Genomic DNA, 57,671 nt, shown 5'->3' with positions numbered 1-57,671 from the left:
TGGCCGCGGTCTCCACCGACTACGGCGGCAAAGGGCTGCTGCCGGGTGACGACAAGATTAGCTACTTCGAGATGTACACCGCGATGGCGCTCGGATCGACGCTCTACCGACCCCTACTTCGCGGTCGAGGCGCGCATAGACGACAAGGATGGCCGCAACTGGAGCGAGAACCTCCGGAAGGTGGTCGCCGCGGCCGGTGGCATTTCAGCGGACATCGTCACGATGATGCTCGACCGAGTGGCCAACGGCCAGCCGATCGAGCGTGGACACAACGGCGCGGTCGAGACCTTCGGTGGGCTGGGTAAGGAGCACCAGCCGCACCGCCCGCGCAAAAGGCTTCCCGGTTCGACCGTCCTTCGCGTGGTCGCCACTATCGCGATGGCAGGTCTCAACGCGTCCCTGGAGAAGCTCCGCTTGGCTTCGCAGGTCAACAATCTGTCACTGCCACAGATCGTGGTCCGGGACCGGGGAGTCGGAACGGATCAGCCGGTAACGGTCGTATCGCAAACGTGCCCACCGCCTTCTTCAAATTTCTGCTTGCCATATTTCAAAAGATCGTTACGCAGAAACCACATTTATTCATTGCTATGGGAGCGCTCCCCGTTACGATTGGCCTACCGCCGGATCACAAGCCGCATGTCGGCGGGATGGTCGAGGGCAACCGGTTCGCTGGGCGACCATTCCGTCGGCGTGGACTGTCACGTCCAGAATGCACTTCCGCCCGACCGGGCCGGGCAACCCCGTACACATCCGACGGCACCGGCAGGTTGTTCGTATTCGACGCCCAACCGGGGCCATTCTACCCGGGCCCCTAGCGGCCCGGTCTCGCCCAAGGAGTTTTGTGGCATGAATGTATGGAGAAAACAAGCGGGCCCGCGCCGGGCCCTCGCGATCGCTGGCGCCGCTGCCCTGGTCACGGGTGGATTGGTGACGCTACCGGTCACCTCGGCGCACGCGGCGACGCAGTGCGAGGTTTCCTACACGACCAACGACTGGCCGGGTGGGTTCACCGCCAGCGTCAGTATCAAGAATGTCGGCGACGCCCTCAACGGCTGGACGCTCGGCTTCACCTTCCCGAACAGTAGCCAGCGAGTCGGGCAGGGCTGGTCGGCCCGGTGGACCCAGTCCGGCCAGAACGTCACCGCGCAGAACGAGTCGTACAACGGCTCGGTGGCCAGCGGTGCGACGGTGAGCATCGGGTTCAACGGCTCATGGAGCGGCAGCAACCCGAAGCCGACGTCGTTTACCCTCAACGGGGTGACCTGCAACGGCGGTGGCGGACCCACCACCCCGCCGCCGAGCACCCCACCGCCGAGCACCCCACCATCCACGACGCCGCCGCCGACCACCTCACCGCCCAGCGGTCCCCGGGTGGACAATCCGTATCTGAACGCCCAGGGGTACGTGAATCCGGAGTGGAAGGCCAAGGCCGAGTCGGTGACCGGCGGCAACCGGGTTTCCAACACCCCCACGGCCGTGTGGATTGACCGGATCGCCGCCATCAACGGCACGCCGGACAGCAGCTCGAACGGGGCGATGGGCGTTCGGGATCATTTGGATGAGGCGCTCGATCAGGGTGCTGACTACATCCAGTTCGTGATCTACAACCTGCCCGGCCGGGACTGCGCTGCGTTGGCCTCCAACGGCGAGCTGAAGGCGGACGAGCTGCCCCGCTACAAGGCCGAGTACATCGACCCGATCGCCGCCATCCAGGGCGACGCGAAGTACAAGAACCTGCGGATCATCAACATCATCGAGATCGACTCGCTGCCGAACCTGCACACCAACACCGGTGGTAGCCCCGGCGCCACCCCCATGTGCGACACGGTTAAGGCCAACGGCGCATACGTCAACGGCGTCGGCTATGCCCTGGCCAAGCTGGGCGCGATCGGCAACGTCTACAACTACGTCGACGCGGCGCACCACGGCTGGATCGGCTGGGATACCAACTTCAGTCCGGTGGCCGGCATCATCAAGGACGCGGCCACCGCGTCCGGCAGCACGGTCAACCACGTGCACGGCTTCATCGTCAACACCGCGAACTACTCGGCGCTGAAGGAGCCGTACTTCAAGGTCACCGACACGGTGAACGGTCAGACGGTCCGGCAGGCAAAGTGGGTCGACTGGAACTACTACGTCGACGAACTGTCGTTCGCCCAGGCGTTCCGGAACGAACTGGTCTCCAAGGGGTTCCCCAACGGCATCGGCATGCTGATCGACACCTCCCGCAACGGTTGGGGCGGCACTGCCCGGCCGACCGGGCCCGGCCCGATCACCGACGTGAACGCCTACGTCGACGGTAGCCGCGTCGACCGGCGGATCCACGCCGGCAACTGGTGCAACCAGGCGGGCGCGGGTTTGGGCGAGCGGCCCAAGGCTGCGCCGGAGCCGGGCATCGACGCCTACGTCTGGGTCAAGCCCCCGGGCGAGTCGGACGGCTCCAGCAAGGAGATCCCGAACAACGAGGGCAAGGGCTTTGACCGGATGTGCGACCCGACCTACGGTGGGAACGCCCGCAACGGCTACAACCGTAGCGGCGCCCTGCCGGACGCCCCGATCTCGGGTGCCTGGTTCCCGGCGCAGTTCGCGGAACTGATGCGCAACGCCTACCCGCCACTGTCCTGAGCAGAGGGAAACCAACCCATCTCGACTCGTCACAGGCGTGGTTGTGGTGAGTTGCCAGGCCCCCGGTCCGACCGGTCACCGGTCGAACCGGGGGCCCCTTTGATCCTGCGCTTCGCGCGGGTCAGCGGGCTGGAACAGGGCGGCGTTGCACCTCGGCCGCTGTTCGACCGCCCTTGCGGACATCCCGCGACGGGCGCTCGACAACGTCAGCCGGATGCCGTGGCGCTGACGTTCACAGCCTCGGCGACACGCTCGACGGCAGCGTCCAGCGTGGTGGCCGCTCCTGTCGAGACGCCGCCGTTCCGGATCTCGTCGGCGACGCTGCGGCGGAGGTCGGCGACCAGCTGTGCCTGGTTTTCCGGCAGAGCGCCCTGGTTGTTCACCACGTTGTCCACCTGTGCACCGATCTTTTGCGCCGCGTGTGCAGTGACGGCGCCCTCGAGGACATCGCGGCGTAGCAGATCACGTAGCTCGTCGGCCGCTCGGGTGACGGAGAGGACTGAAGAGGCGGCGGGTGTGGTGACCTTCGGCGTAGTCCCTGCGATGGTCGTCGGCGGTAAAGTCGTTCGACCCGTCCGTGTCCCCTGATGCGGCTCGATCCTCCGCCTCGCGGGCTCACTCGTAGGGGGCGGGGAAGCTGGTGACGGGGACACCGACGGCCTGGCGACCTCCGGTGGGGTCGAGGGTGCCGGATGCTGCGGGGACGGAGACGCGGCGAGCAGGACAACGACCGTGGTCACCGCCACGGCTGTCGCGGCCAGCATCGCCGCTACGGCGATCGAGAGCCCGCTCCTTCTCTGCTCGTCGCCGACTGGTCCCGGAACCGCTGTTGCCGCTGTGTCGATGGGGGTGGTGTCCCGGCGGATCCTTTCCGATGCCGGGGACGTGGATGGCACCGGACCTGTCAAGGCTTGCAGGTCGGCGGCCGTCTCAGCGGCGGAGGGCCGCCGGATCGGCTCGGGGTCCAGACACCGCCGGCACAGCTGCGTCAACTCCTCGGGGATGTCGGCAGACAGGCTGACAGAGCCGTCGGGTGGCTGCCCGGTGAGCATTTCGACGAGCAAGGCGCCCAGGGAGTAGATGTCAGCCGCCGGATCAGCGGGAGCGTCGGCGAGACGCTCGGGTGCGAGGTACGGAGGTGTACCGAGTGTCCAGCTTCGCGTCGGGCGGTCCCCGACCCGAGCAGCGATTCCGAAGTCGAGCAGTTTGACGTTGTTGCCGTCCACCATCACGTTGTCCGGCGTGACGTCGCGATGGACCACGCCATGCGTGTGGACGGCGGCCAGCACCCTGGCCAGCCGGGCGCCTATCCCGGCCGCCCGGTGCCAGCCGAGCGGGCCGGTGGTCAGGACGTCGAGCAGGGACTCACCGGCCAGCATCTGCAGGACGAGATAGGTCACCGTTGTGCCGTCGGGCCTGCTCGCTTGGCCTACGTCATGTACGACGACCACGTCGGGATGCGAAAGCGCGGCTACCGTCCGTGCCTCGTTGCGGACGAGTGCGTCCAGATCGACAGGTACTCCTTGCTCCGGTTCCGGAATCTTGATTGCGACATGTCGGCCAAGTTCCAGGTCGACCGCACGCCAGATCACTGACATGCCGCCGGCGCCGATCGGTTCCAACAGCCGGTAGCGGTCACCGAGCGTTTCGCCGTAGGTCGGCCAGCAAGCGGGTCTGCGTCGATCAGGCGGACCGGCGATGGATGAGTTCGGTGGGAAGGATGACGGTGCCACTGGCGGGCTTTTCCTTGGTTACATCGGCCAGCAGCAGGCGGCAGGCGATCCTGCCCAGCTGCTCGACCGGTTGGCGAACGGTGGTCAGAGCCGGCTGGATCAGCGTGGCTATGGGAGCGTCGTCGAAGCCAATCACTGCCACGTCGTCGGGCACGGTGCGACCGGCTCGTCGGAGTGCGTGTAGTGCTCCGACTGCCATCGCATCCGACGCGACAAAAACCGCGTCGACTCTCGGTAACCGACGTGTCAGCCACTGCATGGCGTGCATACCTGAGGCCTGAGTGAAGTCGCCATATGCGATGGCGGTCGGTTCGATGCCGGCCTCCGCCATCGCCTCGTGGTACCCCGCGAGGCGATCCACGGCGGCAGGCATGTCGCGTGGCCCCGCGATCGAGGCGATGTGACGACGGCCTGAACGCAGCAGGTGCTGCACTGCCATGCGTGCGCCACCTCGGTTGTCCACGTCCACGTAGGGAAGGTCGACGCCATCGGTCGGTCGACCGATGGCGCGGGCCGGCACACCGGAGACGGCCATTGCGCGCGCCACCTGCCTTCGGCCGTACTCGCCGAGCAGGAGAACCCCGTCAGCTCCGCCGGTGAGCAGATAGCGCTCGATTGCCGGTAGGTTGTCGCGCGTCACGGTGAGAATAGGCATCGGCGAGCCGTGTACCGCCAGTTCGGCTTCAGCGCCCGCGGCCAACCGCGCGAAGAACGGGTCGGCGAACACGCGGGCCGTCGGCTGGCCCACCACCAGACCCACGGCCGGAGGTTTGCGCGATTCCGGCTTGCGGACATCGCGACCTACGTAACCCAGCTGTGTCATCGCCGCGTAGACACGCTGCCGTACGCCGGTTGTAACCCGGACCGAGCCGGTGAGCACCCGGGACACGGTAGCCGGCGACACGTCGGCCGCAGCGGCGATCTGTTGAACGGTCGGATGCGCGCGCATGATGCTTCGGCTCCAAGTCAGGTACCGAGCGGGTGACCGCCGCATCGACGATCGGCGGTCACGTCCGCAGCGCGACGAGTCCGACGGATGTCACGGGCTGCGGTTCTCATCGCGGGGAGTCTGCCACCGAGGGAGCCTGGCCAGACCCGACACGGCGACTGGACGGAAGCCTGGCACGATCACGGCTGCCTGGCAAGGACGATGATGCTGCGGATCTCGCGCCGTGACTGCCGGTACGGCGAGCGATGCGGTCGCGAAATCTGCTCTTTTGTGGCGTTGCACCCGGATCACCCCCGCTCGGACACTGTCCTATTGTCGGGTGAGGCTGTTGGCGCGATCACCGCCAAAACAGAGGGAAGCCCTTTCCTGTAAGCCGCAACGTGAAACGCGTTTCAGGCGCTTCCGCTGCGCGGGTTCCGCCGCCGGCCGTTGCGACCGGACTAGTAGTGCTTTGTTAGGTCGGCGTGTCGCTGGTCGTCGGCGGCGGTTCGGAGTAGTTCGATGTTGCGGTGACCCCTGACGAGCTTTCCGTTGTGCGGCAACGGCTTGAGGCGTTCGCCGCAGATGTGTTCACCCCGTTGGTGCGGTCGGATCAGCGGGCAAAGGGTGGCACGTATCTGCGGGGGCTGCTGTTGGACGGGCGGCGTAAGTCGATGCAGCCGATGGCGGATCGGCTTGGGGTGGATCATCAGGGGTTGCAGCAGTTCGTGACGGCGTCGACCTGGGACACCACGGCGGTGCGGATGCGGCTGGCCGCGCGGGCGGTCGATGTGGTCGAGCCGGTGGCGTGGGTGGTCGACGACACCGGCTTCCCGAAGGACGGCAAGAGTTCGCCGGGTGTGGCCAGGCAGTACTCCGGCACGTTGGGCAAGGTGGCGAACTGCCAGATCGGGGTGAGTGTCCACGCCGTCACCGACACCGCCTCGTGTCCTCTGGACTGGCGGCTGTTCGTGCCGACCTCGTGGGACGACCAAGCCGTTGACGAGGCTGACCGGCCCGCGGTGGCTACTCGCCGGACCCGTTGCGGGATACCCGAGGACGAGCGCCATCGCCCGAAGTGGGCGCTGGTGGTGGGGATGCTCGACGAACTGGCCGAGCACGGCCTGCGCCCGCCACTGCTGGCAGCGGACGCTGGCTACGGAGACAACAGCCAGTTCCGCAGCGCCCTGGACCAGCGGGGAATCGGCTACGTCATGCAGGTCAAAGGCGACGCCCTCGCCCACAAGCCAGAGGTGCAACCGGTGCCGCGGGTGTGGTCCGGGCGGGGTCGCCCACCCATCCGCACCGACCCGCGCTACCCCAAGACGGCGGTCAGCCTGGTCGAGCACATTCGCGCCGCCAGCCGTCAGGCTGCGGAGACGATCACCTGGCGGGAAGGCTCGAAGGGCACGATGAGTTCCCAGTTCGTCTTCCTACGGGTCCGGCCGGCCGGGCATCGCGTCGCCCGTGACCCGGACGGTCTCCTGCCCGAGCGGTGGCTGATCGCCCAGTGGCCGGACGACGAGACCGAGCCGGTCAAGTACTGGCTGTCCAGCCTGCCCGCCACCACCAGCCACACCGATCTTGTCCGCTACGGCAAAATCCGCTGGCGCATCGAACACGACTACCGCGAACTGAAGACCGCCCTCGGCCTGGACCACTTCGAAGGCCGCTCCTGGACCGGCTGGCACCGCCACGTCACCCTGGTCACCGCCGCGCACCTGTTCATCACCGAACTGCGTCTGGACCCAAAAGCGGATGCGCCGGCCTGACCCTCTACACAGTCATCCGCGAGCTGCAACGACTCCTCGCGACCTGGACCGGCGCCTGCATCACCTGCCACCAACCCGTGAAACCGCTACACCGCAACAAACGCCACAGAACCTAACAAAGCACTACTAGAGCCTGTGTCGAAGTCGGTCACAGCCACTCGCTGATCGCGGCGACGTGCACGGTGGCTTCGTAGCGGACGGCGAGCTTGTCGAATCGGGTGGCCACGGCGCGGTTGCGCTTGAGCCGGTTGATGCCTTATTCCACGGCGTGACGCTGCTTGTACCGCTCGGGATCGAAGGCTGGTAGTCGGCCGCCCTTGGACCCCAGCTTGCGCCGGTTGGTGTCCTGGACCTCGCTACATCTCGAACACCGACACGCGAAGATCCTCAACCAACAGCTCAAGCCCTGGCACCGACTTCGACACAGGCTAGGTGTCGGCTCGGCGGAATAGGAGGCCATCGATGGACAACCCCGGTGAATCCTGAAAAGCGTTTCAGGGACTGGCTCGACGGCCGTAGGGGTGGCTCAGGGGGCTCATGAAGGGCATTACCGCAGGTGGGACGTCCATAAATCGCCGACGCCGAGATCAGCGGGAATTCAGTAAGTCGATGGTGTGTCTGGCGGGCGACAGAAACCAGCCTATGCTTCCGCCTTGGAAGCGCTCCCATCCAACCACCACCACTGGAGGGCAGGGCATGTCTCTGAAACAAACAGTGCGCGGCGTTGCGCTGGCGGTGTCTGTGGCCGTCGGTCTGTCGGCTGCCGCGACCACCACGGCAGCCACGGCCGCCTCTTATCACACGTCGTCTCCATTGGCGGCCGCCGCCGCAGCTCCGACCGCCGATTGGCTGCACACCGAAGGCAACAAGATCGTTGACTCTGCCGGCAATCAGGTTTGGCTGACCGGTGTGAACTGGTTTGGCTTCAACGCCACGGAGCGGGTCTTCCACGGTCTGTGGGGCGGTAACATCGAGACGATCACCCGCCAGATGGCGGAGCGCGGTATGAACATTGTCCGGGTGCCGGTCTCCACTCAGCTGCTGCTGGAGTGGAAGGCTGGGCAGACGGTGATGCCGAATGTCAACCTCGCGGCAAACCCGGAACTGGCCGGGATGAACAACCTGCAGATCTTTGACTACTGGTTGGACCTGTGCGAGAAGTACGGCCTGAAGGTCATGCTCGACGTGCACAGCGCCGAGGCCGACAACTCCGGTCACATCTACCCGGTATGGTGGAAGGGCACGATCACGCCGGAGTTGTTCTACCAGGGCTGGGAGTGGGTCACCGCTCGGTACCGGACCAACGACACGATCGTCGCGATGGACATCAAGAACGAGCCGCACGGCGCCCCGAACAACCCGCCGCGCGCCAAATGGGACTCCAGTACGGACCAGGACAACTTCAAGCACGCCTGCGAGACGGCCGGAAGGCGGATCCTGGCGATCAACCCGCACCTGCTGATCCTGTGCGAAGGCATCGAGGTCTACCCACGTCCAGGCGAGACGTGGAACTCGCCGAACACTGACCCGGACCTCAGCCCCAACTACTACTACAACTGGTGGGGTGGAAACCTGCGCGGCGCCAAGGATCACCCGATCAACCTGGGCGCGAACCAGGACCAGCTCGTCTACTCCCCGCACGACTACGGGCCGCTGGTGTATGAGCAGCCGTGGTTCCAGGGCGAGTTCGACAAGACCTCGTTGACCAACGATGTGTGGCGGCCAAATTGGCTCTACATCCACGAGGACAACACGGCACCGCTGCTGGTCGGTGAGTGGGGCGGCCGCCTCGGCCAGGACGCGCGGCAGGACAAGTGGCTCAAGGCACTGCGGGACCTGATGGGCGAATACGGCATACACCACACCTTCTGGTGCCTGAACCCGAACTCCGGCGACACTGGCGGCCTCCTGCTCAACGACTGGAAGACCTGGGACGAGGCCAAGTACAACCAGATCCTGAAGCCGGTGCTCTGGCAGCACAACGGCAGGTTTGTCAGCCTCGACCACCAGGTACGCCTGGGCGGCAACGCCTCGACCACCGGCATCAGCCTGACCGAGCGTTACGCCGACGGCAGCCAGGACGATGACGTCGCGCCGACGGCACCGGGCCGTCCCGCCGTAAGTGACCTGACGGCCACGGCGGCCACCGTGAGCTGGGCCGCGTCCACCGACAACGTTGGTGTGACCTCCTACGAGGTGCTGCGCGCCACCGGCACTGGCCCGGCGGCGGTGGTCGCCACCGTCTCTGGCACCTCGTACCGGGCGGTCAACCTCACCGCCGAGACCAGCTATACGTTCACCGTGCGCGCCCGGGATGCCGCTGGCAACGTCTCGGCACTCTCGCCGGCCCGCACCGTAACCACCCTGCCTGGTGTCGGTGGAGGCGGGTGCGCTGCCACGTACACGGTGAGCAACGCCTGGCAGGGTGGATTCCAGGGCCAGATCGCGGTGAAGAACTCCGGTGCCAGCCCGACCAATAGCTGGAGGGTCACCTGGACCAACCCGAGCGGCACCAGCATCTCGTCGGTCTGGAACGGGAAGTGGATCGTCGCCGACAGCAGAAACACCGTCAGTAACGAACCATACAACGGTCAGTTGGCTGCTGGCGCCACCACCACATTCGGTTTCACCGGCACCGGAGCGGGCACCGTACCTGCCGACCTGACCTGCTCGGCGTCATGACCGGCCCGCTCACCAGCGAAGCAGGGGCACAACCCGCGAAACGTAGGATACTGCGGATGGCCGGCGCGCTGGCCGTCCTCACCGCGGCGGCGACCGCGGTGGTGGTGGCGCCCCAACCGGCATATGCGCACGGCGCGATGACCTCGCCTGCCACCCGGACCTGGGCCTGCTACCTGGAGGGCCCGGAGAGCCCGCTGAGCAACGCCTGCCGCGACGCCGTCGCGCAGGGCGGCACCCAGCCGCTCTACGACTGGTACGGCGTGCTGGTCGGCGACAACGCCGGCCGCCACCGCGAACTGATCCCAGACGGCCGGCTCTGCGGCGCGGGAACCACCAAGTACGCGGCGTACAACGCCGCCCGCGTAGACTGGCCGGCAACCACCCTGGAATCCGGCGCAGCCCACCGGTTCACCTATGCCGCGTGGGCGCCGCACCCCGGCACCTTCGAGGTGTACGTCACCAAGGACGGCTACGATCCGACCGGGCCCCTCGCCTGGTCGGATCTGGAACCAGCGCCCTTCTCCATAGTGACCAACCCGTCAATCGTCGACGGTGCGTACCAGTGGGATGCCATGCTGCCTGCGAACAAGACGGGACGGCATGTCATCTACTCCATCTGGCAGCGTTCGGACAGTCCGGAGGCCTTCTTCAACTGCTCCGACGTGATATTCGGCGACGATGGTGGCAGCGACCCCGGCCCTGTCGGGAAGTGCTACGCCACGGTGACAGTGGACCAGCGGTGGCCGGGCGGGTTTCAGGCGTCAGTGACTGTACGTAACGACGGACCGGTCAGTGTACGGCCGTGGTCGCTCGGCTGGCACATGTACAACGGTGCCGTCATCGGCAGCGGCTGGAACGCCGTGTTCAGCCAGAGCGGGCACATGGCCCGGGCCGACGCGCCGAGATGGAACGACACCCTCGCCCCTAACTCGTCGGTGACCATCGGCTTCATCGCCACCGGCGAGCCGACCGATCCGCCGATCGCCACGCCCTTCCTGAACGGTGTGGCCTGCATGTAGAGGAGCACCGCGGCGAGGTCGTAGCGTAGTCGACGGTCCGTCCGGGCGCCTGAACAGACGCCTGGGCGGGCCGTTGCCGTCCCTACTGGTGGCCGGCTGGACGAACCCTCAGAGAGGTAAGGGGGCAAGGTTACCGACACGTTGCCATTGACGATCTCGTGTTCACTGTATACAACGTATTCGACAGGTTCGCATCCGCGGAGGAGGTACCACCAATGAACGGTCTTCCCACCAGGGCACTGCGTACGACGTTCGCGGCCGTCACCGCGCTCGGCCTGCTCGGCCTAGCGGCGACCGCCGCCAGCGCGGCGGCTCCGGCGCTGAGCTTCGGGTGCGAACGGATCGCCTGGAGCTCCGACGGCAACTACCACGACCGGGACGACATCGGTGCGTCCGCGATGGCGATCGCGCTGCTGGCCGAGAAGGGGCAGCAGTCCCGGCTGGTCCACTGGGACTACAACTCCCACCTCGGCAGCTCGAACAGTAGCTGGGAGCAGGACATGGTCACCGCGGCCGAGAGCACCGCGAACCAGTTCGGCTACGACGTGGGCGTGATCTTCCGCAACAGCCAGGCGAACCTCGGCAACGCCGCCAATCATCTGCGGAACAAGATCAACGCCTCGACCGCCAGCAGCCGGCTGTGCCTGGTCGGGGCGGGCCCGATGGGCGTGATCTACCGGGCGCTGGACGCCTCTAACCGGGACGTCCACGGCCACGTCACGCTGATCTCGCACTCGGACTGGAACAACAATCACGACGACGACGACAACATCTGGAACCTCGCCGACATCCGCCGCGACTTCCCGGATGTGAAGTACCGGCGGATCCCCGACCAGAACGCCGGTCTGGGCACCGGCGGGGGCGAGGCGAAATGGTCCTGGATGGCCAGCTCGGCCGATCAGCGGCTGCGGTATGTGCACAACGTGATCAACAACATCATGAACAAGAACGGTGACGTCTCGGACGCCGGAATGATGTACTTCCTGATCACCGGGGACGACGCCGGCAACGCCACCAAGCTGCGCACACTTCTTCAGTAGCGGTGAGACCCCGGCGGTGGCATCGGAGTGATCCGCTAGACCGCCGACATTTCACCGTCCGCTCACCGGAAGCTCGTCCTGCCCCGTCGCCACTTTGATCGGACGCCCTTCGGTGGCGGTCACTCCCCGACCGATCCTCCTCCTCCACCACCACCCCGATCCGGTCGGCGGCCGGATCAACCCCTTGGAGTCGCCATGACACAACCGAGTAGCACACAAATGTCCCGACGTAGAGCGTTGCACCTGGGCCTCGGCGCCGGCTTGGCCGTCGCGCTCGCCGGCTGCGGGGAGGACGGCACTTCGACCTCGACGGGTGGAGCCTCGCTCGGCGGCGGAAGCCTGACCGGCCTGATGCGGGCCAGCTTCATCCCCGCCATCCACGAGCTCCAGCAGAAGCAGGCCGCCGCCTGGGCCGAGGCGCACGACGGCGCCGTCGAGCTGACCTTCGCCAAGGAATGGCGGGAGCAGATCGCCGCCGTGGTCGAGTCCCAGGCAGGGGAGGATCTCGGTGAACTCTTCGCCAACCAGGCCCACATCTACGCCGACCGGCTGGTCGACCTGACCGACCTGTGCGAGGAAATTGGTGAGCGCAACGGCGGCTGGTACGACGTGGCCAAGGACGCCTGCGTCGTGGATGGTCGGTGGCGGGCGATCCCGCGGGCGTACACCGCCCACGTGATGAACTGGCGGACCGATCTGTTCGAACAGGTCGGCTTCACGGAATTCCCGGTCTCGTGGTCGCAGCTCGTCGAAGTGGCGACCCGGCTGCACGACGCCAAGCTGCCGCGGGTCTCACTCACTATGAACCAGGCGGGGCCGAACGACTCCGCCAGCGTCGCGTACTCGCTTTTGTGGTCGTACGGGGCGGCGGAGGTGGAGGCGGACGGCAGCACCGTCGCCATCAACAGCAGCCAGACCCGCGAGGCGATCAAGCTGATGCAGGAATTGGCCGCGGTCAGTGCGCCGGAGATCTCGTCGTACGACGAGGGCGGCAACAACACCAGCTTTCTCGCCGGAAAGATCGCCGTCACCCAGAACGCCACGAGCATCTGGTACACCGCTCAAGAGCAGGCACCGGAAATCGCAGAGAAGATGAGCCACGCGCGGTACCCTGGCGGGCCGGCCGGACGCCAACAACTCGTCGAGATGAACTCTCTGGCCATTTTCGGGCACAGTAAGCGGATTGAGCCGGCCACGGCATTCTACCGCTACCTGATGGAGCCCGAGCAGCTTGCTGCGCTCGCCGAGATCGCCATCACCTACTACACGCCGCTGCTCAGAAACTACGAAAGCCTGCGTTCCATGCCGTGGAACTCCGAGCCGAAGCTCGACGGGCTCGGCGGCCTGGCAGCCGACGGGCGCATGCCAGGCTGGCCCGGCCCGGCCTCGCGGCGGTCGGCCCAGGCGTACAACAACCAGACCATCGTCAACATGTTCGCCCGGGTGATCAGCGGCTCGGCGTCGATAGACGAGGCGGTCCGAGCGGCGGAGGACGAGCTCAAGAAGGTCTACGAGGGCTGACGACGATGGCCACAGACACCCTCGATCCGGCGGCGGGCACCGGCCCGCCGCCGGGGCGGCCTGCTCCCGGCGCCGATGCGGGCCGCTGGTCGCTGTTGGAGCGGGAGACCCCGCTGGGTTACCTGCTCGTGCTGCCGATGGCGGTCGTCGTGCTCGGCCTGGTGGGGTATCCGCTGGTCCTGACCGTCTGGTTCAGCCTCACGGACAAGTCGCTCGGCAGCGATGCGGTCTCCTTCGTCGGCCTCGCCAACTACCTAGGGCTGGTCGACGACCCGGTGTTCGGCCGCACCCTGTGGAACACCTTCAACTACACGGTAACCGCGGTCGTCGCCAAGCTCGTCCTCGGCCTGGCCATGGCATTGGCGCTGAACGAGGTACGGCGTTTCCGCCGGTTCTTCCGCGCGGCGTTTCTGCTGCCGTGGGTGGTGCCCTCGTCGTTGAGCGTGCTGGCCTGGATGTGGATGTTCCAGGCCGACTTCAGCGTGCTGACCTACCTCGGCCGGCAGCTCGGTCTGGTTGACGGCAACATCCCCTGGCTCGGCGAGGCCGGCTGGGCGATGGCCGCAGTGCAGACGGTGAACATCTGGCGGGGCGCGCCGTTCTTCGGGATCATCATCCTGGCGGGACTGGCCACCGTGCCGAAGGACCTCGTCGAGGCAGCGGTCGTCGACGGCGCCAACTCCTGGCAGCGGCTGCGGTACATCATCCTGCCGCACCTCACCCCGATCCTCGTCGTGGTCACCCTCTTTTCGTTCGTGCAGACCCTCGGCGACTTCCAGATCGTCTGGATCCTCACCAACGGCGGCCCGGTCAACAGCACACACCTGATCAGCACCCTGGCATTCCGTACCGGCATCCGGGGCGCAGACATCGCCACTGGTTCGGCGATCTCGTTCTTCGTGTTTCCCGCGCTGGCCGCAATCATCGCGATGCAGTTGGCCGTGATGCGACGAAAGGCCAAGTGACATGACCGCCCTATCCGGCCGAACCTCGCGGCCCCTGCCCGCTTCCCCACCACGGACGGCACGGCTGCTGCGCCGACTGCGGCTGACCCGCGGGCTACTAATCACCGCGACGATGACGCTCTTCACCGTGTTCACCCTCTTCCCGTTCGTCTGGATGGCGCTGACCTCCGTACGCACCGGATCGGACCTCTACCGCGTCGCCGACCAACCTTTCGCGGTCACCGGGCTCACCCTGGAGCACTTCCGGGCGCTGCTGACCGAGACGAAGTTCCTCACCTGGTCGCTGAACAGCCTGATCGTCGCTCTCTCCGCGTCGGCCATCGCGCTGCTCATCGGGGTGCCCGCGGCCTACAGCCTGGGCCGGCTGCGTTACCGGGGCGGCGCGGTCGTCGGCGTGATTGTGTTCTCGACCTACCTGTTGCCGCCGGCGCTGCTGTTCATTCCAATGAACGTCGTGGTCAACCGGCTGCATCTAGCCAACTCGCTCGGGGCGCTGATCCTGGTCTACCTCACCTTCCTCGTGCCGTTCATCGCCTGGATGCTCTCCAGCTACTTCCAGAGCCTGCCGGTCGAACTGGCCGAGGCGGCGCGAATCGACGGTGCCAGTCGGCTGCGGGCGATGGTGCTGATCGATTTACCCCTGGTGCTCCCCGGCGTGGTTTCGGTCTTCTTCTTCGCCTTCACCCTGTGTTGGCAGGAGTACCTGTACGCGTTGACCTTTGTCCGCTCGGCAGACAAGCAGCCGGTGGCAGTCGGCCTGGTCAACGCTCTTCAGGTGGGTGACGTCTTCGCCTGGGGTCAGCTGATGGGCGGTGCGCTGCTCGGAGCGCTGCCCGTGGTGATCGTCTTCTCGTTCCTCATGGACTACTACCTGTCCGGGCTGACCGCCGGGGCGGTGAAGGGATGACGATGAACGAGCGGACAACAGGGCTCGATCACATCGGGCTCGTCGTGACAAACACCGAGGAAGCCCTGGCGCTTTGGCGTGACCTGCTCGGCTTCTCAGTGGACCACGCCGAGGTGGTCAACGGCGGCACCGTGAGGCTGACTCACCTCGATCTAGGCTCGGTGCATCTGCAACTGGTCGAGCCCTTGATCCGGCCGCACCCGCTGCACGACTGGATGGACCGGCACGGCGCCGGCCTGCACCATCTCTGTTTCGCTGTGCCCGATGTCGAAGTCGCCTGGACTGGCGACGGGGTCGGCGTGCCGCCCGCACAGCCGGCGCCGCATCAGGGCACGCGCGGCCGGCGTGCGGTCTTCCTCGATCCGGCGTGCACCGGCGGTGTCCAGCTGGAGCTGGTCGGGTCATGACCGCCTCACGGTACTGGCCGGACCGCGCGACGCTGCCTCCACCGTGGTCCGAGCCGCTCATGCCGCCGCTGGCGGAGCGGATCGCCGCCGCCGGATGCACCGTTGTGGTGCTCGACGACGACCCGACCGGAACGCAGACCGTGCACGGGGTGCCGGTCCTCACCCGCTGGGATGTGTCGTCGATCGCCGCCGAGCTTGCCTCGAGACCGCCGGCACTGTACCTGTTGACGAACTCACGGTCACTGGATCCGGTCCGGGCAGCGGAGATCAACTTCCGCACCGGTTGGCAGATTCGGACTGCGGCGCGGTGGACGCGGCGCGCGATCGCGGTGGTGAGTCGGGGTGATTCCACGCTGCGGGGCCACTTCCCCGACGAGACGGTGGCCCTGGCAGAGGGACTCGGCGGCGCGGTTGACGGGGTGCTGATGGTCCCAGCCTTCCTCGAAGGAGGCCGTGTGACCGTCGATGGTCGGCACTGGGTGGCCGACGGCACCCGTTGGAGACCGGTCGCGGACACCCCGTACGCTCGGGACGCCACCTTCGGCTTCACGTCGTCCGACCTGCCCGACTGGGTGGCCGAACGTAGCGGAGGGCAGATCCCGCGCGACAAGGTCGAAGTGCTGACCCTCGCGGATATCCGCCGAGGCGGCCCGGCGGCCGTGGCCGAACGCCTCGGCGCATTGCGGAACGGCGCCGTATGCGTTAGCGACGCCCTAGATCCGAGCGACCTGGAGGTCCTGGTCACCGGCGTGCTGATCGCCGAGGCGGCCGGGGCCCGCCTGCTCTACCGCACCGCCGCCTCCTTCGTGCCAGTCCGCGCCGGGATCACGGCGCGTGGCCTGCTCACAGCAGCGGAACTGGGACTGGCACGGCGAGGTGGACCGGGTGGACTGGTCGTGGTCGGTTCCCACGTCCCCACCACGACCGCCCAACTCGGCCGTTTGCTTACGGCCGACGCGGTGGTGGGCGTACAGGTCGATGCTGCGGCTCTCGACGAGGCCGGCCGGCGGGCCGAAGCAGAGGCCGACCGGGTCGCCGAGACCGCTGGCGTCGCTGTGGCCTCCGGCCGGGACACCGTGGTTTACACCAGCCGAACCGTCCTGGCCTCGAAGTCCGCGAGTGAGGCCCTGCACCGCAGCGTCCGGGTCTCGGCGGGCCTGATCGGCGTCGTTGACCGGCTACCGGTGCGCCCGGCTTATGTGATCGGCAAGGGTGGCATCACCGCGAGCGACGTCGCCACCGCCGGTCTCGGGATCGTCCGCGCGCAGGTGGAGGGCCAGATTCATCCTGGTGTGCCGGTGTGGCGCGCAGGGCCTGAGTGCCGGTTTCCAAATTTGCCCTACGTGGTCTTCCCCGGGAACGTCGGCGGACCGGACGCTCTGCTGGCTGTTGTGCGGCAACTCGCAGGGAACGAGGGCGGGGATGACTGACGTCTCGGATGTATACGCTGGGCACGCCGAGTTCAGTAATGGCGGGCTGATTGACGTGCACGGGCACTTCGGCAGGTCGGCTGCCACTGGGTACAGGGCCGACGCCGACGCGATGTTGGCGGCCATGGACCGCCACGGTGTCGCGACGACCCTCGTGATGCCGCAGCCGGACGCCGACCGGGGGGCGTCCGAACAGGTGCACGCCGAGGTCCTCGACGCCGCCGCGCGATGGCCACGGCGAATCGAGGGGATTGTCAACATCGATCCACGGTTGCGGGAGGCGGATTACCGGCAGGCAGCCGGGGCGCTCCTGGCCGATGCGACGTTCGTCGCTATCAAGATCCATACTCATGGGTTCCGGGTGGCACCCGATGACGAGGTATGTGACAAAGTGTTCCGGCTCGCCGCCGACCACGGCGTACCAGTGATGATCCACACCGGCCTCGGCGGGCCGCACACCCTCCCGCACCGTGCCCTGGCTCCGGCCCGCCGTTACCCGGCGGTTCCGACGGTGCTCTGCCACGCCGGATTCGGCGCGTTCTGCGGTGAGGCCATCGAGGTGGCGCAGGACCGTCCCAACGTCTACCTCGAACCCTCGTGGTGCCCGGCCTTCAGCGTGCGGAAGATGGTGCGCTGCCTCGGCGCGCACCGGGTCATGTTCGGCAGCGACCACATCGAAAACATCCCGGTCGAACTAGCGAAGTTCGACGCGGTACGGCTCACACCGGCGGAGCGTCGGCAGGTCTTCGCTGCGACCGCTGCCGCTGTGTTCCGCCTTGCTCCCAAAGCTCGACCGGAGGTGTCCTCGTGACCGAGTACCGCATAGCCGTGCTGCCCGGAGACGGCATCGGTCCCGAGATCACCGACGTGGCGACTCGCGTCCTCAACCATGTCACCAGCCGTCACGATGGCGTGGTTGTCGACTTGGTGCCGCATGACGCCGGAGCGGGTCGGTGGCAACGCGAAGGTGTCGCCCTCACCGACGAGACATACGACGAGTGCGTCCGTGCCGACGCCATTCTGATGGGCGCGATCGGCCTGCCCGAGGCGCGCCATCCGGACGGTCGCGAGGTCAACGGCGACGTGATCTTCCGGCTCCGCTTCGACCTCGACCTGTATGCCGGCATCCGGCCGGTCCGGTCCTGGGGCGGCCTGACCAGTCCACTGTCGGCGGCACCACCGATCGATTACGTGATCGTGCGAGAGAACGTCGAGGGTCTCTACGCCTCGCGTACCGGTGGGTGCAACGTCCGGGAGGAGGTCGCGACGGACACGATCGTGATCACCGCGACCGGTACCCGGAAGGTCACCGAGCAGGCATTCCGGCTAGCCGCCAAGCGAAGCGGCCGTCCTTGCGACGGCCAAAGCATGGTCACCTGCGTCGACAAGGCCAACGTGCTCAGCTCGTACGCATTTTTTCGCCGGGTGTTCGATCAGGTCGCCGCAAGGCATCCCGACGTGGCGACCGACCACGTCTACGTCGACGCGATGACCGCGTACCAGGTGCAGCAGCCCGACCTGTTCGACGTGGTGGTAGCCGAGAACATGTTCGGAGACATCATCTCCGACCTGGCCGCCGCCACCGTGGGCGGGCTCGGCCTGGCTGCTTCCGCTGACGTCGGCGACCGCCACGGGCTGTTCCAGCCGGCGCACGGCTCCGCGCCGACGATTGCCGGTCGGGGTGTCGCGAATCCGCTGGCCACCGTGCTGTCGGCGGCCATGATGCTCGACTGGCTCGGCGACCGGCACGCCGACCCGGCCGCGGCGGAGGTGGCGACGGTGATCGAGAGCGCGGTTGGCGATGTGCTCGCCGCCGGTCAGGTTCTAACTCCGGACATCGGCGGAACCGCAGGAACGGTCGAGGTCGGCGAGGCGATCGTCGCCGCCGCCGACCGGCGGCTGTGGCGCGGGGGAACGAACTGATGGGGCGGACGCTACGGGGACTGATGGTCGGAGCCGGCTACTTCGCGCCCATCCAGCTCACGGCCTGGCGGGACGTGTCCGGCGCGGAGATCGTCGGCCTGGTGGGCCACCGGGACCCGCAGCGGGTCGCCACGGTGGCCCGTGAGGCCGGCGTGGGCTGGTCCGGTGTGGACTTGGACGCTGCGATCGAGCTGCTGCAACCGGACTTCCTGGACATCTGCACACCGCCGGCCAGCCACGGCGAGTTAGTCCGCCGGGCCGTCGCCGGTGGAGTGCCAGTACTGTGCCAGAAGCCGCTGGCACCGACCGTGACCGAGGCCGCGGATCTGGCGAAGTTTGCGGAGCGACACCGGGTGCCGCTGGTGGTGAACGAGAACTGGCGGTGGCAGCCGTGGTATCGAGAAGCAAAGCGCCTGATCGACGCCGGTGTGATCGGCCGGCCTTTCCACACCACGATGCGGATGCGGCCGGGCGACGGGTGGGGTGAGAACCCCTACCCGGATCAGCCCTACTTCGCCACCATGTCGCGACTAGTGTTGTTTGAGACGGGTGTGCACTATGTCGATACCGCGCGATTTCTCTTCGGAGAGATTGAGCAGGTGCAGTGCGTGACGGCCACGGTCAATCCGGCGGTGGCGGGCGAAGACCTCGTGGTGGCGGTGCTGCACACAACCCACGGCGGCATCGTGGTCTACGACGCCGACCGTGCGGCCGTCGCCGAGACGGTCCGGAGTCTCGCGTACGGCACCATGTCGGTCGAGGGGACCGAGGGCACCCTGCAGGTGGCCGACGACGGCAGGATGACCCTGCTGCACCGGGACGGCCGGGTGGTCGAACACGACTATCATATTCCGCCGGGGTGGAAGGGCGGGTGTGCCGTGGCTGCCCAACAGAACTTCGTGGACGCGCTGAATGGGGCAGCCATAGCGGAAACACCGGCGGCGGAATATGTCCGTACCATGCGGGTTGTGGAAGCCTGTTACCTGTCCGCCGCGCATTCGCGGGCTGTCCGGCTCTGGCCCCAGCGCAGCTGGGCGGGTGTCCTGGGCCCGGCTGATGAAAGGCCGATGTGAGTACCGACGCCACCTATCTCCCCGTTGAGGAGAGCACCTACCGGCGAGTCCGTCAGATGCTGCTTAGCGGCGAGATCCCGGCCGGGCATCCGGTCAACCAGAGTGAGGTTGCCGTTGCACTCGGGGTCAGCCGCACCCCTGTGCGCCGCGCCCTGGCCCGGTTGGAGGGGGAAGGACTTGTGAGCGCCGGCCCTCGAGGATGGCACGCCGAAGGCTTCGACGCCGAGCGCATGACCGCTGTCTTCGAGATCCGCGCCGTGCTGGAGGGGCTGGCCTGCCGGCTCGCCGCCAGCAAGGTTGGCCGCGCCGAACTGGCCCGGCTCCGGGTGCTCTTCGAAGATGCGTACGAGCACCTCACGGCGACCGGAGCGGCTGAGGCGTACTACCAGGCCGATGTGGCGTTCCACCGGGCCCTGTTGGAGTTGGCTGGCGAGCCCCTGCTCAGCCGGACGGCCGAAGTGCACCGAATCCTCACTACCAGCCTCGCACCCGGCCTTTATCGCGATCCGCACGAGACGCACCCGGAGCACCTGGCAATCATCGAGGCGCTCGGTGACGGTGACGCCGACCGGGCCGAGGACCTGGCTCGGTCGCACATCCGGGCGGCCGTGCCGAACATTCGTAGCGGCACCGTCGTGGTGCCCGCCATCGGCCCGTCCTGAGTCGCGACCGGTCGTCGGCGACGGGCCATGATCGGCCGGCTCCGGCTTTCCGGACCGGCACGTCATGGCTAGCTCTAGGTTGTCTTCTGCATCTATTGACGTCGATGGTATTCAGTGTATTCAATGGATGCATCACACCACCTACCGTCCCGAATGCAAGGAGAGAAGGGCATGGTACGAACCACCAGGCTGGCGGCGCGCACGATGGTAGCGATCGCAGCTGCAGCTTTGCTCGGTTCGTCGCTGGCGGTGCCAGCGGCTGCCGCCGCACCAGCGTTGAACTTCGGCTGTGAGCGGATTGCGTGGAGTTCAGACGGCAACTACCACGACCGCGACGACATCGGCGCCTCGTCGATGGCGCTGGCGCTGCTCGCTGAGAAGGGTCAGCAGTCGCGGCTGGTGCACTGGGACTACAACTCTCACCTCGGTAGCTCCAACGCGAGCTGGGAGCGAGACATGAAGACCGCGACCGAAGGGACTGGTGGCCAGTTCGGGTACAACGTGAGCGGAATCTTCCGGGATAGCCAGGCCAATCTGAACGGCGCGGTGACCAGTCTGCGGTCAGCGGTCAACGCCTCGACGGCTGGCAGCCGGCTGTGTCTGGTGGGAGCAGGCCCGATGGGGGTGATTTACCGGGCGTTGCAGGGTTCGAACACGGCGGTGCACCAGCACGTCACGCTGATTTCGCACTCGGCTTGGAACAACAACCACGACGACGACGACAACAGGTGGAACCTGGCCGATATTCGCCGCGACTTCCCGCAGGTCAAGTACAAGAGGATCCCGGATCAGAACGCCGGGCTGGGCACCGGTGGTGGTGAGGAGAAGTGGGCCTGGATGGCCAACAACTCCGACCAGCGGTTGCGCTACGTGCACAACGTGGTCAACAACATCATGAACAAGAAGGGAGACGTCTCTGACTCGGGGATGATGTACTACATCATCACCGGCGACGACGCCGGCAACGCCAACAAGCTGCGCACCTTCCTCACCTAATTCGATCTTGATCCTCGGGGTCTTGGGGAACCCGGGGAGTCACGGAACAGCCCTTGGTCGATGAGCTTCTTGTCCAGACAAGATCATCATCGGCCGAGGGCTGTTCTTGTGTCAGTGTGTATGACCGTCCGTCCGGCTGACATCGTCGGGCTGGCTGGTTCCGGCGAGAGTTCTATGAGTGTTTCACGATGTCGATGTCACGCACGGACGGCGGGTCAGAGCCGCGTCGTCCGTCAGCGGTCAGCTTGCGAATGACCTTTGGCTGCTCTTTCAGTTGCCACTGACGACCGGCCGACAGGACTTCGCCGAGATCGGCTGGCGGTGCATGATCGACATCATCGCTCGCATGGACGGCACGGACCTGTGGCCGACGGGGCTGACCAACCCTGAGCTGATCGTCCGACGCGGTACGGTACGGGCCCCGGTTACTTCAAGAAGGCCTGGTGACGGCGTGTGTGTACCGGGTGCATCCCGATTCGCCGTCGAACGGTTTGGAGCACGTAGCAGGCGGACTGGACGTGTGGCACCGTGAGCGGTCCTGCGATGACAGACGTCGCCCGCCTCGTCGGCGTCTCCTGCCAAACGGTGTCCCGGGTGCTCAACGGGCATCCTCACGTCCGCGAGCAGACCCGGCAGCGTCGGTGAACAGCCCAATGGCGATCCGCGGCTCTCCAGGCGGGAGGCCGCGGGAACCGCGTTGTCGGGGGCTGGCGGGTTGGTGATCTGGGTGTGTTGCTCTTGGCTTCGGCTTGGCTGAGGTCGGAGCACCTGTTTCGGTCTCGCCGGCGTGGTGGCTTTGCGGTTTGCGGGTGCGGCTCAGTCGGGCAGGGTTTCGATCGGTTGGCCGGTGAGCGTGGCGATGAGGTCGAAGTCTTTGTCGACGGCCAGGACGGTCAGTGCGGTTTTTTCGGCGGTGGCGGCGATCAGTAGGTCGGGGATGGAGGGGGCGCGGTGTTGGCCGCGGTCGGCGAGCAGCATCTGTACGTCCAGTGCCCGGTCCTCGATGGCGGGTGTGAGGTGTTCGATCGGCATGAGTGACAGCGGTGGGGCGGCGAATTGTCGGCGTCCGGCTTCTCCGGAGCGCGCCGTGTGGCCGTGTTGGAGGCGTGCGTAGGCGGACTTGTCGATCAGCCAGTTCGTCACCGCCACGCGGCCTCCATCACTGTGGGGTCGGCGAGGTCGGCGAAGGTCTCTGCGGATCGTTGCCAGTCCTCGGTGGTGACGGTCCGGTCGCCGGCGGGGGTGATGTTCTCCTCGAACTTGCGGCGTAGGTACTCGTTGCGGGACCAGGTGAATGGCAGTACACCACCGCCCGGCCCGGCAACGGCGGAAGCGCAGGCGGCGGCGCTGCTGAAACATGGTCGGAGTTCACCAGCGTTGGGCTGCCTCGATGGAGCAATTTCCTATCTCCGGCCTCCTCGCCGACACGCCCTTCGCCGTACCCGCCTGGCGGCTGGTCGAACGACCCGCGCTACGACTCAAGACCGAAAGCATGCGTGCCGGGTCCGGCGCTGCTGCCGACACTGATCAGGTTGAGCAGTTGGCGGAGACGGTGCCGACGGAGCGCCACGGATAACTTGTCCACCGGGTCGTAATCGGTCTTGTTGGCGTCTTACTGCCTACACGTACCGGACGCTCCCTGTCCGAGAGTTGGCGTTCGAAGTCACCACTTGTCTGGTGCTTCGTCGGGCGAGGGCTGCACACCTGGGCTCACCTTAGGTATGCCTAAATCTAAGAATGTCATTGATAAAGATCGCGAAAATTGTTAGAAACCGCAGGTCAGAGCCATGTGGTGGAGCGCGCCCGGCAGGATTCGAACCTGCGGCCTTGGGATTAGAAGTCCCCTGCTCTATCCGCTGAGCTACGGGCGCAACGTGGTATCGCGCGAGAAGGGTACCGCCGCCCGGCCGCTGTCCGGTGAAACGGGTGGTCAGGCCGGGCGTAGCGGCCGGGTGTCGACGAGGGTCAGGCGTCCGCGGGGGAGTGGCTTGCCCTTGGTTGCTCCTCCTCGGTCGAGGGCCGGGGCTGCGGCGGGGTCGGGCGGCTCGTCGTCGGCCCGGCGCCGAGGAAGGCTTCGGCCCACCGACCGACCTCGGCGAAGACCTTCTCGCGTACGGCGGGGCCGGAGAGGGTGAGGTCGTGCAGACCGCCGTCGAAGCGGGACACGGTGACGTGCTGGCCGAGCCGGGGAGCCCAGCGGACCATGTGCTCGACGTCGAGGACGGCGTCGGCCAGGGTCGCCGCGTCCTGCCACTTCGTGCCTCGGAACGATCGGGTGGAGCAGGCGAGCAGCACCGGCACCGGGATGTCCAGTCCGGCACGTAGCCGCCGCTGACCGGTGCGGATCGCGTCCAGCCAGCCGGCCCGGACGGGGAAGCCGGCCAGCGGCTTCCAGGCCAGGTCGTACGTCCACTCGCCGCGATGGTCGGCGTGCAGGCTCTCGCCGTACACGGTGCCGATTCCGAACGGAAGGATGCGGTGCGGCGCCCTGCGGCCCAGGCGTGCGACGGCGGCCGCGAGGGGTCGCCGCACGAACCAGGAAGCGTTGAGGTCGAAGAAGGGGCTGTTGAGGAAGAGTCCGTCGACCAGCCCGGCGTCCCGGCGGGCATCGGCCCACAACGAGATGATCAGGCCGCCGGTGGAGTGGCCCATGGCCAGCAGGGTGTCGTGCCCGTCCTCGTCCCGGATGAGCCGTGCGGCGGCGTCCAACTCCGGGAAGTAGTCGCCGAGGTCGCGGCAGAAGTTCGGGGTCTGGTGCGGCAGCAGACTGCGACCGTACTTGCGCAGGTCGAGAGCGTAGAAGTCCCAGCCGCGCGCGGCGAAGAAGTCGGCCACGTGGGTCTGGAAGAAATAGTCGACGAAGCCGTGCACGTAGAGCACGGCGCGTCCGGTGGGCCGCTCCGCCCGGCGGCGGACCAGCGTCGCCACCACCGGACCCTCGTCATCCCTGCCCAGGTCGATGATCTGCCGCTCGTAGGGCGGCCCAAGCACGTCCGGTTCCACCCGCTGACGGTACTGCGGCTGGCTACCGGGCGGTAGCCCCCGCCCGCCCGCACCCGGCGGACGAGGGCTACCTCCTGGTCAATCGCCCACGGCCTCGCGTCCGGACGGCTCATGCGAGGTAGAGGCCCGGCCCCGATCGGGGCCGTACGGCGACACCTGGTCGATCGGCACCGAGCGGTGCTCCCGTCGGGCCGAGGACGAGCCGCCCTCGACCGGGCCGTCGCTGTCCTGGACCAGCCGGGTCTCGCCGCTGCGGCGCATCTCGGGTTGCTGCACGTTGGGCATGTCGTTCACCTCCACGGTGGGCGCGCCGGCCGCCATGTCGATCGGCCGGCTACGCGCTCACCTCTCGTCGGTCGTCCCGGCGCCGGCCAACTCGTCGGTCGGCGCGGCCGGGCCGGGCGGCTCGTTGACCCGCAGGTGCTTGTTGTTGCGCGGCTCCTGCCGGGTCTTCGCATCGTTCAGCTGACGACGCAGGTCGTCGCGGACGTCGTTGAGCGCGGCGTGCAGGTCCTCCTCGGTCGAGGTGGCGACGACCCGCTGCCGCCCGGCGATCCAGCACTCCAGGGTGACCTTCTGACCCTTGGCGTCCCGGTCCTTCACCGACAGCTCCATGTCGGTGGCGTCGGCGTGGAAGCCGGCCAGGCGGGCGTCGAGCGTGGCGAACTGCTCGACGATGCGATTCCGCTCCCGGTCGGAGAAGCCCGCGCCCAGCCGGAGGCACGTGGCCACCGTGGCCGGGTCCTGCACGGCGCTCATCGCCGCACCTGCCCCGTAAGGCGGGTGGAACGGGTGCTGGTCATCATCATGATCGCTGACCTTTCGTTCGACGTCGTGCTCACGGGCGCGGTTGTTCAGATCTCTACCCAGGTCGGCTCCGTCCGGAACGTGACCATTTCCGCTTCCTATTGATCATCGATGGCCGGTCGCCCCGGCGGGCAGGGGCGATCGGCCTACCACATCAGGACCTTGATCAGGCGTTTGTCCACAGGTGGTCCGGTCGTCCACAGGTGCCGCCTCCTGGGCTGTCCGCGAAGGGCGACGGGCGGCAGGCTCAGTGGCGAGTCGACTCGCCGAAGCCACGCCCCGATCCGTAGAAGGAGGGACGATGTTCGATACCTATATGACGATTGTCGGAAATGTTCTTACCGCGCCCGAATGGCGGCGCACCGCCCAGAGCAACACCCTGGTGGCCAACTTCAAGGTCGCCTCGACCGCCCGACGCCTCGACCGGGACAGCGGGCGCTGGGTGGACGGCAACAGCCTGCGGGTCCGCGTCAACTGCTGGCGCAAGCTCGCCGAGGGAGTCGCCGCCTCGGTGATGGTCGGCGACCCGGTGGTGGTCTGCGGCCGGCTCTACACCCGCGACTGGGTCGACGACGCCGGCAACCATCGCACCCTCTACGAGCTGGAGGCCGTCGCGGTCGGTCACGACCTGTCCCGGGGGCGTGGGAGGTTCCTGCGCAACCGGCCCACCCTGGCCACCAGCGCGGTCTCCGACCCAGAGGCGGAGCGGCGGGTGCACGGGGAACCGACCGAGCCGGTACCGGACGACGAGGCACCCGCCCGGCCCGATCATCGCCCGGTCGACGACGACTTCGAACTGGCCGACATGTCCGGCTTCGCTGCCGGTCTCGACGGCAATCTCGATCCAGGTGGGCTCGGCGGGTTCGACCCGGGCTCGACGGGCGGGTCCGAGTCGTCGGGCGACGACCGGCTGCCGTCGGGGGAGTTGGACGACTTCCCCGGCGCTGGCGTCGCCGACGAACTGGCCCCGGTGCCCGCCGAAGCCACCGAGGTCGAGGCCGGGTCGGCGGTGCGCCCGGAGGAATCGGGGGCGGGCGATGCCGCGACCGGGCGTGGTCGTCGAGGGCGCGGACGGCTGCCACAGCCCGTCTGACGAAGCGGAAGCTGGCCACGGCGGCTTTGGTGGCCGGCTCGTGCCTGACGGTGTGCGCCTCGCCAGTGGTGGCAGGTGACCGGCCGGTGACGTGCCCGGTCACCTGCCACCACGGGCGGCGATATTCGGGGCGGCCACGGGCGGGCCGATCGAGGTGCTCAACTCGGCTAGGCTGACGGCCCGGGGGTGACATGCCGTGCGACACGCGGGGGCGGTGGCGAACGCGACGGGACTTGTCGCGGGCTACGCGCTGGACGCGCTGTTCGGGGACCCGCGTCGTGGACACCCGGTGGCCGGGTTCGGCCGGGCCGCCGCCGCCCTGGAACATCGCCTCTACCGCCCTGACCGGCTGGCCGGTGGAGTGTTCGCCGCGCTCTGCGTCGGCGCGCCGGTGGTGATGGGTGTGGCCGCCACCGTCGGCACCCGGCATCGGCCGGTGGCCCGGGCGGCGCTGGTCGCCGCCGGCACCTGGGCGGTGCTGGGTGGGCGTAGCCTGCGGCACGAGGCGAAGGCGATGGGCCGGTCACTGCGCGGTGGTGACCTGCCCGTCGCGCGGCAGCGGCTCGGGCATCTCTGCGGGCGGGATCCGACGCCCCTCGACGAGCCCGAACTCGCACGCGCGACGGTGGAATCGGTGGCGGAGAACACCTCCGACGCGGTTGTCGCCCCACTGGTCTGGGGTGCGGTCGCCGGGCTGCCCGGCCTGCTCGGCTACCGTGCGGCGAACACCCTCGACGCGATGGTGGGCCACCGTAATGTCCGCTACGCCCGCTTCGGTACGCCCGCCGCCCGCCTGGACGACCTGCTCAACCTGGTGCCCGCCCGGCTGACCGGGCTGCTGACCGTGGCGCTGGCACCGGCCGGCAAAGGAGATCGGGAACGTGCCTGGCGGGTGTGGCGGCGGGACCGCGACGACCATCCCAGCCCCAACGCCGGGCAGTGCGAGGCGGCGATGGCCGGGGCGTTGGGCGTACGCCTGGGCGGACGCAACGTGTACTTCGGCCGTACGGAGGTGCGTCCGTTCCTCGGTGACGGTCCACGTCCCGAGGCCCGGCACCTGGCCCGGGCCGCGCGGATCTCCCGGGCGGTCGGGCTGGCGGCGCTCGGTCTCGCCGTGGCGTATCCGTTGACCGTCGGCCGACTGGTCGGCGTCGCTTCCCGCCGGACGCTCCGGACGGTCCGACCCCTGCGGCCGCCTCGACCGCTGCGGCTGCGGAGCGGCCAGTGACCGGTGGGCTGCTGGTGGCCGGGACGACCTCGGACGCCGGCAAGAGTGTGCTCACCGCCGGCATCTGCCGGTGGCTGCACCGCCGAGGTGTGAAGGTCGCGCCCTTCAAGGCGCAGAACATGTCGAACAACTCCGCGGTGGTGCTCGGGCCGGACGGCCGGGGTGGCGAGATCGGCCGGGCACAGGCGATGCAGGCGGCGGCCTGCGGGCTCGCGCCGGACCTGAGATTCAACCCGGTGCTGCTCAAGCCCGGCAGCGACCTGGCCAGTCAGGTGGTGCTGCTCGGCCAGGCCGTCGACACGATCACCGCCGGCACCTTCCGGACCCTGCGTCCCCGGCTCGCCGAGACCGCCTACGCGGCCCTGGCCGAGCTGCGGTCGGAGTACGACGTGGTGATCTGCGAGGGTGCCGGCAGCCCGGCGGAGATCAACCTGCGCGACAGCGACTACGTGAACATGGGGCTGGCCCGGCACGCGCGGCTGCCCACCATCGTCATCGGTGACATCGACCGGGGTGGCGTGTTCGCCGCCATGTTCGGCACCCTCGCCCTGCTCGAACCCGCCGATCAGGCCCTGCTCGCCGGCTTCGTGGTCAACAAGTTTCGGGGTGACCTCGGCCTGCTCGCTCCCGGGCTGGCGATGCTGCGCCAGCTCACCGGTCGCCCGACGTACGGGGTGCTGCCCTGGGCGCTGGACCTGTGGCTCGACGCGGAGGACTCGCTGGCCTACGGCCGGGTGCTCGGTCGCCCGGCCGCTCCGCGCGGCGCCGAGTGGCTCGACGTGGCCGTGCTGCGGCTGCCCCGGATCAGCAACGCCACCGACGTCGAGGCGTTGGCGACGGAGCCGGGGGTGCGGGTGCGGCTGACCGTCGAACCGGCCGAGTTGGCCGCCGCCGACCTGGTGGTGCTACCCGGCTCGAAGTCGACGGTGGCCGACCTGGCCTGGCTTCGCGAGACGGGTCTCGCCGACGCCGTCATCGCGCACGTGGCGGCCGGCCGTCCGGTGCTCGGCATCTGCGGTGGCTACCAGATGCTGGCCCGCGCCATCCACGACCCGGTGGAGAGCCGGCAGGGCACCGTGCCCGGCCTCGGCCTGCTTCCCATCGAGATCACCTTCGATCACCGCAAGACCGTCCGGCCGGCGGCGGGCAGCGCCGAGGGTGACCGTCCGGTCCACGGCTACGAGATCCACCACGGGTACGTCTCGACCGCCGACCCGCAGCTGACCCCGCTGCTGCGGTACACCGGTGGCGCTGGCGAGGGTGCCACGCACGGCGTCGTGCACGGCACCCACTGGCACGGCACGTTCGAGTCCGACGAGTTCCGCCGCTGGTTCCTCACCCGGGCGGCCCGACTCGCCGGACGCACCGGCTTCCGGGTCGCGCCGGACACCTCCTTCGCCGCTGCCCGGGAACGCAGTCTCGACCTGCTCGGCGACCTGGTCGAGGAGCACCTGGACACGGACGCCCTGTGGCGACTCATCGAAGACGGCCCCCCGACCGACCTACCGTTCGTCCCACCCGGGGCACCTTAAGGCAGGGTGCTCGGTCGGCGGACATCGGCGGGACATTCCACTGTGGCACCACCTCGTGAGGATCGACATCCATAGCCGGACCTCGTCGCGGCGCTGGTGCCTGATCGCCGACTGAATCAGTTGCGGACGTCGGCGGGCTGGTCGGAGAAGGGCAGGCCGGCCGACTCCCACGCCTCCACCCCGCCGATCATGTCGGTCGCCCGATGCAGGCCCAGGGCGCGCAGGCTCGCGGCTGCGAGGCTGGAGCTGTACCCCTGTCGGCACATCACGACGATCTCCAGGTCGTACCCGGTGGCCTCGGGTATCCGCCAGTCGCTGGCCGGGTCGAGCCGCCACTCCAGCACCGTCCGGTCGATCACGATGACGCCGGGCAGGTCGCCCTGTTCCCGTCGCTGCGCGTCGGTGCGCGTGTCGATCAGAAGTGCACCCCGGCTCGCGGCCTGCACCGTCTCCTGCGGGGTCAACCGGGCCATACCCGCGCGGGCCTGTTCCAGCAACGCCTCGACACCGGGACTCATCACGGAATGGGACACGCCACGAGCATGCCGTCCGGTGCGCGGGTGCGCGAACCGAAGTGGTCCGGGACAACCCGATCGGTAACGTCGGTGTCCGTGGTGGCGGTCTTCGAGGCGTACGCCGAACTGGCTCGACGGGTGCTGGCGGGGCCGGCCCGGCTGGGGCGTACCCGGCTGGTGGCCATCGACGGGCACAGTGGCGCCGGCAAGACGGTCTTCGCCGCGCGCCTCGCCGACGCCCTCGCCGGTGAGACGCCCGATGCGGCCCGGCCACCGGTGGTGCACACCGACGACCTGCTGGACGGGTGGGACGACCAACTGACCTTCTGGGAGCGGTTGGAGGAGCAGGTGCTGACGCCGGTTCGGGCCGGGCGGGCCGGTGCCTACCGGCGGTACAGCTGGGTGCGGCGACGGTTCCTGCCCACGCCGGTGCCGGTCCCGGTGTCGCCGGCGCTGATCGTGGAGGGGGTAAGCGCGGCCCGGACGACCGCCGTGGCGGACCTGACCCTGGCGGTCTTCGTCACCGCCCCGCAGCCACTGCGGCTGAACCGGGCGGTGGCCCGCGACGGCCCGACCATCCTGCCGGAGCTGCGACGCTGGCATGTCACCGAACGTGCCCACTTCGCCGCCGACCGCACCGAGGCCCGCGCCGATCTGATCGTCGACGGCGCGCCCGCCCTACCGCACGACGCCGAGCGCTACTACTGCCGGCGCGGCTGATCACACCGACCACGCCGCCCGTGCTGGAACGGCCAGACTGCGAATGGCCAGACTGCGAGCGGCTGGACGCGACGGCGGTGGCGTCGTCCCGCGTCCTGCGCCGTCGGAACGGCGTGCTGTGCCGTCGGGTCGCCGTGTAGTGGCCGTCGGGTCGCCGTGCCGCGTCCCGCGCCGCCGCGCTCCGGCCCGTTGGTTCGGGCTGCGGCGGTGGTCCGACCCGCCACGCGGGCCGCGCCCTTCGGTAAGGCCGGCATACGATTCCGGTCATGACCACACCGATCATGACCGAGGCCGACCTGCGGGAGGCCGTCGCGCGGGAGCTGCCCGGCGTACGGGCCGACCTGGAGCGTCTCGTCCGCATTCCCGGCATTGCCTTCGAAGGCTTCGACCACGCCCACGTCGAGCGCTCCGCCGAGGCGGTGGCCGAGTTGCTGCGCGGCTGCGGCCTCGACGTGGAGGTGGCGCGGGCCGGTGGTCAGCCCGCGGTGATCGGCCGGAAGGCGGCACCACCCGGTGCGCCGACGGTGATGCTCTACGCCCACCACGACGTGCAGCCGATCGGCGATGCGAGTTTGTGGGAGTCCGACCCGTTCGAGCCGGTGGAGCGGGACGGCCGGCTGTACGGGCGGGGTGCCGCCGACGACAAGGCCGGCATCATGGCGCACGTTGCGGCGCTGCGCGCGTACGGTGACCGGCTGCCGGTCGGTGTGGTCGTGTTCGTGGAGGGTGAGGAGGAGTACGGCTCCGACTCACTGGAGCGCCTGCTCGCCGAGCACCGGGACAAGCTCGCCGCCGACGTCATCGTGATCGCCGACTCGGGCAACTGGGATGTCGGGGTGCCGGCACTTACCACCTCGTTGCGCGGCATCGTCAACTGCTTCGTCGAGGTACGAACGCTGGACCACGCCGTGCACAGCGGGATGTTCGGCGGCGCCGTCCCGGACGCGCTCACCACCCTGGTCCGGCTGCTCGCCACGCTGCACGACGACGCCGGCAACGTGGCGGTGGCCGGCCTGGTCGGCCGGGAGGCGGCCCGCATCGACTACCCCGAGGACCGGTTCCGGGCCGAGGCCGGGTTGGCCGAGGGCGTGCGGTTGTTCGGCACCGGCCGGATCACCGACCGGCTGTGGACCAAGCCGGCGCTCGCCGTGCTCGGCATCGACGCCCCGGCCACCTGCGAGGCGCCGAACGCGCTGGTTCCGGCGGCCAAGGCCAAGATCAGCGTACGGCTGGCACCGGGCGACGAGCCGAAGCGGGCGTACGCGGCGCTCCGCGCCCACCTGAAGCAGCATGCGCCATGGGGCGCGCAGGTCGAGGTGAGCTTCGAGCACGACGGGGCCCCCTGCGTCATCGACGCCAGCGGCCCGATGTTCGATGCGGCTCGATCGGCCTTCCGTGCCGCCTGGGACGGCACCGAAGCGGTGGAGATCGGCGTCGGCGGCTCCATCCCGTTCATCGCCACCTTCCAGGAGCTGTTCCCGCAGGCGGCGATCCTGGTGACCGGGGTGGAGGACCCGCACGCCCGGGCCCACGGGCCCAACGAGAGCCTGCACCTGGGCGAGTTCGCCCGGGTCTGCCTCGCCGAGGCGTTGCTGCTGGCCAGAGTGGCTGAGGCGGGTCGCGGGTGAACCCGTAACTTCGTACCGACAGTGGCCGTTTCCGGTGTGTCGGGCGCGGGGCTGTTGTAGCCTCTCGAACATGCGTACGAATGAGGTTCTGGCCCGCCTGGAGGCCGCCGTCATCGCTCTGGGGGACGTCGACGTCTCCGCGTGGCCCGACGACACGCTCAAGGAACAGCTCGGCGAGCTGTCCGCCGCCCTGGTCGCTCTGGATGCGTCGCTGTCCCGCATCGCCGACGGTGTCCGTGCCCGCGGGCTGCGCATCGAGGAGCCGGTTCCGGCCTGACGACGCGCCGCCGTCGCCGGGAGGGCCGCCGTCGCCGGGAGCGCGGGCGACGTTGGTGGCCCGCCGGGGCGGCGGCACGGCTGTCGGACCGCAACCTCGCGCCGGCCGTCGGGTCCGCACGCAGGTCGCGCCGGTTGTCGGTGGTGGCTGGCAGGATGGGGTCGTGCGGTTCCTGGACCTGGCTGCCATCTCGGCGGCCGTCGGCGCCACCAGCGGTCGTCGGGCCAAGGTGGAGCTGCTCGCCGATGCCCTGCGGCGGCTCGACCCGCCCGAGGTGGCGGCGGGCTCCGGCTGGCTCGCCGGTGAGCTGCGTCAGCGGCAGACCGGCGTCGGCTGGGCCAGCCTGGGTGAGCTGCCCGCGCCGGCGGCCGAGCCGACGCTGACGGTGTCGGCGGTCGACGCGGCGATCGACGAGATCGCGGCCGTGCACGGCCCGGGCTCGCAGGCTCGCCGTCGGGCCCTGGTGCAGGCGCTGTACGCGGCCGCCACCGCCGACGAGCAGCGCCTGCTGACCGGCCTGTTCCTCGGCGAGCTGCGGCACGGCGCTCAGGCCGGGCTGCTCGCCGACGCTATCGCCCGAGCCGCCGGGGTCTCCGCCTCGGTGGTACGCAGGGCGCTGCTGCTCGCTGGCGACCTGCGGGCGGTGGCGGTGGCCGCCCTCGGCGGCGGAGCCGTGGCGTTGGCCGAGTTCGGCCTGCGGGTGGGCCGGCCCCTGGCGCCGATGCTGGCGCAGAGCGCGTCCACTGTCGACGAGGCGCTCGCCGCCACCGGGGTGCCCGCGGTGGTCGACGTGAAGCTCGACGGCATCCGCATCCAGGTGCACCGCAGTGGTTCCGACATCGCCGTTTTCTCCCGCAGCCTCGACGAGATCACCGCCCGGGTGCCCGAGGTGGTCGCCGCCGTGCGCACCCTGCCCGCCCGGGAGATCGTCCTCGACGGGGAGGCCATCGGGCTGGACGCCACCGGCCGGCCCCTGCCCTTCCAGCAGACGTCCAGCGCCGCCGCCCGCCGGTCCGGGTCGGCCGGTCCCGCCGCCGGTGCACCTGTCGCACCGGCGGTACGCGCCGCCGCCGAACGCACCGGTGCGACCGTGCTGACGCCGTACTTCTTCGACCTACTGCACCTCGACGGGGTGGATCTGATCGATCTGCCGGGCCGGGAGCGGTGGGCGGCGCTGCGCGGCACGGCCGACGCGTCGCTGCTGGTCGGGCGGATGGAGGTGGACGGCCCGGAGCAGGCCGGCGCGGCCTTCGCCGCCGCGCTCGACGCGGGCCAGGAAGGCGTGGTGGTCAAGGCGCCGGACGCGCCCTACGACGCTGGGCGGCGTGGCGCCGCCTGGGTCAAGGTGAAACCCCGGCACACTCTCGACCTGGTCGTGCTCGCCGTGGAGTGGGGCAGCGGCCGACGCACCGGGTGGTTGTCGAACCTTCACCTCGGCGCTCGCGACCCGGGCACCGGCGGGTTCGTGATGCTCGGCAAGACCTTCAAGGGGCTCACCGACGAGCTGCTGCGCTGGCAGACCGAGCGCTTCCTCGGCCTCGCGGTGGATCGCGGGGACTGGGTCGTCCGGGTCCGACCCGAACAGGTCGTGGAGATCGCCTTTGACGGCGTGCAGAGCAGTTCACGCTATCCCGGTGGGGTCGCCCTGCGATTCGCCCGGGTGGTCCGCTATCGGGACGACAAGACGGCAGCCGAGGCCGACACCATCGACGCCGTCCGGGCGATCCACGCCGGCCGGCCGTCCGGCTGAGCGGTCAGGCGGTGGCCGGCGTGCCGGAGTCGGCGGCCCGGTCACGGGGCCGTTCGTCGACCACCCCGGCGATCCGGCGGGCCTCGCGGCGGGCGACCCAGCCGTAGCCGACCACTGTCATCGCCGCGAAGATCCACCATTGGACGACGTAGCCGAGGTTCTGCCAGTTGTTGGCGTGGCCCACCGGCACCGCCCGGAACACCGGGTCGGCGGCCGGCGTCTGCTCGTCGAGGAGCAGGTACGCGCCGTGCACCGGATACGGCAGCTCGCCGGCAAGCTGAGGCACGGAGACCCGGCGGCTCTCCAGCCGGCCCTCGCGGCGGGACACCTTGGCGTCGCCGCTCTCGCTCGCGTGCACCCGGCCCTCGATGGTCACCTCGCCGGCCGGCGCGGGTGGCACGTCGGGCTGTGCCACCGCCCCACCCGGGGCGGGCGGGATCCAGCCCCGGTCCACCAGGACGGCGGTGCCGTCGGCCAGCAGCAGCGGGGTGACCACCTCGAAGCCGACCCGACTGTCGACCGTACGGCCCCGCACCAGGACGATGTTGTCGGTGTCGTACCGGCCGGTCACGGTGACCCGGGTGAAGGTCCGCTCCGCCGCCGGTGGCGCGCCGACCGCGCCGGGGCCACCGGTCGGCGCGGGCAGCGCCTCGCGCAGCGGCACCGGGGCCATCCGCAGGCCGGCGTCGATGCGTTCGTTGATCGCGGTCCGGCCGTGGTAGCGGTCCAACTGCCAGTTGCCGAGCAGCACCATCACCGTGGCGGCGGTCAGGGCCAGCACGAGAAGGCCCAGCCAGCGCGGCGTCAGCAGGAACCGGTACACGCCACGAGATTACCCGGGTGACCGCCGCCACTGTGTCGAGCCGTCGGGGCACTCGGGTGTCGCTCGCCACCGTGGGCTGCCGCAGGCTGTGGCTTCGACCGGAGACGGGCGGAGGCGGCCTCGCCGTGGCGGAGCGTACCGGCGTCGAGGCGGTCCGCCACCGACTGCCTGACCTGCCACGGACGGGGCGGCGCAGGGTGCGTGCGCGGCGTCCGCTTCAGCTATCGTCACGCGGGCGGAGCGCGCCGACGGTCGGCACGCCGACCGCTCGCGAGGAGTCGATGATGACCGTCGTGCCGCGTCTGGTGCTCAGTGCTCCCTCCTCCGGACACGGCAAGAACGCGTTGGCGATCGGTCTGCTCGCCGCGTTCGCCGACCGGGGCCTCGATGTGACCGGCTTCAAGATCGGGCCCGATCAGGTCGATGCGGCGTACCTCGGGTTGGCCAGCGGCCGACCGGGGCGCACCCTGGATCCGCGGCTGGTGGGCGCCGACCGCATCGCCCCGCTGCTGCTGCACGGCGCGGCCGGCACGGAGCTCGCCGTGGTGCAGGGCAGCATGGGTCTCTACGACAGCCTGACCGGCCGGAGCGAGACCGAGTCGACCGCCGCCGTCGCCACCGTGCTGCGCAGCCCGGTGGTGCTGGTGGTCGACGTCGCCGCGATGGGCCAGTCGGTGGCCGCCCTGGTGCACGGCTTCCGGGCGTACGACGAACAGTTGTGGATCGGTGGAGTGATCCTCAACCGGGTCGCCTCCGCCCGGCACGAGGCGCTGCTGCGGGAGGCGCTCGACGACATCGGTGTGCCGGTCTACGGCGCGCTGCGCCGCCAGGACCTGCCCTCGGTGCTGCCGTCCCGTCGGCACGGCGTGGTGCCGGTCCTCGAAGGCGCCGACGAGGCCACCCGGGCGGTCCGGCGGCTGGGCGAGGCGGTGACCGCCACCGTCGACCTGGAGCGGCTGCTCGGGCTGGCCCGCTCGGCGCCGGCGCTGGGTGTGCAGCCATGGTCTCCGCAGCACGCCGACGAGGCCGCGCCGGCCCGGCCCGGCGGTGCCGCGCGTCCGGTCGTGGCGCTGCTCGGTGGACCGGGCGGCAGCTTCAGCCATGCCGAGACGGCCGAGTTGCTGCGGGCCGCCGGGGCGGAGGTGACGACGCTAGACCCGTTCGCCGACGAGGTGCTGCCGGCCGGCACCCGGGCACTTGTGGTCGGCGGCGCGTTGCCCGAGTCGTACGCGGAGCAGCTCTCCGCCAACCGGCGGCTGTGCATCGCGGTCGCCGAGCTGGCCCGAACCGGGCGTCCGGTGGTCGCCGAGGGGGCCGGCCTGCTCTGGCTGGCCCGGGAACTCGACGGGCTGCCGATGTGCGGGGTGCTCGACGCGATCGGCAGTCTGCGGGACGGGCTGGTGGTCGGCTACCGGGAGGCGACCGCGCAGGGCGACAGCGTGGTCGCCGTCCGGGGCGAGGTGGTGACCGGCCACAAGGAGCACCGGGCCGTCCTCACCCCCCGGGGCGGGCAGCGCCCGGCGTGGAGCTGGCCGGGTGGCGCGCCGGAGGGGTTCATCTGGCGGGGAGTGCACGCCTCCCAGCTCGTTCCGCACTGGGCCGGGTACCCGCAGATCGCGACCCGGCTGGTGGCCGCCGCGGCGGCCGAGCCGGCCACGGTCCCGGTCGGGGTCGGCGGCGGTGCCCCGGGCGGGCCGGTGGGTGTCGCGCCGGGCGATCCGGCCGGTGTGGTGTCCGGGCCGGCCGGGGGGCCGCCAGCCTGACCGTCAACCGACGATCCGGTCCGACGGTGGGACGAAGTCCCGAACGGGCTTGCCCTTCAGGGCGTCGCGGAGGGTGTTCGACACCGCGGCGATCGGGATCTGCGACTGCCCGTCACCGACCGCGTTGAAGGGATTGTCGGGGTCGGAGATAAAGCTGGCCGCCGCCAGCTCCGGCGTGTAGCCGACGAACCAGGCGGATCGGGTGCTGTCCGTGGTACCGGTCTTGCCGGCCACCGGGCGGCCCACCGTCCCGCGCACGCTGTCCGCCGTGGACCAGCCGCCGCAACTGCCCTTGGCCGGGGTGTCGCCGGTGGGACAGCGGGCGGCGTCGGTGGCGGCGCGCGCCGCGTCGGCGCTGACCACCTGGCGGCAGCGCGGCTTGGCGACCTCACGTTCGATGCCACCCGGTGTGGTGTAGGTGGCCGGGGTGCCGTCCCGGTTGTAGATCGCGTTGACCGGCAGCGCCTCGCAGTAGCGCCCGTCGGCGGCGACCGCGGCGTAGGCGTTGGCCATCTCCAGGGGCGTGGCGTCGGAGACGCCCAGGGTGAAGGCACCCCACTTGTTGGCCTTCGAAGGGGAGGCGTGCTCCCGGTCCACGTCGGTACGCCAGCGCAGCCCCAGTTGCTCGGCGAGCCGGACGGCCCGTTCCGCCCCGACCTGCTCCTCCAGCCAGACGAAGTAGGTGTTCACCGACTTGCCGAAACCGGACCACATGGTCTGGGTGCCGCTCATCGCGCCGCTGGCGTTGGACGGCTGCCAGCCGTCGTAGACCTCGGAGCGGTAGCTGTGCGGCGCGTTGAAGGTGGTGTTGAGTGGCATGCCGGCGTCGAGGGCGGCGAGCATGGGGAACATCTTGAACGTCGACCCCGCCTGGTAGCCGGGCAGGCCACCGCCGCCCATCAGGGGCGCCACCGTGTTCGGGTAGTTGGCCCGCACCTCTGGACCCGCCTCCGGGTTGGAGCTGAGCGGATTCTCGTCGACCTCAAGCGAGTACGTGCGGTTCACCGCCATCGCCTTTACCCGTCCGGTGCCCGGTTCGGAGACCACGATGCCGTTGGCGAACGGGCTGCCGGTGTTCGACTGGGTGCCGACGTTCTTCTCCGCCGCCGTCTGGATCTTCGGGTCCATGCTGAGCACGATCCGGTACCCGCCCCGGCGCAGCTTGTCCAACCGCTGGAGCCGGTTCTCACCGAACGCCGGCTGAGCGCTCCACCAGTTCTTCAGGTAGTCGCAGAGGAAGCCCCAGCTGTTCCACTTGTCGGGAACGGCGGCGCAGTCGTTGGGCGGGTAGGTCAGCCGGAGCCGGATCGGCTCGCCCTTCGCGGCCTGGGCGGAGTCCGGCGAGAGATAACCGAGTCGGGCCATGTTGTCGAGGACGTAGTTGCGCCGGGCGGTGGCGTCCTTCTGGTCGGAACTGGCCGGGTCGTACTGGGATGGCGACTTCACCAGGCCGGCGAGGGTGGCCGCCTCGACCGCGGTCAACTCCTTCGGGGTCTTCGAGAAGAAGATCTCGCTCGCGGCGTAGATGCCGTACGCGCGGTGCCCGAAGTAGGCCGAGTTGAGGTAACGCTCCAGGATCTCCTCCTTGCTCAGCTCCTTCTCCAGGTCGACCGCCATGCGCATCTCCTTGATCTTGCGGGTCGGGGTCTGCGCCGTGGCCTCCTGCACCTCCCTCGGGGTGGTGGCGCTGTCGCGCAGCGCCATCCGGACGTACTGCATGGTGAGCGTGGAAGCCCCCTGGGAGACGCCGCTGGAACGGGCGTTGGCCACGAAGGCCCGGGCGACCCCCTTCGGGTCGACGCCGTGGTGCTGGTAGAAGCGGTTGTCCTCGGCGGCCACGATGGCCTGCTGCATGTTGGGCGAGATGTCCGACAGCTTGGTGTACTGCCGGTACTCCTCGAAGAACATGGTCAGCACGGTCTTGCCGTCGGGCGCGTACAGGTAGGAGGTCTCGGCGGGCAGGGCCGTGGTCAGCAGGCGGGTCTTGCTCTCCACGGCGTGCGCGGTGGCCTTGGCGCCGATGCCGGTCACCGCGACGACCGGGTACGCGGCGGCGGCGACGACGATGCCGGCGATCAGCCCGGCACGGAGCAGCGGAACGAGACGACCAGCGGCAGCGAGGGGTCGGTAGCTCACACCGCCAAGTTATGACATTTCCGATTCGTCCATGAGAAATACTCATGAAGTGATCGGTGGTGATGTGGCCCACCCGCCGGGTCGCTGTCCCCCGCGCCGCCTTCCCGGCAGGATCGCGGTCATGCATGGGCAGCTGACCACGAGATCCAGCGCGTCGGTGGCCGAGCCGGACCTCGCCCACCACGGTGACGCCGAGGTCGCCGCGGGCCTGGTCGACCTCGCCGTCAACGTGCGACGCGCCCCGCTGCCGCGCTGGCTGGCCGAGCCGATCACCGCGTCGATGGCCGACCTCGCCGCGTACCCGGACCCCCGTCCGGCCCGCGCCGCCGTCGCCGCCCGGCACCGCCGGCCACCGGAGGAGGTGCTGCTCACCGCCGGTGCCGCCGAAGGCTTCGTGCTGCTCGCTCAGGCGCTGCGCGGGCTACGTCACCCGGTGGTGGTGCACCCGCAGTTCACCGAGCCGGAGGCCGCGCTTCGGGCCGCCGGGCACACCGTGCAGCGGGTGCTGCTCGACCCGGCGGACGACTTTCGGCTCCACCCGGAGCGGATACCCACCGACGCCGACCTGGTCGTCATCGGTAACCCGACCAATCCCACCTCCGTGCTGCACCCCGCCGCCGACCTCGCCGCACTGGCCCGCCCAGGCCGCGTACTCGTGGTGGACGAGGCGTTCGCGGACACCGCCGCCGCGCCCGGGGTACCCGGTGAACCCGAATCGCTGGCCGCCCGCCGGGACCTGCCGGGCCTGCTGGTCGTACGTAGCCTCACCAAGACGTGGGGGCTGGCCGGGTTGCGGATCGGTTACCTGCTCGGCGAGGCCGCGCTGCTGCGCCGGCTGGCCGCCGTACAGCCGCTGTGGGCGGTCTCCACCCCCGCGCTGGCTGCCGCCGAAGCCTGCGCGAGCCCCGCGGCGGCCCAGGCCGAACGCGCCATCGCCGCGCAACTCGCGACCGACCGCGAACACCTGGTCGCGCGGCTTGCGGCCCTGCCCGGGGTACGCGTGGCGGGCCGCCCGGCCAGCGCCTTCGTGCTGGTGCGGATCTCCGGGGCCGACCGGATCCGGGACCGGCTGCGGGCGCGGGGCTGGGCGGTACGCCGGGGCGACACGTTTCCGGGACTCGGCTCCGACTGGCTACGGATCGCAGTGCGGGATCGGGTGACCACCGACGCGTTCATCGACGTGCTGGCCGAGATCATGGAGGCATGATGCTGGAGAACACCATCGCGGCCATCGGCCCGCTCGACGAGCCGGCGATGACCGCGGCGAGGCAGTTGCAGGCGCGTCTGACCAAGCCCGCCGGCTCGCTCGGCGCGTTGGAGGAGCTGTCCGTGCGCCTCGCCGGCCTGGCGGGCAGCTGCCCGCCACCGGTGCCCGACCAGGCGGCGGTGGCGATCTTCGCCGGTGATCACGGCGTACACGCCCAACGGGTCAGTCCCTGGCCGCAGGAGGTCACCGGGCAGATGGTCGCGAACTTCCTGGCCGGTGGAGCGGTGGTCAACGCCTTCGCCCGGCAGGCTGGCGCCTCGGTGACCGTGATCGACGTCGGGGTGGCCGGGCCGTTGCCGGTCGCCGACCCGACCGACCTCGACACCCCCGACGGCGTACCCGGACCGGAGGCGCCCCGACTAATCAGCACGCCGATCCGGGCCGGTACCCGGGACATGACCGTCACCGCCGCGATGACCCGGCAGGAGGCGCGGACGGCGGTCGAGGTCGGTATCGCCAACGCCGGGAAACTGGTCGACGCCGGGGCCGGAATTCTGCTCACCGGCGACATGGGGATCGCCAACACCACCCCGGCCGCCGCCCTGATCGCCGCCTTCACCGGAGTCGACGCCGCCGCAGCGACCGGCCGGGGAACCGGCGTCGACGACCCGACCTACCAGCACAAGATCGAGGTGGTCCGCGCCGCGCTGCGCCGCCACACCCCCGACCCGGCGGATCCGCTCGGCGTGCTGGCCGCCGTCGGTGGACTGGAACACGCCGCGCTGGCCGGCTTCGTGCTCGGCGCGGCGGCACGGCGCGTACCGGTGCTGCTGGACGGGGTGATCGCGGTCTCCGCCGCGCTTGCCGCGGCGGCCTTCGCGCCGGACTCCGTGGCGGCCATGGTCGCCGGTCACCGCTCCGCCGAGCCCGGTGCGACGGTCGCGCTGAGGCGGCTCGGTCTCACGCCCCTGATCGACCTCGGTCTGCGGCTCGGTGAGGGCACCGGCGCGTTGCTGGCTCTTCCCGTGGTCACCGGGGCAGTTCGGGTCCTGCACGAGGTAGCCACCTTCGACTCCGCCGGGGTGGCCGAGAAGTGAGCCAGCGCACCCTGCGGATTCGCCGCCAGGTGCCGGGCGTAGCCGGTACGCGGAGCGAGGCGGTATGAGCGAGTTTGCGAGCAAGCCATCCGGCGCAGCAGCCGGCGGCTCGGGCGGCCCGAGCGCCAACGCGTACCCTCTCGGGCTGCGGCTGGCCGGGCTCCGCGTGGTCGTCGTCGGTGGGGGAGCGGTCGCGACGCGGCGGGTCCCGGCGCTGCTCGACGCGGGTGCGGACGTACTGCTGGTGGCACCGGAACTCACCCCGGCGCTGCGCGCACACGTCGACGCCAGGCGGTTGCACTGGGTGTCGCGCCGGTTCGCTGCCGACGATCTCGACGGTGCCTGGCTGGTGCAGGTCGCCGTCGACGACCCGGCCGCTGCGGCGGCGGTCAGCGCCGCCGCCGCGGAGCGTCGGATCTTTTGCGTACGCGCCGACGACCGGCACGCGGCGACGGCCTGGACCCCGGCGGTGACCCGGTACGGTCCGGTCACCGTGGCGGTGCTCGGCGGTGGCGACCCACGCCGCGCGGTGAGTGTCCGCGACGCCATCCGTGCCCTGCTGGTGTCGGACTCTGCCGGGCCCGGGGAACCGCTCAACGCCCCTGCCGTCGCGGGTGACCGTCGCGGCCGAGTCGCCCTGGTGGGTGCCGGACCGGGCGACCCGGAACTGATCACCCTCCGGGGCTGGCGGCTGCTCAGCGAGGCCGACGTGGTGATCGCCGACCGCCTCGTCCCCGGACTGCTCCTCGACGAGTTGCGCACCGGCGTGGAACTGGTGGACGCCTCCAAGATCCCCTACGGTCCGTCCCGGACGCAGGAAGAGATCAACCGGATCCTGGTGGATCGGGCGTTGGCGGGAGCCTTCGTGGTCCGGCTCAAGGGTGGCGACCCGTACGTCTTCGGGCGGGGTGGAGAGGAACTGCTCGCCTGCGCTGCGGCCGGAGTGCCGGTCACGGTGGTGCCGGGGGTGACCAGCTCGATCGCCGCGCCGGCCGCGGCCGGCATCCCGGTCACCCACCGATCGGTGGCGCACGAGTTCACCGTCGTCTCCGGGCACGTCGCCCCGGAATCGCCGGACTCACTGGTTCGCTGGGAGGCGCTCGCCGGTCTGCGCGGCACGCTGGTGATCCTGATGGGCCTGAAGAACCTGCCGGCGATCGCCAGCACGCTGCTGGCGCACGGGCGGGCACCGGCGACGCCGGCTGCGGTCATCCAGGAGGCCACCACCGGTGGTCAGCGGATAGTCCGCTCGACGCTCGGCGAGGTGGCTGCCGCGGTGACCGCCGCCGGGCTGCGTCCACCGGCTGTGGTCGTGGTCGGTGACGTGGTCGAGGCACTCGGGGTGGCTGGGCTGACCTGAGCTTTTTGGGTGGTCACGGTTTGGGGCTGGGGGCTGCCGTGCCTGGCTTTGGGGTGGTTGCGGTTGGGGGCTGGGGGGCCAGCGTCCGGGGTGGTTGCGGTTGAGGGCTGGGGGCGACCGTGCCCGGCTTCGGGCGGTCAGGCTTGATCCCTGCGCCGGGCACGGTCGCCCCCAGCCTGACCTGGTCCGCCTGCGCGCGAAGGTAGGCCCGCCGGCCCAGGATCCTGCTGTCTGCTGTCTGCTGTTGCTGGATATGCCGCTGGCCGGCACCCGGGTATCGGGTGCCGGCCAGCGGTTCTTGCTCCCCCTGTGGAGGAATGTCTTCGGTTGTTGGCTGGTGGTGGTCAGCTGGTCCAGTGCTGGGCGACGAGGTCGGCGGCCTGCTGCTCCCACTGGGCGTAGTGGTCGGGGTAGGCCGACACCTGCACCGTCTGCGCGGCCTCGGTCAGCGGCATGTCCTGCCAGCCGTCGACCTGCTTGAGGGCCTTGAGGAAGGCCAGGGTCGAGTATTCGGGGTCGGTGATCTGCTCCACCGTGCCCCAGCCGCTTGAGGGGCGCTGCTGGAACAGGCCCTGCGAGTCGTGGTCGTTGCGGTCACCCAGGTGACCCAGGTTCTCCAGCTTCGACTCCTGCAGCGCGGTCGCGATCGACACCACCGCGGCCCGCTCGTCCATACCGGCCTTCTTCGTCGCCGCGATGATCGCCTTCACATTACCGACCTGCTCATCATTCAGATCAACATGCGACTGGTTGGACGGGGCGCCGTGCGGTAGCAGCTTGCTGGCGTCCGGCTTGTCAGCCTGCACCACCGCGACCGCAACGGTCTTCACGGGGGTGGTGTCGGCGTGAGCGGCCACCGGACCGGCGAACAGACCACCGGTGAACGCCACACCCGCAATACCCAACACACTCTTCCGCAGCATCGTGTTCATGACAAAGCTCCATCCGGGGGTCGACGCACACCCGCACCGAGGGGGTCAGTCAGGCGTACGCAAGCACCAGAAAGGCACTCAAGCTTTCAAGAGGGGAAAGTCATCCGACGCGCGGGGCGTATCGCCGCTTCGCATCGCCGGGACCATGTGTAACGACCACCGACCCGCCACCATTCCCGGCGACCCACACCCACCACCAACGGGCGGTCCCACCATCACGGGCGGCCGTCCAGCCGGTCGCACCCGAGGCGTCGCAGTCGTCTCCTCGGCCGTTCAGAGATATCCAACGACCGACCGGCCCCCACCATTCCCCGGGGCCCGCACCCACCATCAACGGGCGGCCGTCCTCGACCGTTCAGAGATATCCAACGCCCCCCACCCCGCCACCCCGCCACCCATTCCACCCCGAGCCCCCGACCCCCGACAACCCGCAATCTTGGTCCGAAACCGCCCACCAAGAGGCAGAAACGCGCCAAGATTCACACCGCCCGCCGACGCCTCCGACCCGACAAGGACGTGGTGTGGCCCGCCGCGCGATCGCCGACGGCCGGCTGGTCGCTGAAGTACACCCCAAGCGTCGCCTCCTCGAAATCGGACCCCGCCCACCCTGAGGCGAAACCCGACCCTCACCGCTAGAGCCGGACACGGCACCCAAATTCCCCCGACAGCACCCCACACCCACACCCGCAGCACCAAAACACCACAGCGTTGATCATGAGGTTAGCGGCAGATCTGGAGATCGAAAACGCCGCTAACCTCATGATCAACGAGGAGCGTGAGGGGGTGGGGGTGAGGGGGGTGGGGGTGGGGGGGAGCGGCCGGAGACGGGTGTCTCCGGCCGCTGCGATGTGATGGTCCGTTACTGCTTGAGCATGTTGTCCAGCAGCAGCGCGCAGCGGATCACCCCGAGGTGGCTGTACGCCTGCGGGTGGTTGCCCAGGCCGCGCTCGGCCAGCGGGTCGTACTGCTCGGGCAGCAGGCCGGTCGGACCGGCCGTGTCGATCATCTGTAGGAACAGTTCCTCTGCGTCGGTCCGGCGACCGGTACGCAGGTACGCCTCGATCAGCCATGCCGTGCAGATGTGGAAGCCGCCCTCGCGGCCGGGCAGGCCGTCGTCCCAGTGGTAGCGGTAGACGACCGGCCCGCTGCGCAGATCCGCCTCGATCTTCAACACGGTGGAGAGGAAGCGGGGATCGTCGCCGGCCAGCAGTCCGGAGATCCCGATCCACAGCGACGAGGCGTCCATGTCCTCGTCGCCGTACGCGACGCTGTACGCCTCGGCGTGCTCGTGCCAGCCGTACTCCAGCACGTTGGCGCCGATCCGGTCGCGCAGCTCCACCCACTCCGGGCGGTCCTCGCCGCCGTGCTGGCGTACCACGTGCAGCGCCCGGTCGACGGTCATCCAGCACATCACCTTCGAGAAGACGTGGTGCCGGGGTGGCAGACGGGCCTCCCAGATGCCGTGATCCGGCTCGTGCCAGCGTCGGCGGACCGCCTCGACCATGTTCTCCAGCACCCGCCACTCCTCGGCGCGTACCGAGCCGCGCACGTCGGCGGTGGCGGCGATCAGGTCGGCGATCGGGCCGAAGACGTCGAGTTGGAGCTGGTGGTTGGCGAGGTTGCCGACGCGTACCGGTCGAGATCCGGCGTAGCCGGGCAGGGTGTCGATGACCGCCTCGGCGCCCAGCTCGAAGCCGTCGACCGTGTAGAGGGGGTGCAGCCGCTCGGGGTGCCCGCCGGTGCGCTCCACGCAGCCGTCCACCCAGCGCAGGAATGCCTCGGCCTCGGTGATCGAGCCCAGGTCGACCAGAGCCCTGGCGGTCATCGCGGCATCACGCAGCCAGCAGTAGCGGTAGTCCCAGTTACGGACGCCGCCCAGTTCCTCCGGCAGCGAGGTGGTAGCCGCCGCCAGGATCGAGCCGCTGGCCTCGTGGCAGAGGCCGCGCAGGGTGAGTGCGCTGCGGGCGACCAGGTCCCGGGCGGTGGTCGGCAGTCGCAGCGAGGCCACCCAGTCCTTCCAGGGGCGTTCGGCCGCGGCCTGCCGTTCGTGGATGGGCAGCCGGTGGTGTTCCAGGCTGTGCGTACCGAAACGCAGCTCCAGCACCACCTGACCACCGAGCGCGGCGAGATCCACCACCGCCTTGGCGGTCTCGTACCCGCCGTCGTTGCCGACCTCCCACTGCACGCCGGGGGAGTAGAGCGCCACCGGCTCGTTGGAGCCGAGCACCAGCAGGCCGTCACCGAGGGGCTGGAGCTGCACGGCGACCTGGGCGAACTCCGGCCGAGGCGCGAACTCGAGGCGAACCCGGCCGGTGCCGGTGAGTACGCGGATCAGGGTCGAGTCGCCGGAGATGATCGCCGGGCCGTCCGGCGTGGTCTTGGGATCCGGCTTGTCCAGCCAGTCCGTGACGGTGAGACCGGACCAGCGGGTCTCCACGGTCATCGTGCCGGAGCGGTAGCGCTGGCCCAGCGGGATGCCGCCCCGTTCGGGTGCGACGCTGAAGTGCCCAGCCGGGCTGCCGCCGACCAGATCCGCGAAGATCGCTGCCGAGTCGGGCTTCGGGTTGCACAGCCAGCTCACCTTGGCGTCCGGGGTGAGCAGCGCGACCGTCCGACCGTTGGCCAGCATCGAGTGTCGCTCGATCGGTACCGCCCGTTCACCGAACAGCCAGTGCCGTCGGGTCTCCAGCAGCAGCCCGAGCGCCCGGGCGGCCTCGATCGGCTCGGCCACCCGGCAACCGGCCTTGGTCTCACCAGGGCCGATCTTGATGCCGACGTCCGGACCGTGCAGGTTGCCGAAGGCGTTCTCGTCGGTCACGTCGTCGCCGATGAAGAGCACCGCACTGGCCGAGAGCTGGGTGCGCAGCTGGTCGACGGCGGTGCCCTTGTGGGTGGCCACGACGGAGAGCTCGATGACCTCCTTGCCCTGGGTGACGGTGACGTCCGGCCAGGTCGCGGGGCCGCTGCGGACCGCGTCGATGGCGGCGGCGGCGACCTCGGGATCCACCCCCCGGGTGTGCACGGCGACACTGGCCGGCTTGCGTTCCAGGCGGACGCCAGGGTGGGCCGCGGCGATGTCCCGCAGGGCGTCCCGCAGCCGGGTGCGCACGGCGATCAGCTCGGGGGAGAGCCGCTCGACGAAGCCGATGTCGAACTCGGAGCCGTGGCTACCGACCAGGTGGACCTCGCTCGGTAGCCGGGAGAGGGCGGCCAGGTCGCGCAGCGCGCGGCCGGAGACCACCGCCACCGTGGTCTGTGGCAGCGCCGCCAGGGCCCGCACCGCGGCCACCGATTCCGGCAGCGGCACGGCCTTGCTCGGGTCCTCCACGATCGGTGCGAGCGTGCCGTCGTAGTCGCAGGCGACCAGGAGTTGGGGTACCCGGGCGATCCGCCCGATGGCGGCGCGCAGTTCCGGATCCATCGGGCCCGCGACGGGCGTGACGTTCTCGGTGGACGCCGCGTTCACGCTGCCTCCATGTCGGGCACACCGAGTTCGGTGAGGAAGGACTTCGCCCAGTGCCCCACATCGTGGGTGCGCAGATGGCGTTGCATTGTCCGCATACGGCGACGAGCCTCCGGCTTCTCCACATGCACGGCCCGTAGCAGAGCGTCCTTGACCGCGTCCGGGTCGTGCGGGTTGCACAGGAACGCCTGACGCAGCTCGGTGGCGGCGCCGGCGAACTCACTGAGTACGAGTGCGCCCCCGTGGTCCGCCCTTGATGCGACGTACTCCTTGGCCACCAGGTTCATTCCGTCTCGGAGCGGAGTAACCATCATCACGTCGGCGGCGGCGTACATCGCAGCCAGTTCGGTCCGACTGTACGACTGATGCAGATAATGCACCGCCGGCACGCCAACCCGGCCGAATTCGCCATTAATCCGACCAACCTCGCGCTCAACCTTGACGCGAAGTGCCTGGTAGTGCTCCACCCGCTCGCGACTGGGTGTGGCGACCTGCACCATAACCGCGTCGGGCACTGTCAACTTTCCGTCAGCCAGCAACTCGCGGAACGCCTTGAGGCGCAGTTCGATGCCCTTGGTGTAGTCGAGCCGGTCGACGCCCAGAATGATCGTCTGGGGATTGCCCAGCTCCTCGCGGATCTCCTTGGCCCGCGCCTGGATCGCCGGGTCGGCGGCCAACCGCTCCATCTCCTGAGTGTCGATCGAGATGGGGAACGCGCCGGCCTTGACCTGGCGGCCGTCCACCTGGATCATCTGGCCCTCGTACCGCAGCCCCAGCAGGTGCCGGGCGAGCCGGACGAAGTTCTGCGCGGCGAGCCGCTGCTGGAACCCGACCAGGTCGGCGCCGAGCAGGCCACGCAGGATCTCGGCGCGGAACGGCATCTGCATGAACAGCTCGATCGGCGGGAACGGGATGTGCAGGAAGAAGCCGATCCGCAGGTCCGGGCGCAGCTCCCGGAGCATCGCCGGCACCAGTTGGAGCTGGTAGTCCTGGACCCAGACCGTCGCCCCCTCGGCGGCCACCTCCGCCGCGGCCTCCGCGAACCGGGCGTTGACCAGGCGGTACGCCTCACGCCAGCGGCGCTTGTAGGCGGGCGTCTCGACGGCGTCGTGGTAGAGCGGCCAGATCGTCGCGTTGGACTGCCCCTCGTAGTAGCGTTCCAGTTCCTCGGCGCTCAGTGGCACCGGGTGCAGCCGGATGCCTTCCAGGTCGAACGGCTCGGGGGCTGCGCCGGTGCCGCCTGCCCAGCCGACCCAGGTGCCCTGGTGTTCGGCGAGAACGGGATGCAGCGCGGTGACCAGCCCGCCGGGGCTGCGTCGCCACTGGCGTCCCTCGGGTGTGCTCACCTCGTCGACCGGCAGTCGGTTCGCCACTACGACAAAGGAGCTACGGACGGTCACGATCGGCCACCTCCGGGTGCTGACGGGTCCACCGCGATGAGCGTACTGAGCGTAGCTGCGGCGTCTGTTCCCCTGTGCCGGACTCACCTACCCGCCCCGAACTCGGCGAACCCTGGACGTGATCATGTTGACAGGTGAGTCGCCCCGACCGGCCCTCGGGGCGGTGATCCGGCCCTGGAGGACCCGCTCTGGCGGGGCGATGTGGGCGCTGCCCGGCGTACCTGTCAGGATTGACAACGGCGTGCGCGCGGCCGCTCCCGGCCGACGGCGACGGACGGCGGCCCTGGCCCGCGCCCGTGGCACGCGAAATCGGCGATCGAAAGCGACGGAGGAGCCCGCACCGTGGCCCAGTTCATCTACGTCCTGGACAAGGCGCGCAAGGCGCACGGCGACAAGGTCGTGCTCGACAACGTGACGCTGAACTTCCTGCCGGGCGCCAAGATCGGTGTGGTGGGTCCGAACGGCGCCGGCAAGTCCAGCCTGCTCAAGATCATGGCGGGTTGGGATCAGCCGAGCAACGGCGAGGCCCGCCTGATGCCCGGCTTCACCGTGGGAATGCTCGCGCAGGAGCCGCCACTCAACGACGCCAAGACCGTGCTCGGCAACGTCGAGGAGGCAGTCACCGAGACGAAGGTCAAGCTGGAGCGGTTCAACAAGATCGCCGAGCAGATGGCCACCGACTACTCCGACGAGCTGATGGAGGAGATGGGCCGGCTCCAGGAGGAGCTGGACCACGCCGACGCGTGGGACATCGACTCCAAACTCGAACTCGCCATGGACGCGCTGCGGTGCCCGCCGCCGGACGCCGACGTCACCCAGCTCTCCGGCGGTGAGCGCCGCCGGGTCGCCCTGTGCAAGCTGCTGCTGGAGGCCCCCGACCTGCTGCTGCTCGACGAGCCCACCAACCACCTGGACGCCGAGAGCGTGCAGTGGCTGGAGCAGCACCTGGCCAAGTACGCCGGCACCGTCGTCGCCATCACCCACGACCGCTACTTCCTGGACAACGTGGCCAACTGGATCCTGGAGCTGGACCGCGGCCGGGCCTACCCGTACGAGGGCAACTACTCCACCTACCTGGAGAAGAAGGCGGCCCGGCTGGCGGTCGAGGGTCGCCGCGACGCCAAGATGAAGAAGCGCCTAGCCGACGAGCTGGACTGGGTGCGCTCCAACGCCAAGGCCCGGCAGACCAAGTCCAAGGCCCGCCTCGACCGGTACGACGAAATGGCCGCCGAGGCGGAGAAGACCCGCAAGCTGGACTTCGAGGAGATCCAGATCCCGCCGGGTCCTCGCCTGGGTAACACCGTCATCGAGGCGAAGAGCCTGACCAAGGGCTTCGGCGAGCGGGTGCTGATCGACAACCTCTCCTTCTCGCTGCCGCGCAACGGCATCGTCGGCATCATCGGCCCGAACGGCGTCGGCAAGACCACCCTGTTCAAGACCATCGTGGGGCTGGAGGAGCCGACCGGCGGCAGGGTCCGGGTCGGCGAGACGGTCTCGCTGTCCTACGTCGACCAGAACCGGCAGGGCCTCGACGGCGACAAGACCGTCTGGGAGGTCGTCTCCGACGGGCTGGACCACCTCATGGTGGGCAAGGTCGAGATGCCCTCGCGGGCGTACATCGCGGCGTTCGGCTTCAAGGGCCCCGACCAGCAGAAGCCGACCAAGGTGCTCTCCGGCGGCGAGCGTAACCGGCTCAACCTGGCGCTGACGTTGAAGATCGGCGGAAACGTCATCCTGCTCGACGAGCCGACCAACGACCTGGACGTGGAGACCCTCTCCAGCCTGGAGAACGCGTTGCTGGAGTTCCCCGGCTGTGCCGTGGTGATCTCCCACGACCGGATGTTCCTGGACCGGGTCGCCACGCACATCCTGGCCTGGGAGGGCGACGACGAGGACCCGTCGAAGTGGTTCTGGTTCGAGGGCAACTTCGAGGCGTACGAGAAGAACAAGATCGACCGCCTCGGCGCCGAGGCGGCCCGTCCGCACCGGGTGACGTACCGCAAGCTGACCCGCGACTGACCGGGCGGTCTGTCATGGCTGACCGGTTCGTCTACCACTGCACCCTGCGCTGGTCGGACCTGGACGCGTACGGCCATGTCAACAACGCCCGCTTCCTCACCCTCTACGAGGAGGCCCGGGTGGCGTTGATGTTCGTCGGCGCCCGGGCGTACGGGGTGGGCTCGTTCGCCGAGGGCGTGGTGATCCGTCGGCACGAGGTCGACTACCTGCGGCCGGTGGACTACGCCCTCGACCGGGCCACCGTCGAGACCGCGCCCACCGTGCGGATCGAGCTGTGGGTGGAACAGTTGCGCGCCGCGTCCTTCACGGTCGGCTACGAGATGTACGACGGCGAACTGCTCATCAGCCGGGCGCGTTCGGTGCTGGTGCCGTTCGACCTGGACCGGCAGGTGCCCCGGCGGCTCAGTGAGCCGGAGCGGACGTTCCTGCTCGGCTACGCCCCGGAGGGTGCGCCGTGAGCGTCGGACCGGAGGGTGCGCCGTGAGCGTCGGACCGGAGGGTGCGCCGTGAGCGTCGGACCGGAGGGTGCGCCGTGAGCGTCGGACACGGCATCGTCGACGTCGCCGACGCAGGGGCGTTCCTGGCCCGGCTCGTCCGGCTGGAGAGCGCCGCCCTGGTCCGGCTGAGGCCGGCCGCGGTCGGCGCGCGTACCGCCCTCTGGGCGCGGCTGCCGTGGGAAGTGCTGGCCGTGCGTACGGTGGCCGGCGCGGGTCCCGGTGATGTGACGGTCGCCGCCAGGCAGTTGCTCGCCGAACTCGCGGCCGGCCGTGCGGACCTGCCGCCCCGCCGCGACGCGCAGTGGCGGTGGGCGCTGCCGCCGGCGGTGAGCCGTCGGGTCGAGACACTGCCGGGCGGGGAACTGCGCCGACTGGCCGACGCGGCGGCGGGCACCCTGCGCGAGGCGGCCGAGCACGGCGTGGGCGGCCGGGCGGTGGGGCAGCGGGTGCTCCGCGACGCCCTGCTGGACCACGTGGCGGTGGTGGTCACCCCCGACGACGAGCCTGACCGTCCGGTGGAGGTGACTCAGCGGATGGTGCAGGGTCTGGTTCGCATGGGTTTCCTCTCCGCCTCCGAGGATTCGGCAGATGGCGGCGGCGTGCAGGTACGTGCGGCTGGCCGATGGGTCGGATTGGTGGGACCGTACGGAGCCATCTGGTCGCAGAAGGCCACCGATCTTGTCGTACGGCCATCTGTTGCTCATGCGAAAGGATGACCGCTACTCATCCTTCCGGCTTGGTGCTGCCGTTGGGGGGGTGCTTCGTTCCGGCTGTCCGGGTACCGTCCATCCTCGGATCCACCCACTGTAGGCGACCGGATCCGCTGGGGAGTGAGGTGCGCGAGCGATGCCGTGGTGGTCATGGCGTCCAGGTCCCGCCAGTGGCGGTGACCCGGAAACTCGAAGCAGGATCATGGTGGAAGGTACCGTCCGGGTCGGCCCGCCGGCGCCCCGCCAACCGGGCGACGACTGCCCGGCTGCGGAGCGTCCGTTGATCGCCGACATGCCAGCCACCGTCGAACAGGTCACCCTGCGTCGGATCTGCGACGCGCTCGACCTGCTCGACGTGCGCTACCTGGCCGACGGTGACGGCAACCTGCTGGCCATGTGGGAGCGGCACGCCGTGCTGGTCACCCTGGAGGGGCCGGAGGACGAGATCCTCGTGCTGCGGGCCCGGCCACACGCGACGGTGCCGCCGGACTGGGCGGACCGGGCCTACCGGGTGGTCAACGAGTGGAACCACACCCGACGTTTCTGCAAGGCGTACGTGGGTGATCCCACCGAGCGCGGCCAGTTGCCGATCTACGCCGAGTTGCAGGTCCCGCTCGCCGCCGGTGCCCACGACGCGCTCCTGGTCGAGTTGCTCGACTGTGGCGCCGCCGTGGCCACCAGCTTCGTCGACTGGCTGCACGACGAGGGTGCCCTGCTCTGAGCGACGGCGACAGCCGCCCCGCCGTGGTGGCGGGGCGGCGGAGTTCAGCCTTGGGCGGCCGGGTCCGCCATGTCGTTCACCATGAAGTACGCCGCCCGTTCGAGGTAGTCCCACAGTTCCGTGGCGAGTGCCGGGGGCAGGTCGAGGCTGTCGACCGCCCGGCGCATGTGCCGCAGCCAGGCGTCGCGTTCGGCCGCGCCGATCCGGAACGGGGCGTGGCGCATCCGCAGTCGGGGATGACCCCGCTGCGCTGAGTAGGTGTTCGGACCCCCCCAGTACTGCATCAGGAAGAGCCGCATCCGGTCGGCGGCCGGTCCCAGATCCTCCTCCGGATACATCGGGCGCAGCAGCGGATCGGCGGCGATGCCGGCGTAGAACTCCTCGACCAGCCTGCGGAACGTGGGCTCACCGCCGACGGCGTCGAAGAACGTGACCGCTTCGCCGTGGCCTTCGGACTCACCTGCGGGATTCACCGTTCCATCCTGCCAGGCCCGCCGGGGCGATCGCCCGGTCGGCACCGGGTGAACGAGGGTGGCTCAGGTCACCGCGTGCCGGGGCCGCCCCGGACCCACGTGGCCGGGATCATCGGGAGCGGTGGCTCCGGTGCTCGCGGTGGCGGAGGCGGCTCGGGCGGCGTCGACGGAGGCGGCCACGGTCTGCTGGTCGGGCCAGCGCAGGGCGACGATCGACATCAACAGCACCCCGGCGACGCTCCACACCCCCACCACGAGCGGAATCGGGAATCGCTCGGCCAACAAGCCGGTCACCAGTACGGCCGCACCCTGGATGACCTGCATGCCGGTCGCCATGACACCGAACGCCCGGGCCCGGAAGCCGTCCGGGAGGGCCCGGACGAAAAGCCCGTTGGCCGTCGGTATCAGCCCGGCGACGGCAAAACCGCAGATGGCGGCGAGTAGCGCCACGACCGCCGGCGGCGGATCCAGCAGCGCGGGCACCAGCGCCAGTGGGGCGGCCACGGCCAACGGTCGTAGCAGGCGCAGTCGACGGGCGGGTGCGACGGTACGGCCGATGATCAGACCGCCGAGGATGAAGCCGGCCGGGGTGGCCGCCATGATCACCGCCTGCGCCAGCCCGGGGTCCATGCTCTGGCCGGCGTGTTCGTTGGCCCAGGCGGCGGCCAGCCCTTCGGGCACGATGGAGAAGAGCATGGCGCTGAAGACCAGGATCGCGATGGCGCGCAGCACCGGCGTCCGGAAGACCATGTGAAAACCCGCGGCGGTCTCCCGCAGCAGGTGGCTGCGGTGTGCGTTGGTCATCGCCGGTGGTCGGTCGTGGACCCCGAGTCGGACGAGCACGGCAGACAGCGCGAATGCGGTCGCGTTCATCAACAGCGCGGCGGTGGGGTTGACCGTTGCGATGGCGGCGCCGAGCAGATAACCGACCACCTGGGCGGCCTGCCCCACGCTGGCGTTGACGGACAGCCCGACGACGAGGCGGTCCCCGGGCAGGATCAACGGCAGCAGGGCCGACCGGGCGGCCTGACTCGGTGGGTTCGCCAGCGTGGTGGCGAACAGCAGCATCAGGATCAACGGCACCGGTATCCCGGGGATGGCGACCAGCAGCATCAGCGCCATCCGGACGAGGTCGCAGACGACCATCACCTGTCGGTACGGGTGCCGCTCGGCGATCGTGGCCAACAACGGGCCGCCGACCAGCCAGGGTAGATAGCTGACCGCGAAGGCGGCCGCGGACAGCGCCACGGACTCGGTTTCCCGGTAGACCAGGAGGGTGACGGCTGCCCTGGCGACGTAGTCGCCGAGCCAGGTCAGCGTGCTGGCCGCGAAGACGGCGCGGTACTCAGGCTGGGCGAAAACCTCCCGGAAGGTGGCCGGCCCCTCCGGAGAAGGTCGCTCGTCGGACACCATCGCCTCCATCGTCCCGGTGTCTGGCCACTCGTGATGGCGGCCCGGGACCATCGTCAGGTCTGCGGATCAGCGAGGACGTGACACCGCTCGGTAAGCGCGTGCACCGGATTCTGCCCGATCGTCTGACAACTGGCTAGGGCGAACGGTTAGTTGGTCGCATCTCCGACTGAACGAACGGACGATACCCGAGGGGGCCGCTCAGTCGCGACCCCCGCCGGTCGGCTCAGGTGGCGCCGCCTTGACCGGTCTCGGAGTCCGATCGAGTAGGTATGCCGGGGTAGAGGCGGCCCGCCGCGATCCTCGCCGTGATACCGGAGTTCTCCAGCGCCTCGGCCAGTCGGCGACGCAGCTCCCGGCCGACGCTGAACTGACCGTCGGCGGTCGTTTTCACAACCGTGCGGATCACCGTGCCCTCCACCGTGACCTGCTCGACGCCGAGCACCTCCGGCGGCTCGACGATCGAAGCGGCCAGCTCCGGGTCCACCGCGATCGACGCGGCGGCGGTACGCAGCACGGCCGTCGCCTCCTCGGTGCCGGCGAAACCGATCGGCAGGTCGACCACCACCAGGGCCCACCCCTGGCTCTTGTTGCCCACCCGGATGATCTCGCCGTTGCGGATGTACCAGAGCACGCCTCGGGCGTCCCGGACGGTGGTGACCCGCAGCCCGACCGCCTCGACCACGCCGGTCGCCTCGCCGAGATCGACGTTGTCGCCCACCCCGTACTGATCCTCGATCAGCATGAACAGGCCCGCGATCAGGTCCTTGACCAGGCTCTGCGCGCCGAAACCGAGGGCGACACCGGCAATGCCCGCGCTGGCCAGCAGCGGTGCCAGGTCGAAGCTGAACTCCTTGAGCACCATCAGCAGGGCGATGCCGAAGATGAACGCGGTGCTCAGACTCCGGAGCACCGATCCGACGGCCTCGGCGCGCTGCCGGCGACGCTCGGGAACGAACTCGCCGGGTTCGGTGGCGGCGCTCGGGATGCGCTCGCGCAGCGGGCGGAGCATGGTCGGCACACCGGCGTCGCTGGTGCTGCGCACGAGCCGGCGGATCGTACGGTGCACCAGCCATCGGGCCGCCAGCGCCAACACCAGGATCAGGATGATCCGTAGTGGCTTGACGAGGATCCAGAAGCTGCCCTCGGCGAACCACACCGAGTCGGTCCAGTTGTAGACGATTTTGCACAGGGCCTCGTCCAGGCACTCCGGGCTGGGTGTCTCGACCGACTCCGGACTCGACGGGGCGGGGGTGGGGCTGAGGCTGCTGACGGTCACCCTGTGTTCGTACCGCAACCGGTCGGCGGGTCCGCCGTCGACCCACCGGCCGGCGCCGCCCGGCCGGTCGAGCACAGCCCGGGGGAAAGCGCCGGGTACCCAGGATTAGTGCGTGCATTCGCGGGTCCGATCAGGGACTATTGGCGCAGCGGACGTCGGTGATCCGGCCGGCGTCGACGTGGTGTGGGGCTGTGCCCGACGCCGGTCGGCGGTGGCGAGTGGTATGCCGCTTGACCGGGAGGGTGACGCGATGCCTGACATACGACCCACGGTGGGCTCCGGCGCGCTGGTCCTCAACGCCACCTACGAGCCGCTGTGTGTCGTGTCGGTACGTCGTGCCGCGATTCTCGTGCTCTCCGCCAAGGCGGTCTGCGTCGCCGACGGTGAGGGCCTTCTGCACAGCGCCCGCAGCGCGCTGCCGGTGCCCTCGGTCGTTCGGCTCACCCGTTTCGTCCGGGTGCCGTACCGCACCCACGTGGGCCTGTCCCGCCGAGCGATCTTCGCTCGGGACGGCTGGCGGTGCGCCTACTGCCGGGGCCCGGCGGAGACCATCGACCACGTCTTCCCCCGCAGCCGGGGCGGCCGGCACGCCTGGGAGAACGTGGTCGCCGCCTGCGCCAGGTGCAACCACACCAAGGGTGACAAGACCCCCGCCGAGCTGGGTTGGCGGCTGCACGCGTTGCCGACCGCCCCGAAGGGCATCGCCTGGCGGGTGCTCGGTCACCGCGCCCCCGACCCACGCTGGGCCGACTGGCTGGACCTCCGCGAACCCGAAGCCGCCTGACCACCGAGCGCGCCTCCGGGCGGGAAGTGCGCCGAACAGGATTCAGATCCCTCCCAGCGGTGCTGCGGACGACATCCCCGAGCCGCCGGGCGGAGAGTGCGCCGAACAGGGTTTTCGGGGGAGCCCGACCCGCGCAGGGATCAAGCCTGACCGCCCGGAGCGGGTCGGGCTCCCCCGAAAACCCCAGAGCGACCTCTAACGAGCCTCGACAAGAGAAGCGAACACCACCACGTTGTCCGCGTACCCGGTCTCCCCACCGACCCAGCGCCCGCCGCAGGTGATCAGCCGCAGTTGGGGACGGCTGAAGTCACCGAAGACGTCGTCTGTCGGCAGTTGCTCCTTGTCGAACCGGTCGACCCGGTCGACCTCGAAGACCGCCACCGTGCCGTCCGAGCGGGCGATCTCGACCCGGTCTCCGGCCCGCAACTGAGGCAGCTGATGGAAGACGGCCGGGCCGGTGGTGGTGTCGACGTGCCCCACGATGACGGCCGGGCCGTACTGGCCGGGGGTGGGCCCCTGGTCGTACCAGCCCGCCTCCTGGGCCCGCTCGGCCGGCGGCGCGGCGATACTGCCGTCGGGCGCGATGCCCACGTTGTGCACCGGGGCGGCCAGGTCGATCTTGTTGATCTCGATCCCGACCGGCTCGCTCGCCGCCAGCAGCGGGAACTTCTTGGGTGGTGGCGCCAGGCCGGCGATGAAGCGGTCCGGTAGCAGGCTCAGCCCGGTCAGCCGTTCGACGCCGAGCATCGCGATGATCAGCAGCATCAGCGAGCCGATCACCAGTACCGGTAGTCCCGGCCCGGAGCGACGACCGTGGTGTCTCGGCCCCACCGCCCAGGCCCGTGGCCGTCTGGGCGGTAGCGGCGCCGCCGTGGGATCCGGCGTGGCGACGCTGGCCGAACCCATCTGCGCGGCGACCCGGGCCAGCCGGCCGCCGGCCGCGACCACCCGCCGCCAGGCACGCTGGCTCCGACGGGTGGCGCTCCGGCGTGGTCCGGGGCCCGGTTCCGGCGCGGGTACGCGGAAGCCGGCCATGGCGACTGTGGGTCAGGAACCGGCCCGGCGCCGGCTGCTCAGCAGCCCGAAGACCACCGCCGCGGCCACTGTGGCGACGCCGCCCAACAGCAGCATCGAGCCGGTGCCCCCGTCGGCCGTGCCGCCGCCACCGGTCGCCGGTCCCTTGGTGGGCTGTTCCATGTTCAGCACGGTCAACGTGGTGCTGGCGGTCCGGTCGTTGTCACAGCGCAGGTGCACCGGGTAGTCGCCGGCCGCCTTGTTGCCGGGCACGGTGACCGAGCCGGTGAGGAAGCCGTTGTCCGGCCGGAGGAAGACCCGGTCGAAGGCGTCCGAGGTCACCTCGG

Annotated in this window: 50 protein-coding genes, 1 tRNA gene and 1 pseudogene (1 of these 52 only partly in view); 34 read left to right on the top strand and 18 right to left on the bottom strand. The window is 69.7% G+C overall.

Annotated features, from left to right (window positions below):
* Window positions 1-846 precede the first annotated feature (846 nt).
* Window positions 847-2,625, top strand: coding sequence for a glycoside hydrolase family 6 protein (locus O7601_RS00525; protein ID WP_281566747.1), 1,779 nt, complete (start codon window positions 847-849; stop codon window positions 2,623-2,625).
* Window positions 2,626-2,831: 206 nt separating this feature from the next.
* Here the strand turns inward: O7601_RS00525 and O7601_RS00520 are convergent, their stop codons facing one another.
* Both O7601_RS00520 and O7601_RS00515 read right to left on the bottom strand, forming a co-directional pair.
* A complete protein-coding gene (locus O7601_RS00520) occupies window positions 2,832-4,358 on the bottom strand; it encodes a serine/threonine-protein kinase (RefSeq protein ID WP_281564352.1) in 1,527 nt (508 codons plus the stop codon).
* A complete protein-coding gene (locus O7601_RS00515; RefSeq protein WP_281564351.1) occupies window positions 4,309-5,307 on the bottom strand; it encodes a LacI family DNA-binding transcriptional regulator in 999 nt (332 codons plus the stop codon). The genes O7601_RS00520 and O7601_RS00515 overlap by 50 nt, the downstream gene beginning before the upstream one ends.
* Before the next feature lie 509 nt (window positions 5,308-5,816).
* On the opposite strand from O7601_RS00515, the gene O7601_RS00510 reads away from it, so the two are divergent.
* The 15 genes and pseudogenes from O7601_RS00510 to O7601_RS00440 form a co-directional block, all read left to right on the top strand.
* Window positions 5,817-7,058 carry an IS701 family transposase gene (locus tag O7601_RS00510; protein WP_216592455.1) on the top strand — a complete coding sequence of 414 codons (1,242 nt, stop codon included), beginning with the start codon at window positions 5,817-5,819 and terminating at the stop codon, window positions 7,056-7,058.
* A 696-nt stretch (window positions 7,059-7,754) separates the two neighbouring features.
* Window positions 7,755-9,740, top strand: coding sequence for a cellulase family glycosylhydrolase (locus tag O7601_RS00505; RefSeq protein ID WP_281566746.1), 1,986 nt, complete (start codon window positions 7,755-7,757; stop codon window positions 9,738-9,740).
* A gap of 56 nt (window positions 9,741-9,796) precedes the next feature.
* Window positions 9,797-10,759: a lytic polysaccharide monooxygenase gene (locus O7601_RS00500; protein ID WP_281564350.1), complete on the top strand. Its 963-nt coding sequence runs from the start codon at window positions 9,797-9,799 to the stop codon at window positions 10,757-10,759.
* A 215-nt stretch (window positions 10,760-10,974) separates the two neighbouring features.
* On the top strand, window positions 10,975-11,799 hold the full coding sequence (locus tag O7601_RS00495) for a hypothetical protein (RefSeq protein ID WP_281564349.1): 825 nt from the start codon (window positions 10,975-10,977) through the stop codon (window positions 11,797-11,799).
* A gap of 219 nt (window positions 11,800-12,018) precedes the next feature.
* Window positions 12,019-13,320: an extracellular solute-binding protein gene (locus O7601_RS00490; protein WP_281564348.1), complete on the top strand. Its 1,302-nt coding sequence runs from the start codon at window positions 12,019-12,021 to the stop codon at window positions 13,318-13,320.
* A 5-nt stretch (window positions 13,321-13,325) separates the two neighbouring features.
* Window positions 13,326-14,285: a sugar ABC transporter permease gene (locus O7601_RS00485; RefSeq protein ID WP_281564347.1), complete on the top strand. Its 960-nt coding sequence runs from the start codon at window positions 13,326-13,328 to the stop codon at window positions 14,283-14,285.
* A gap of 112 nt (window positions 14,286-14,397) precedes the next feature.
* Window positions 14,398-15,192, top strand: coding sequence for a carbohydrate ABC transporter permease (locus tag O7601_RS00480; protein ID WP_281564346.1), 795 nt, complete (start codon window positions 14,398-14,400; stop codon window positions 15,190-15,192).
* Complete coding sequence (locus O7601_RS00475; RefSeq protein WP_281564345.1) at window positions 15,189-15,599, top strand: VOC family protein; 411 nt, start codon at window positions 15,189-15,191, stop codon at window positions 15,597-15,599. The genes O7601_RS00480 and O7601_RS00475 overlap by 4 nt, the downstream gene beginning before the upstream one ends.
* A complete protein-coding gene (locus O7601_RS00470; RefSeq protein WP_281564344.1) occupies window positions 15,596-17,029 on the top strand; it encodes a four-carbon acid sugar kinase family protein in 1,434 nt (477 codons plus the stop codon). Before O7601_RS00475 ends, O7601_RS00470 begins: the two co-directional genes overlap by 4 nt.
* Window positions 17,022-17,840: an amidohydrolase family protein gene (locus tag O7601_RS00465; protein ID WP_281564343.1), complete on the top strand. Its 819-nt coding sequence runs from the start codon at window positions 17,022-17,024 to the stop codon at window positions 17,838-17,840. The genes O7601_RS00470 and O7601_RS00465 overlap by 8 nt, the downstream gene beginning before the upstream one ends.
* Window positions 17,837-18,952, top strand: a complete 1,116-nt coding sequence (locus tag O7601_RS00460) for an isocitrate/isopropylmalate dehydrogenase family protein (protein WP_281564342.1) — start codon at window positions 17,837-17,839, stop codon at window positions 18,950-18,952. Before O7601_RS00465 ends, O7601_RS00460 begins: the two co-directional genes overlap by 4 nt.
* Window positions 18,952-20,025 carry a Gfo/Idh/MocA family oxidoreductase gene (locus tag O7601_RS00455; RefSeq protein ID WP_281564341.1) on the top strand — a complete coding sequence of 358 codons (1,074 nt, stop codon included), beginning with the start codon at window positions 18,952-18,954 and terminating at the stop codon, window positions 20,023-20,025. The genes O7601_RS00460 and O7601_RS00455 overlap by 1 nt, the downstream gene beginning before the upstream one ends.
* Before the next feature lie 230 nt (window positions 20,026-20,255).
* Window positions 20,256-20,687, top strand: a complete 432-nt coding sequence (locus tag O7601_RS00450; RefSeq protein WP_281564340.1) for an FCD domain-containing protein — start codon at window positions 20,256-20,258, stop codon at window positions 20,685-20,687.
* 171 nt (window positions 20,688-20,858) lie between these two features.
* Entirely contained in the window at window positions 20,859-21,683 is an 825-nt protein-coding gene (locus tag O7601_RS00445; protein WP_281564339.1) for a hypothetical protein, read from the top strand.
* 543 nt (window positions 21,684-22,226) lie between these two features.
* Window positions 22,227-22,322 (top strand): annotated as a pseudogene (locus tag O7601_RS00440) (LacI family DNA-binding transcriptional regulator); the annotation flags it as partial.
* A gap of 177 nt (window positions 22,323-22,499) precedes the next feature.
* Here O7601_RS00440 and O7601_RS00435 read toward each other — a convergent pair.
* A complete protein-coding gene (locus tag O7601_RS00435; RefSeq protein WP_281564338.1) occupies window positions 22,500-22,832 on the bottom strand; it encodes a PIN domain-containing protein in 333 nt (110 codons plus the stop codon).
* Window positions 22,833-23,073: 241 nt separating this feature from the next.
* Here O7601_RS00435 and O7601_RS00430 point away from each other — a divergent pair, with 241 nt between their 5' ends.
* Window positions 23,074-23,259, top strand: a complete 186-nt coding sequence (locus O7601_RS00430; protein WP_281564337.1) for a hypothetical protein — start codon at window positions 23,074-23,076, stop codon at window positions 23,257-23,259.
* A 222-nt stretch (window positions 23,260-23,481) separates the two neighbouring features.
* On the opposite strand, the gene O7601_RS00425 is transcribed toward O7601_RS00430, so the two are convergent.
* The 4 genes from O7601_RS00425 to O7601_RS00410 all read right to left on the bottom strand — a co-directional run bounded on the left by O7601_RS00425 (window position 23,482) and on the right by O7601_RS00410 (window position 25,445).
* A tRNA-Arg gene (locus tag O7601_RS00425) sits at window positions 23,482-23,554 on the bottom strand.
* Window positions 23,555-23,648: 94 nt separating this feature from the next.
* A complete protein-coding gene (locus O7601_RS00420; protein WP_281564336.1) occupies window positions 23,649-24,686 on the bottom strand; it encodes an alpha/beta hydrolase in 1,038 nt (345 codons plus the stop codon).
* A 78-nt stretch (window positions 24,687-24,764) separates the two neighbouring features.
* On the bottom strand, window positions 24,765-24,971 hold the full coding sequence (locus O7601_RS00415; RefSeq protein WP_281564335.1) for a hypothetical protein: 207 nt from the start codon (window positions 24,969-24,971) through the stop codon (window positions 24,765-24,767).
* Window positions 24,972-25,028: 57 nt separating this feature from the next.
* Window positions 25,029-25,445: an HPF/RaiA family ribosome-associated protein gene (locus tag O7601_RS00410; protein ID WP_281564334.1), complete on the bottom strand. Its 417-nt coding sequence runs from the start codon at window positions 25,443-25,445 to the stop codon at window positions 25,029-25,031.
* A gap of 24 nt (window positions 25,446-25,469) precedes the next feature.
* Between O7601_RS00410 and O7601_RS00405 the strand changes: the two genes are divergently transcribed.
* The 4 genes from O7601_RS00405 to O7601_RS00390 all read left to right on the top strand — a co-directional run bounded on the left by O7601_RS00405 (window position 25,470) and on the right by O7601_RS00390 (window position 29,346).
* On the top strand, window positions 25,470-25,598 hold the full coding sequence (locus O7601_RS00405) for a hypothetical protein (RefSeq protein WP_281564333.1): 129 nt from the start codon (window positions 25,470-25,472) through the stop codon (window positions 25,596-25,598).
* Window positions 25,599-25,794: 196 nt separating this feature from the next.
* Entirely contained in the window at window positions 25,795-26,586 is a 792-nt protein-coding gene (locus O7601_RS00400) for a single-stranded DNA-binding protein (RefSeq protein WP_281564332.1), read from the top strand.
* A 196-nt stretch (window positions 26,587-26,782) separates the two neighbouring features.
* Window positions 26,783-27,814 (top strand): cobalamin biosynthesis protein, encoded by a 1,032-nt coding sequence (locus O7601_RS00395; protein ID WP_281564331.1) that lies wholly within the window; start codon window positions 26,783-26,785, stop codon window positions 27,812-27,814.
* Complete coding sequence (locus tag O7601_RS00390) at window positions 27,811-29,346, top strand: cobyric acid synthase (protein ID WP_281564330.1); 1,536 nt, start codon at window positions 27,811-27,813, stop codon at window positions 29,344-29,346. The genes O7601_RS00395 and O7601_RS00390 overlap by 4 nt, the downstream gene beginning before the upstream one ends.
* 116 nt (window positions 29,347-29,462) lie before the next feature.
* Here O7601_RS00390 and O7601_RS00385 read toward each other — a convergent pair whose 3' ends face one another.
* Window positions 29,463-29,864, bottom strand: coding sequence for a rhodanese-like domain-containing protein (locus tag O7601_RS00385; protein WP_281566745.1), 402 nt, complete (start codon window positions 29,862-29,864; stop codon window positions 29,463-29,465).
* On the opposite strand from O7601_RS00385, the gene O7601_RS00380 reads away from it, so the two are divergent.
* The 4 genes from O7601_RS00380 (at window position 29,799) to O7601_RS00365 (ending at window position 34,236) form a co-directional block, all read left to right on the top strand.
* Entirely contained in the window at window positions 29,799-30,581 is a 783-nt protein-coding gene (locus O7601_RS00380) for a hypothetical protein (RefSeq protein WP_281566744.1), read from the top strand. The two genes, O7601_RS00385 and O7601_RS00380, sit on opposite strands and share 66 nt — an antisense overlap.
* A 281-nt stretch (window positions 30,582-30,862) precedes the next feature.
* Window positions 30,863-32,209, top strand: coding sequence for a dipeptidase (locus O7601_RS00375; RefSeq protein WP_281566743.1), 1,347 nt, complete (start codon window positions 30,863-30,865; stop codon window positions 32,207-32,209).
* Between the two features lie 70 nt (window positions 32,210-32,279).
* Entirely contained in the window at window positions 32,280-32,486 is a 207-nt protein-coding gene (locus O7601_RS00370) for a hypothetical protein (RefSeq protein ID WP_155220929.1), read from the top strand.
* A 163-nt stretch (window positions 32,487-32,649) separates the two neighbouring features.
* A complete protein-coding gene (locus tag O7601_RS00365) occupies window positions 32,650-34,236 on the top strand; it encodes an ATP-dependent DNA ligase (protein WP_281564329.1) in 1,587 nt (528 codons plus the stop codon).
* 4 nt (window positions 34,237-34,240) lie between these two features.
* Here O7601_RS00365 and O7601_RS00360 read toward each other — a convergent pair whose 3' ends face one another.
* On the bottom strand, window positions 34,241-35,059 hold the full coding sequence (locus O7601_RS00360; protein ID WP_281564328.1) for an SURF1 family protein: 819 nt from the start codon (window positions 35,057-35,059) through the stop codon (window positions 34,241-34,243).
* 284 nt (window positions 35,060-35,343) lie between these two features.
* Between O7601_RS00360 and O7601_RS00355 the strand changes: the two genes are divergently transcribed.
* Complete coding sequence (locus O7601_RS00355; RefSeq protein WP_281564327.1) at window positions 35,344-36,822, top strand: cobyrinate a,c-diamide synthase; 1,479 nt, start codon at window positions 35,344-35,346, stop codon at window positions 36,820-36,822.
* 3 nt (window positions 36,823-36,825) lie between these two features.
* Here O7601_RS00355 and O7601_RS00350 read toward each other — a convergent pair whose 3' ends face one another.
* Complete coding sequence (locus O7601_RS00350) at window positions 36,826-38,958, bottom strand: transglycosylase domain-containing protein (protein WP_281564326.1); 2,133 nt, start codon at window positions 38,956-38,958, stop codon at window positions 36,826-36,828.
* 121 nt (window positions 38,959-39,079) lie between these two features.
* On the opposite strand from O7601_RS00350, the gene cobC reads away from it, so the two are divergent.
* From cobC to cobA, 3 genes are all read left to right on the top strand, one after another.
* A complete protein-coding gene (gene cobC, locus O7601_RS00345; protein ID WP_281564325.1) occupies window positions 39,080-40,165 on the top strand; it encodes an Rv2231c family pyridoxal phosphate-dependent protein CobC in 1,086 nt (361 codons plus the stop codon).
* On the top strand, window positions 40,165-41,262 hold the full coding sequence (gene cobT / locus O7601_RS00340) for a nicotinate-nucleotide--dimethylbenzimidazole phosphoribosyltransferase (protein WP_281566742.1): 1,098 nt from the start codon (window positions 40,165-40,167) through the stop codon (window positions 41,260-41,262). Before cobC ends, cobT begins: the two co-directional genes overlap by 1 nt.
* Window positions 41,263-41,326: 64 nt before the next feature.
* Window positions 41,327-42,622: a uroporphyrinogen-III C-methyltransferase gene (cobA, locus tag O7601_RS00335; RefSeq protein ID WP_281564324.1), complete on the top strand. Its 1,296-nt coding sequence runs from the start codon at window positions 41,327-41,329 to the stop codon at window positions 42,620-42,622.
* Window positions 42,623-42,966: 344 nt separating this feature from the next.
* Here the strand turns inward: cobA and O7601_RS00330 are convergent, their stop codons facing one another.
* The 3 genes from O7601_RS00330 to O7601_RS00320 all read right to left on the bottom strand — a co-directional run bounded on the left by O7601_RS00330 (window position 42,967) and on the right by O7601_RS00320 (window position 48,417).
* Complete coding sequence (locus tag O7601_RS00330) at window positions 42,967-43,554, bottom strand: hypothetical protein (protein ID WP_281564323.1); 588 nt, start codon at window positions 43,552-43,554, stop codon at window positions 42,967-42,969.
* Window positions 43,555-44,413: 859 nt separating this feature from the next.
* Window positions 44,414-46,975 carry a trehalose-phosphatase gene (otsB, locus tag O7601_RS00325; RefSeq protein WP_281566741.1) on the bottom strand — a complete coding sequence of 854 codons (2,562 nt, stop codon included), beginning with the start codon at window positions 46,973-46,975 and terminating at the stop codon, window positions 44,414-44,416.
* Between the two features lie 41 nt (window positions 46,976-47,016).
* The gene (locus O7601_RS00320; RefSeq protein WP_281564322.1) at window positions 47,017-48,417 is read right to left on the bottom strand and encodes a trehalose-6-phosphate synthase; all 1,401 of its coding nucleotides are present in this window, start codon (window positions 48,415-48,417) and stop codon (window positions 47,017-47,019) included.
* A 342-nt stretch (window positions 48,418-48,759) separates the two neighbouring features.
* On the opposite strand from O7601_RS00320, the gene ettA reads away from it, so the two are divergent.
* From ettA to O7601_RS00300, 4 genes are all read left to right on the top strand, one after another.
* Window positions 48,760-50,436 carry an energy-dependent translational throttle protein EttA gene (ettA, locus tag O7601_RS00315; RefSeq protein WP_281564321.1) on the top strand — a complete coding sequence of 559 codons (1,677 nt, stop codon included), beginning with the start codon at window positions 48,760-48,762 and terminating at the stop codon, window positions 50,434-50,436.
* 14 nt (window positions 50,437-50,450) lie between these two features.
* Window positions 50,451-50,894: a thioesterase family protein gene (locus O7601_RS00310; protein ID WP_281564320.1), complete on the top strand. Its 444-nt coding sequence runs from the start codon at window positions 50,451-50,453 to the stop codon at window positions 50,892-50,894.
* Between the two features lie 74 nt (window positions 50,895-50,968).
* The gene (locus tag O7601_RS00305) at window positions 50,969-51,649 is read left to right on the top strand and encodes a hypothetical protein (RefSeq protein WP_281564319.1); all 681 of its coding nucleotides are present in this window, start codon (window positions 50,969-50,971) and stop codon (window positions 51,647-51,649) included.
* A gap of 130 nt (window positions 51,650-51,779) precedes the next feature.
* Entirely contained in the window at window positions 51,780-52,364 is a 585-nt protein-coding gene (locus O7601_RS00300) for a YbjN domain-containing protein (RefSeq protein ID WP_164447459.1), read from the top strand.
* Window positions 52,365-52,408: 44 nt separating this feature from the next.
* Here O7601_RS00300 and O7601_RS00295 read toward each other — a convergent pair whose 3' ends face one another.
* From O7601_RS00295 to O7601_RS00285, 3 genes are all read right to left on the bottom strand, one after another.
* Window positions 52,409-52,837, bottom strand: coding sequence for a globin (locus tag O7601_RS00295; RefSeq protein WP_281564318.1), 429 nt, complete (start codon window positions 52,835-52,837; stop codon window positions 52,409-52,411).
* Window positions 52,838-52,900: 63 nt separating this feature from the next.
* A complete protein-coding gene (locus tag O7601_RS00290) occupies window positions 52,901-54,250 on the bottom strand; it encodes an MFS transporter (protein WP_281564317.1) in 1,350 nt (449 codons plus the stop codon).
* A gap of 223 nt (window positions 54,251-54,473) precedes the next feature.
* Window positions 54,474-55,526 carry a mechanosensitive ion channel family protein gene (locus tag O7601_RS00285; protein ID WP_348650224.1) on the bottom strand — a complete coding sequence of 351 codons (1,053 nt, stop codon included), beginning with the start codon at window positions 55,524-55,526 and terminating at the stop codon, window positions 54,474-54,476.
* 250 nt (window positions 55,527-55,776) lie between these two features.
* On the opposite strand from O7601_RS00285, the gene O7601_RS00280 reads away from it, so the two are divergent.
* Complete coding sequence (locus O7601_RS00280) at window positions 55,777-56,310, top strand: HNH endonuclease (protein ID WP_281564316.1); 534 nt, start codon at window positions 55,777-55,779, stop codon at window positions 56,308-56,310.
* A gap of 195 nt (window positions 56,311-56,505) precedes the next feature.
* On the opposite strand, the gene O7601_RS00275 is transcribed toward O7601_RS00280, so the two are convergent.
* Window positions 56,506-57,345 (bottom strand): class F sortase, encoded by an 840-nt coding sequence (locus O7601_RS00275; protein ID WP_281564315.1) that lies wholly within the window; start codon window positions 57,343-57,345, stop codon window positions 56,506-56,508.
* A 12-nt stretch (window positions 57,346-57,357) separates the two neighbouring features.
* Window positions 57,358-57,671, bottom strand: partial view of a hypothetical protein gene (locus tag O7601_RS00270; protein ID WP_281564314.1) — the 3' portion only. The gene runs 229 nt beyond the window's last position; only the last 314 of its 543 coding nucleotides appear in the window; its start codon lies off the right edge, out of view; its stop codon occupies window positions 57,358-57,360.

The organism is Verrucosispora sp. WMMD573 (assembly GCF_027497175.1).
Taxonomy (GTDB): Bacteria; Actinomycetota; Actinomycetes; order Mycobacteriales; family Micromonosporaceae; genus Micromonospora.
The sequence above is the reverse complement of the archived record's forward strand: the minus strand, read 5'-3'. Positions and strand labels throughout refer to the sequence as shown.

Coding starts and splice junctions, on each gene's coding strand:
- cobC (WP_281564325.1), top strand. CDS start 39,080: ATGCATGGGCAGCTGACCACGAGATCCAGCGCGTCGGTGGCCGAGCCG.
- O7601_RS00450 (WP_281564340.1), top strand. CDS start 20,256: ATGACCGCTGTCTTCGAGATCCGCGCCGTGCTGGAGGGGCTGGCCTGC.
- O7601_RS00275 (WP_281564315.1), bottom strand. CDS start 57,345: ATGGCCGGCTTCCGCGTACCCGCGCCGGAACCGGGCCCCGGACCACGC.
- O7601_RS00495 (WP_281564349.1), top strand. CDS start 10,975: ATGAACGGTCTTCCCACCAGGGCACTGCGTACGACGTTCGCGGCCGTC.
- O7601_RS00490 (WP_281564348.1), top strand. CDS start 12,019: ATGTCCCGACGTAGAGCGTTGCACCTGGGCCTCGGCGCCGGCTTGGCC.
- O7601_RS00415 (WP_281564335.1), bottom strand. CDS start 24,971: ATGCCCAACGTGCAGCAACCCGAGATGCGCCGCAGCGGCGAGACCCGG.
- O7601_RS00455 (WP_281564341.1), top strand. CDS start 18,952: ATGGGGCGGACGCTACGGGGACTGATGGTCGGAGCCGGCTACTTCGCG.
- O7601_RS00375 (WP_281566743.1), top strand. CDS start 30,863: ATGACCGAGGCCGACCTGCGGGAGGCCGTCGCGCGGGAGCTGCCCGGC.
- O7601_RS00480 (WP_281564346.1), top strand. CDS start 14,398: ATGACGCTCTTCACCGTGTTCACCCTCTTCCCGTTCGTCTGGATGGCG.
- O7601_RS00290 (WP_281564317.1), bottom strand. CDS start 54,250: ATGGTGTCCGACGAGCGACCTTCTCCGGAGGGGCCGGCCACCTTCCGG.
- O7601_RS00525 (WP_281566747.1), top strand. CDS start 847: ATGAATGTATGGAGAAAACAAGCGGGCCCGCGCCGGGCCCTCGCGATC.
- O7601_RS00445 (WP_281564339.1), top strand. CDS start 20,859: ATGGTACGAACCACCAGGCTGGCGGCGCGCACGATGGTAGCGATCGCA.
- O7601_RS00470 (WP_281564344.1), top strand. CDS start 15,596: ATGACCGCCTCACGGTACTGGCCGGACCGCGCGACGCTGCCTCCACCG.
- O7601_RS00505 (WP_281566746.1), top strand. CDS start 7,755: ATGTCTCTGAAACAAACAGTGCGCGGCGTTGCGCTGGCGGTGTCTGTG.
- O7601_RS00430 (WP_281564337.1), top strand. CDS start 23,074: ATGGAGCAATTTCCTATCTCCGGCCTCCTCGCCGACACGCCCTTCGCC.
- O7601_RS00410 (WP_281564334.1), bottom strand. CDS start 25,445: ATGAGCGCCGTGCAGGACCCGGCCACGGTGGCCACGTGCCTCCGGCTG.
- cobA (WP_281564324.1), top strand. CDS start 41,327: ATGAGCGAGTTTGCGAGCAAGCCATCCGGCGCAGCAGCCGGCGGCTCG.
- O7601_RS00485 (WP_281564347.1), top strand. CDS start 13,326: ATGGCCACAGACACCCTCGATCCGGCGGCGGGCACCGGCCCGCCGCCG.
- O7601_RS00370 (WP_155220929.1), top strand. CDS start 32,280: ATGCGTACGAATGAGGTTCTGGCCCGCCTGGAGGCCGCCGTCATCGCT.
- O7601_RS00310 (WP_281564320.1), top strand. CDS start 50,451: ATGGCTGACCGGTTCGTCTACCACTGCACCCTGCGCTGGTCGGACCTG.
- O7601_RS00300 (WP_164447459.1), top strand. CDS start 51,780: ATGCCGTGGTGGTCATGGCGTCCAGGTCCCGCCAGTGGCGGTGACCCG.
- otsB (WP_281566741.1), bottom strand. CDS start 46,975: ATGGATCCGGAACTGCGCGCCGCCATCGGGCGGATCGCCCGGGTACCC.
- O7601_RS00330 (WP_281564323.1), bottom strand. CDS start 43,554: ATGAACACGATGCTGCGGAAGAGTGTGTTGGGTATTGCGGGTGTGGCG.
- O7601_RS00475 (WP_281564345.1), top strand. CDS start 15,189: ATGACGATGAACGAGCGGACAACAGGGCTCGATCACATCGGGCTCGTC.
- O7601_RS00465 (WP_281564343.1), top strand. CDS start 17,022: ATGACTGACGTCTCGGATGTATACGCTGGGCACGCCGAGTTCAGTAAT.
- O7601_RS00400 (WP_281564332.1), top strand. CDS start 25,795: ATGTTCGATACCTATATGACGATTGTCGGAAATGTTCTTACCGCGCCC.
- O7601_RS00355 (WP_281564327.1), top strand. CDS start 35,344: ATGACCGTCGTGCCGCGTCTGGTGCTCAGTGCTCCCTCCTCCGGACAC.
- O7601_RS00515 (WP_281564351.1), bottom strand. CDS start 5,307: ATGCGCGCGCATCCGACCGTTCAACAGATCGCCGCTGCGGCCGACGTG.
- cobT (WP_281566742.1), top strand. CDS start 40,165: ATGCTGGAGAACACCATCGCGGCCATCGGCCCGCTCGACGAGCCGGCG.
- O7601_RS00280 (WP_281564316.1), top strand. CDS start 55,777: ATGCCTGACATACGACCCACGGTGGGCTCCGGCGCGCTGGTCCTCAAC.
- O7601_RS00385 (WP_281566745.1), bottom strand. CDS start 29,864: ATGAGTCCCGGTGTCGAGGCGTTGCTGGAACAGGCCCGCGCGGGTATG.
- O7601_RS00500 (WP_281564350.1), top strand. CDS start 9,797: ATGGCCGGCGCGCTGGCCGTCCTCACCGCGGCGGCGACCGCGGTGGTG.